At 61.7% G+C, this 48770-nt stretch carries 44 protein-coding genes, 1 tRNA gene, 1 other RNA gene and 5 pseudogenes (1 of these 51 cut by a window edge); 21 read left to right on the forward strand and 30 right to left on the reverse strand.

All coding sequences use genetic code 11. The annotated features are described in order from the left end of the window. From AC0L2K_RS28085 to ffs, 7 genes are all read right to left on the reverse strand, one after another. Positions 1-1223: the 5' portion of an ABC transporter substrate-binding protein gene (locus AC0L2K_RS28085; RefSeq protein WP_473532921.1), read on the reverse strand. It extends 421 nt beyond the left edge of the window; 1223 of the gene's 1644 nt are visible here — the first part of the coding sequence; its start codon is at positions 1221-1223; the stop codon falls past the left edge of the window. A gap of 320 nt (positions 1224-1543) precedes the next feature. Beyond that, complete coding sequence (locus AC0L2K_RS28090) at positions 1544-2770, reverse strand: lytic murein transglycosylase (protein ID WP_473532922.1); 1227 nt, start codon at positions 2768-2770, stop codon at positions 1544-1546. 217 nt (positions 2771-2987) lie between these two features. Beyond that, the gene (gene recR, locus AC0L2K_RS28095) at positions 2988-3593 is read right to left on the reverse strand and encodes a recombination mediator RecR (RefSeq protein ID WP_023802085.1); all 606 of its coding nucleotides are present in this window, start codon (positions 3591-3593) and stop codon (positions 2988-2990) included. Positions 3594-3869: 276 nt separating this feature from the next. Beyond that, complete coding sequence (locus tag AC0L2K_RS28100; protein WP_473532923.1) at positions 3870-4757, reverse strand: cell wall hydrolase; 888 nt, start codon at positions 4755-4757, stop codon at positions 3870-3872. A gap of 245 nt (positions 4758-5002) precedes the next feature. Further along, on the reverse strand, positions 5003-5326 hold the full coding sequence (locus AC0L2K_RS28105) for a YbaB/EbfC family nucleoid-associated protein (protein ID WP_023802083.1): 324 nt from the start codon (positions 5324-5326) through the stop codon (positions 5003-5005). A 94-nt stretch (positions 5327-5420) separates the two neighbouring features. Continuing rightward, on the reverse strand, positions 5421-7262 hold the full coding sequence (locus tag AC0L2K_RS28110) for a DNA polymerase III subunit gamma/tau (RefSeq protein WP_473532924.1): 1842 nt from the start codon (positions 7260-7262) through the stop codon (positions 5421-5423). A gap of 105 nt (positions 7263-7367) precedes the next feature. Beyond that, positions 7368-7464, reverse strand: an RNA gene (ffs, locus tag AC0L2K_RS28115) — signal recognition particle sRNA small type. 365 nt (positions 7465-7829) lie between these two features. Between ffs and AC0L2K_RS28120 the strand changes: the two genes are divergently transcribed. From AC0L2K_RS28120 to AC0L2K_RS28130, 3 genes are read left to right on the forward strand one after another with little or no spacing between them, the layout of a single operon-like run. After that, positions 7830-8249 (forward strand): HIT domain-containing protein, encoded by a 420-nt coding sequence (locus AC0L2K_RS28120; protein WP_023802081.1) that lies wholly within the window; start codon positions 7830-7832, stop codon positions 8247-8249. Between the two features lie 34 nt (positions 8250-8283). Continuing rightward, positions 8284-9225, forward strand: a complete 942-nt coding sequence (gene nudC, locus AC0L2K_RS28125; protein ID WP_473532925.1) for an NAD(+) diphosphatase — start codon at positions 8284-8286, stop codon at positions 9223-9225. Positions 9226-9243: 18 nt separating this feature from the next. Next, a complete protein-coding gene (locus AC0L2K_RS28130) occupies positions 9244-9570 on the forward strand; it encodes a Dabb family protein (protein ID WP_287345325.1) in 327 nt (108 codons plus the stop codon). Here AC0L2K_RS28130 and AC0L2K_RS28135 read toward each other — a convergent pair. From AC0L2K_RS28135 to AC0L2K_RS28150, 4 genes are all read right to left on the reverse strand, one after another. Further along, positions 9534-10184: a glutathione S-transferase family protein gene (locus AC0L2K_RS28135; RefSeq protein WP_287345369.1), complete on the reverse strand. Its 651-nt coding sequence runs from the start codon at positions 10182-10184 to the stop codon at positions 9534-9536. The genes AC0L2K_RS28130 and AC0L2K_RS28135 overlap by 37 nt on opposite strands. A 92-nt stretch (positions 10185-10276) precedes the next feature. Then, positions 10277-11080, reverse strand: a complete 804-nt coding sequence (locus AC0L2K_RS28140; RefSeq protein ID WP_473480064.1) for an alpha/beta hydrolase — start codon at positions 11078-11080, stop codon at positions 10277-10279. Positions 11081-11124: 44 nt separating this feature from the next. Beyond that, the gene (locus tag AC0L2K_RS28145) at positions 11125-11988 is read right to left on the reverse strand and encodes a prephenate dehydratase (protein WP_023802077.1); all 864 of its coding nucleotides are present in this window, start codon (positions 11986-11988) and stop codon (positions 11125-11127) included. Between the two features lie 27 nt (positions 11989-12015). Continuing rightward, positions 12016-12744, reverse strand: coding sequence for a 3-deoxy-manno-octulosonate cytidylyltransferase (locus tag AC0L2K_RS28150; protein ID WP_023802076.1), 729 nt, complete (start codon positions 12742-12744; stop codon positions 12016-12018). Between the two features lie 193 nt (positions 12745-12937). On the opposite strand from AC0L2K_RS28150, the gene AC0L2K_RS28155 reads away from it, so the two are divergent. The 7 genes from AC0L2K_RS28155 to AC0L2K_RS28185 all read left to right on the forward strand — a co-directional run bounded on the left by AC0L2K_RS28155 (position 12938) and on the right by AC0L2K_RS28185 (position 22610). Continuing rightward, complete coding sequence (locus AC0L2K_RS28155) at positions 12938-13600, forward strand: c-type cytochrome (RefSeq protein ID WP_287060216.1); 663 nt, start codon at positions 12938-12940, stop codon at positions 13598-13600. Between the two features lie 159 nt (positions 13601-13759). After that, positions 13760-15637 carry an extracellular solute-binding protein gene (locus tag AC0L2K_RS28160; RefSeq protein ID WP_287345321.1) on the forward strand — a complete coding sequence of 626 codons (1878 nt, stop codon included), beginning with the start codon at positions 13760-13762 and terminating at the stop codon, positions 15635-15637. Further along, positions 15637-17523, forward strand: coding sequence for an extracellular solute-binding protein (locus tag AC0L2K_RS28165; RefSeq protein WP_473532926.1), 1887 nt, complete (start codon positions 15637-15639; stop codon positions 17521-17523). Before AC0L2K_RS28160 ends, AC0L2K_RS28165 begins: the two co-directional genes overlap by 1 nt. A 252-nt stretch (positions 17524-17775) precedes the next feature. Next, positions 17776-18870 carry a microcin C ABC transporter permease YejB gene (locus AC0L2K_RS28170; protein ID WP_128174061.1) on the forward strand — a complete coding sequence of 365 codons (1095 nt, stop codon included), beginning with the start codon at positions 17776-17778 and terminating at the stop codon, positions 18868-18870. Continuing rightward, entirely contained in the window at positions 18870-20009 is a 1140-nt protein-coding gene (locus tag AC0L2K_RS28175) for an ABC transporter permease (protein ID WP_473480056.1), read from the forward strand. Before AC0L2K_RS28170 ends, AC0L2K_RS28175 begins: the two co-directional genes overlap by 1 nt. Next, a complete protein-coding gene (locus tag AC0L2K_RS28180) occupies positions 20006-21637 on the forward strand; it encodes an ABC transporter ATP-binding protein (protein ID WP_473532927.1) in 1632 nt (543 codons plus the stop codon). Before AC0L2K_RS28175 ends, AC0L2K_RS28180 begins: the two co-directional genes overlap by 4 nt. 31 nt (positions 21638-21668) lie before the next feature. Further along, the gene (locus AC0L2K_RS28185; protein WP_023802069.1) at positions 21669-22610 is read left to right on the forward strand and encodes a 2-hydroxyacid dehydrogenase; all 942 of its coding nucleotides are present in this window, start codon (positions 21669-21671) and stop codon (positions 22608-22610) included. On the opposite strand, the gene AC0L2K_RS28190 is transcribed toward AC0L2K_RS28185, so the two are convergent. Further along, on the reverse strand, positions 22607-22939 hold the full coding sequence (locus tag AC0L2K_RS28190) for a hypothetical protein (protein ID WP_473532928.1): 333 nt from the start codon (positions 22937-22939) through the stop codon (positions 22607-22609). The two genes, AC0L2K_RS28185 and AC0L2K_RS28190, sit on opposite strands and share 4 nt — an antisense overlap. Positions 22940-23155: 216 nt before the next feature. Between AC0L2K_RS28190 and AC0L2K_RS28195 the strand changes: the two genes are divergently transcribed. Together AC0L2K_RS28195 and AC0L2K_RS28200 are read left to right on the forward strand one after the other, a co-directional pair. Next, a complete protein-coding gene (locus tag AC0L2K_RS28195; RefSeq protein ID WP_128174065.1) occupies positions 23156-24166 on the forward strand; it encodes a ligase-associated DNA damage response exonuclease in 1011 nt (336 codons plus the stop codon). Between the two features lie 76 nt (positions 24167-24242). Beyond that, positions 24243-25844 carry a cisplatin damage response ATP-dependent DNA ligase gene (locus AC0L2K_RS28200; RefSeq protein WP_128174066.1) on the forward strand — a complete coding sequence of 534 codons (1602 nt, stop codon included), beginning with the start codon at positions 24243-24245 and terminating at the stop codon, positions 25842-25844. Positions 25845-25950: 106 nt separating this feature from the next. Here AC0L2K_RS28200 and AC0L2K_RS28205 read toward each other — a convergent pair whose 3' ends face one another. Next, a complete protein-coding gene (locus AC0L2K_RS28205) occupies positions 25951-27189 on the reverse strand; it encodes a hypothetical protein (protein ID WP_473524831.1) in 1239 nt (412 codons plus the stop codon). Between the two features lie 340 nt (positions 27190-27529). Between AC0L2K_RS28205 and AC0L2K_RS28210 the strand changes: the two genes are divergently transcribed. Beyond that, positions 27530-27605 (forward strand) — tRNA-Thr (locus AC0L2K_RS28210). A gap of 1128 nt (positions 27606-28733) precedes the next feature. Here the strand turns inward: AC0L2K_RS28210 and AC0L2K_RS28215 are convergent. The 7 genes and pseudogenes from AC0L2K_RS28215 to AC0L2K_RS28245 all read right to left on the reverse strand — a co-directional run bounded on the left by AC0L2K_RS28215 (position 28734) and on the right by AC0L2K_RS28245 (position 34038). Next, entirely contained in the window at positions 28734-29210 is a 477-nt protein-coding gene (locus AC0L2K_RS28215) for a hypothetical protein (RefSeq protein WP_473532929.1), read from the reverse strand. Continuing rightward, a complete protein-coding gene (locus tag AC0L2K_RS28220; RefSeq protein ID WP_287068215.1) occupies positions 29207-29971 on the reverse strand; it encodes a hypothetical protein in 765 nt (254 codons plus the stop codon). The genes AC0L2K_RS28215 and AC0L2K_RS28220 overlap by 4 nt, the downstream gene beginning before the upstream one ends. 33 nt (positions 29972-30004) lie before the next feature. Further along, positions 30005-30283: a hypothetical protein gene (locus AC0L2K_RS28225; RefSeq protein ID WP_473532930.1), complete on the reverse strand. Its 279-nt coding sequence runs from the start codon at positions 30281-30283 to the stop codon at positions 30005-30007. Positions 30284-30606: 323 nt separating this feature from the next. After that, positions 30607-31500 carry a hypothetical protein gene (locus tag AC0L2K_RS28230; protein WP_473532931.1) on the reverse strand — a complete coding sequence of 298 codons (894 nt, stop codon included), beginning with the start codon at positions 31498-31500 and terminating at the stop codon, positions 30607-30609. A 501-nt stretch (positions 31501-32001) separates the two neighbouring features. Next, a complete protein-coding gene (locus AC0L2K_RS28235) occupies positions 32002-32295 on the reverse strand; it encodes a hypothetical protein (protein WP_473532932.1) in 294 nt (97 codons plus the stop codon). Between the two features lie 521 nt (positions 32296-32816). Continuing rightward, positions 32817-33041, reverse strand: coding sequence for a hypothetical protein (locus AC0L2K_RS28240; RefSeq protein WP_473532933.1), 225 nt, complete (start codon positions 33039-33041; stop codon positions 32817-32819). A gap of 156 nt (positions 33042-33197) precedes the next feature. Beyond that, positions 33198-34038, reverse strand: a pseudogene (locus AC0L2K_RS28245) (ATP-dependent DNA ligase). A 174-nt stretch (positions 34039-34212) separates the two neighbouring features. On the opposite strand from AC0L2K_RS28245, the gene AC0L2K_RS28250 reads away from it, so the two are divergent. The 3 genes from AC0L2K_RS28250 to AC0L2K_RS28260 are packed head-to-tail and all read left to right on the forward strand — an operon-like array spanning position 34213 to position 34840. After that, positions 34213-34404, forward strand: coding sequence for a DUF3606 domain-containing protein (locus AC0L2K_RS28250; protein WP_473532934.1), 192 nt, complete (start codon positions 34213-34215; stop codon positions 34402-34404). Further along, a complete protein-coding gene (locus AC0L2K_RS28255; RefSeq protein WP_128244403.1) occupies positions 34401-34586 on the forward strand; it encodes a hypothetical protein in 186 nt (61 codons plus the stop codon). Before AC0L2K_RS28250 ends, AC0L2K_RS28255 begins: the two co-directional genes overlap by 4 nt. A gap of 29 nt (positions 34587-34615) precedes the next feature. Further along, positions 34616-34840, forward strand: a complete 225-nt coding sequence (locus AC0L2K_RS28260; protein ID WP_128188045.1) for a hypothetical protein — start codon at positions 34616-34618, stop codon at positions 34838-34840. 106 nt (positions 34841-34946) lie between these two features. Here AC0L2K_RS28260 and AC0L2K_RS28265 read toward each other — a convergent pair whose 3' ends face one another. Continuing rightward, a complete protein-coding gene (locus AC0L2K_RS28265; RefSeq protein ID WP_473532935.1) occupies positions 34947-35252 on the reverse strand; it encodes a hypothetical protein in 306 nt (101 codons plus the stop codon). A 1516-nt stretch (positions 35253-36768) separates the two neighbouring features. Between AC0L2K_RS28265 and AC0L2K_RS28270 the strand changes: the two genes are divergently transcribed. Beyond that, positions 36769-37062 carry a hypothetical protein gene (locus AC0L2K_RS28270; RefSeq protein WP_128244406.1) on the forward strand — a complete coding sequence of 98 codons (294 nt, stop codon included), beginning with the start codon at positions 36769-36771 and terminating at the stop codon, positions 37060-37062. A 384-nt stretch (positions 37063-37446) separates the two neighbouring features. Beyond that, on the forward strand, positions 37447-38793 hold the full coding sequence (locus tag AC0L2K_RS28275) for a hypothetical protein (protein WP_473532936.1): 1347 nt from the start codon (positions 37447-37449) through the stop codon (positions 38791-38793). A 471-nt stretch (positions 38794-39264) separates the two neighbouring features. On the opposite strand, the gene AC0L2K_RS28280 is transcribed toward AC0L2K_RS28275, so the two are convergent. The 6 genes and pseudogenes from AC0L2K_RS28280 to AC0L2K_RS28305 form a co-directional block, all read right to left on the reverse strand. Next, on the reverse strand, positions 39265-39912 hold the full coding sequence (locus AC0L2K_RS28280) for an NnrU family protein (RefSeq protein ID WP_473532937.1): 648 nt from the start codon (positions 39910-39912) through the stop codon (positions 39265-39267). Between the two features lie 504 nt (positions 39913-40416). Then, positions 40417-40631 (reverse strand): annotated as a pseudogene (locus AC0L2K_RS28285) (YciI family protein); the annotation flags it as partial. A gap of 11 nt (positions 40632-40642) precedes the next feature. Then, positions 40643-41017, reverse strand: coding sequence for a PRC-barrel domain-containing protein (locus tag AC0L2K_RS28290; protein WP_023799003.1), 375 nt, complete (start codon positions 41015-41017; stop codon positions 40643-40645). A gap of 474 nt (positions 41018-41491) precedes the next feature. After that, a complete protein-coding gene (locus AC0L2K_RS28295; protein ID WP_023799002.1) occupies positions 41492-41668 on the reverse strand; it encodes a hypothetical protein in 177 nt (58 codons plus the stop codon). Positions 41669-42226: 558 nt separating this feature from the next. Further along, positions 42227-42818: pseudogene (locus AC0L2K_RS28300) on the reverse strand (divalent metal cation transporter); the annotation flags it as partial. 927 nt (positions 42819-43745) lie between these two features. Further along, the gene (locus AC0L2K_RS28305; protein ID WP_473532938.1) at positions 43746-44804 is read right to left on the reverse strand and encodes an adenylate/guanylate cyclase domain-containing protein; all 1059 of its coding nucleotides are present in this window, start codon (positions 44802-44804) and stop codon (positions 43746-43748) included. A gap of 416 nt (positions 44805-45220) precedes the next feature. Between AC0L2K_RS28305 and AC0L2K_RS28310 the strand changes: the two genes are divergently transcribed. After that, entirely contained in the window at positions 45221-45364 is a 144-nt protein-coding gene (locus AC0L2K_RS28310) for an NADPH-dependent FMN reductase family protein (RefSeq protein ID WP_353682394.1), read from the forward strand. A 235-nt stretch (positions 45365-45599) separates the two neighbouring features. Here the strand turns inward: AC0L2K_RS28310 and AC0L2K_RS28315 are convergent. Continuing rightward, positions 45600-45974, reverse strand: a pseudogene (locus AC0L2K_RS28315) (DUF3604 domain-containing protein); the annotation flags it as partial. 118 nt (positions 45975-46092) lie between these two features. After that, positions 46093-46695 carry an HdeD family acid-resistance protein gene (locus tag AC0L2K_RS28320; protein WP_128244411.1) on the reverse strand — a complete coding sequence of 201 codons (603 nt, stop codon included), beginning with the start codon at positions 46693-46695 and terminating at the stop codon, positions 46093-46095. Between the two features lie 554 nt (positions 46696-47249). On the opposite strand from AC0L2K_RS28320, the pseudogene AC0L2K_RS28325 reads away from it, so the two are divergent. Together AC0L2K_RS28325 and AC0L2K_RS28330 are read left to right on the forward strand one after the other, a co-directional pair. Continuing rightward, positions 47250-48062, forward strand: a pseudogene (locus AC0L2K_RS28325) (AI-2E family transporter); the annotation flags it as partial. Positions 48063-48120: 58 nt separating this feature from the next. Then, a complete protein-coding gene (locus tag AC0L2K_RS28330; protein WP_353819785.1) occupies positions 48121-48261 on the forward strand; it encodes a hypothetical protein in 141 nt (46 codons plus the stop codon). A gap of 124 nt (positions 48262-48385) precedes the next feature. Here AC0L2K_RS28330 and AC0L2K_RS28335 read toward each other — a convergent pair whose 3' ends face one another. After that, positions 48386-48607: a hypothetical protein gene (locus tag AC0L2K_RS28335; protein WP_128244413.1), complete on the reverse strand. Its 222-nt coding sequence runs from the start codon at positions 48605-48607 to the stop codon at positions 48386-48388. Positions 48608-48770: the final 163 nt, after the last annotated feature.

A 48770-nucleotide genomic window follows, 5' to 3' on the forward strand; every position in this document is an offset into this window, starting at 1 on the left:
GCCTGGCCGAGCGTCTGCTGGAACGATTCCGCCATGCCGGTCACCGGCTGGGTGTTGCGTACGTCCATGGTGACGCTGAAGCCGTCGGCCAAGCCGGCCTTGGCGAGCAGTTCCTTGGCCTTGGCGAGGTCGAATTTGAACGGATTTTCGTCCAGCTCGCCAAGCACGCCTTTTGGCAGGAAGGTCTGGTGGATCTCGCCGATGCCCTTGAGGATGGTCGAGCTCAAGGCATCATAGTCGACGAGATATTTGAAGGCCTGGCGAACCTCCGGCTTGGCGAGGTTCGGGTTCTTCTGATTGAGGCTGATGTAGAAGACCGTGCCCTTCGGCGCGCTGGTGGTGGTGAGATCGGCGTTCTTGGCGATGGCGTCGAGATCGTTCGGCTCGAGATTGCGGGCAACGTCGATGTCGCCGGCCTCCAGCGCCAGGCGCTGGCCCGAGCTTTCCTTCATGTTGCGATAGATGACGCGGGCGAGCTTGGCCTTTTCGCCGTGGTAATTGTCGTTGCGCTCCATGACGACGACCTCGTTGGCTCGCCATTCGCGCAGCTTGAAGGCGCCGGAGCCGGCATAGCCGGTCTTCAGCCAGGCGTTGCCGAAGTCGTTGTCGTATTTGTAGTCGGCACTGGGCGTCACCGCGGCAGCATGTTCCTTGACCAGCTTGGCGTCGACGACCGACGCGACCGTTGCCGACAGGCAGTTCAGGACGAAGCTCGGCGCATAGGCCTTGTCGACCGTGAACTGGAACGTCGTGTCATCGATGGCCTTGGCCTTCTCGGTGACGTTGTCGCCATTGATGCCGAACTGGCCGATGATGAAGGCCGGGCTCTTGTCGAGCTTGATGGCGCGCTCGAACGAATAGGCGACATCCGCCGCGGTGATCGGATTGCCCGATGCAAATTTCAGGCCGGGCTTGAGCTTGAAAGTGTAGGTCAGGCCGTCGTCGGAGACAGTCCAGCTTTCGGCGAGATCGCCCTTGACCTTGGAGGTGTCGCTCAAGTCGAGGCGGACAAGAAGATCGTAGGTGTTGCCGGTGACCTCTGCGGTCGACAGCTCGAACGCCTCGCCCGGATCCATCGAGATGATGTCGTCGATGGCGAAACCCTCGACCAGCGTGTCGGCCGGCGTGACAGCAAGGGCAGGAGCACCGGCCAGAAGCAGCGCGGACATGGCTGCGCCGGCGAGCAGGACGCGGGAGCGTAGAGCAAACTTTTCCATCATCATTTTTGACTGTTCCCTGTTTTTGTTGACCTGAGTTCCCGGCTCAGGGTTTGGCATTCACTTGACACATCGGCCCGAAAATCGGAATCGATTTTCGGAAAGCACGATGTGTAGTTCAAAGTCTTAGAGCGTCCTTTGCGCGTCCAACGGACGCGCGGCGCTCTAATCGAACGGTGACCCTGAACCGGTCGTCCTGGTGATTTTTATCCAGTTCCGCCTCACCATATCCGGCGGTTTCAGGCGCGGCAACGAGCATTTGCAAAGCTGTTTGTTGGGCCAGGATCAGCCAGCCGCCGCCGCCGGAATCGGCACCCGCAGTCGCCCTATTTCAACGCGGTGACCAGGTCGGCGTCGGGAAAACAGGTGGCGGCGCGACCGTTCCTTGCCTGCCATTTGCCGATCGACCGGCGCGTCTTGAAACCGGGCAGGCCGTCGGCGCTGCCGACGTCGTAGCCCTCGGCCTCCAGCGCCCGCTGCAAGGTGGCGATGTCGGACCTGTGGAGCCCGCCGACAGCACCCCAGCGCCCAGAAAAATTGCTGTCGCCATTGGCGATGCGGTCAGCACCGTGGCCGATGAACAGCGCGTAGAGATCGCTGGTGTTGTATTGCTTCAGGACGTAGAAATTGGGCGTGACGATGAAGGCCGGACCGCTGCGCCCGGCCGGCATCAGAAGGAATCCTTCGGCCTTCAATTCGCGCGCCGGGAACGGTCTTGCCGCGACACGCTTGATGCCCATATCAGCCCACTGGGAAATCCTCTTGCCCTGGTCCGGACCTTCGAGCGAACAGGAGACCGCTTCCGGCACCGTCACCTCAAAACCCCAGCCGCGGCCCTTCACCCAGCCATAATGGACGAGGTAGTTGGCGATCGAGGCCAGCGTGTCCGGCACCGAGTTCCAAATGTCGACCCGACCGTCGCCATCGAAGTCGACGGCATGTTTGAGGAACGAACTCGGCATGAACTGCGGCTGGCCGAGTGCGCCGGCCCATGACGATTTCATCGCGCCGACCGGGGCCAGCCCGCGCTCCACGATCTCGAGCGCTGCCATAAGCTCGGTGCGGAAGAAATCCTTCCTGGTCGCCATGAAGGCCTTGGTCCCCAGCACTTCGAAGGCGTCGTAAGGCATTTTCGCCGCGCCAAAGCCGCTCTCGCGGCCCCAGATCGCCAGCAGCACCTCGCCCGGCACGCCGTAGCGCTTCTCGATCGCAGCAATGGTCCTGGCATTGGCCGCCTTGCGGGTGTGCCCACCAGCGGTCACGGCGCGAACCGTCTTTTCGGCGAAATAGGCGCCGGGCGAACCGAACTCCGCCTGATGCTGCTTTTTCGGCGTCGTCGCCTTTTTGCCCGGCATTACCAGGTCGGGCAGTTTGAGGTTCGGTTTGATGCCGTCGAAGGCGGCGTCGAAGGTTTTTCTCAAGATGCCTTTGGCGTTGGCCTCGGGCCAGAGGTCGTTGTTGAGCCAGGCACGGAACTGGGTGTCGAGTTTTGTGGCGGAGGCGGGAGTGGCGAGCAGGAATGCAGTCAGTGCGGCGAGAAAAAAAGCAGCCAATCTGCAAAGTCCGCGTTCTGTCGCGCCCCCCTCTGTCCTGCCGGATATCTCCCCCACTTGGGGGAGATTCGCAGCTTTGATTTTGTCGCCAATCTTGCAACATTGAAGACTGGCGAAAACAGGCGCGACAGCCAATCTCCCCCCTCGTGGGGGAGATGTCCGGCAGGACAGAGGGGGGCGCGACGGAATGCAATCATCTCAATAGGCCCCCCCTTCCTCAAAACGCCGTCCGCGAGCGCAGTGCCGCGGCCAGCGTGCCTTCGTCGAGATAGTCGAGTTCGCCGCCGACCGGGACGCCATGCGCCAGCCGCGTCACCTTGATATCGAAGCCGGACAACTGATCGGTGAGATAATGCGCGGTGGTCTGACCCTCGACGGTGGCGTTGACGGCAAGGATCACCTCCTTGACCTCGCCGCCGGCGACGCGGTCGACCAGCGAGCGGATGTTGAGCTGCTCGGGGCCGATGCCGTCGAGCGGCGACAGCGAGCCGCCGAGCACGTGATAGCGGACATTCATGGCGGCCGCCCGCTCCAGCGCCCACAGGTCGGCCACGTCCTCGACGACGATGAGCGTGCCGGCGTCGCGGCGCGGATCGGTGCAGATCATGCAGGGGTCGGACGTATCGACATTGCCGCAGGTCGAGCAGATGCGCACCTTGTCGACCGCCTCGCTCATGGCGGCGGCGAGCGGCGACAGCAACTGCTCCTTCTTCTTGATGAGGTGAAGCGCTGCCCGCCTGGCCGAACGGGGCCCAAGCCCCGGCACCTTGGCCAGGAGTTGGATCAGGCGTTCGATCTCGGGACCGGCGATTCGCTTCGACATCGCATCGGTTTAGGATTTTTCAATTGGTTTTGGAACTCTCCTGCGGCGCGGCTGCTGCGAACAATCGCCCAGGTTTGCGCTGCCCCTCATTGCCCTGCCGGGCATTTCTCCCCGTATAGTGACGGGGCGAAAGACGCCATCTCAAATGATTTGCCAATTTCCGGCGTTGCAGGAAGGGTGCCAAGGTTGCGGCCAGATCCCTTCTCCCCGTCACTATCCGGGGAGAAGGTGCCGGCAGGCAGATGAGGGGCGGCGCCGACGTCGACCGTCGATCGCCTAGTAGGCTTCCAGCGGCCTGCCCTGGCCGGCGATCATCGCACCGATGGCATCGGTGTTCTCGGGTGTCGATTCAAACGACATCGTCGGCTCGGCCGGCGCCGCCGAAAATGACGTAGCTGGTTGCGCACCGGCGGTGCTGCCGAAACGGGCGGCGTCCGGCTCCTGCATCGCCACAAAGGTCACCTTCTCCGGCGTTGCCTTCCCTGGAGTAGCCTTTGCCGGTTGCGATGCGACCGCCGTCACATAGGTCACCTTGCTGGGCGCCGCCTTGGCGGCCGGCGCAGCAGAGGCCATGAGCGTCACCCCTGCGGCGCGCGACCGCCGCGGCGTCGCCTGTGCCACCGCGACCGTGGGCTCGTCCGGCAATGGTTTCCAGTTCCGGCCGCGCTTTTCGTAGAAGGCGTTGCCGCCGGCGACCATGGTGTAGTGCATGTTCTTGTAGGGGAAACGCAGACCGGCGGTGTGAAAGAACATCGAGTTCTTCAGCTTGGCCTTGCGCTCGCCCCTGAGCACCGCCTCGGCGGCTTCCTCGACATCGGGCATCGCCTTCGAATTCATCGGCCGTGTCATCACGCCCGGCGCGAACTGGCCGCGTTCGCCGACCACCTGGCAGATGGTGTTGCCGTGCTTGCCGGAGCGCAGCCGGTTCATCACCACCGTGCCGACGGCAATCATGCCGTCGCGGCTCGACCGGGTGGATTCGAAGAACATCGCGCGCTGGAGGCACTCCTTGTCCTTCGCTGTGTGATTGTAGGGCCGGGACCTAGCGGTATCGGTCAGGCTGGCCACGGACAGGCCGTGCGTGGTCTGACTGCAGGCGGCCAAAAACAGCGGAGAGGTGATGACGCCGAGCAGCAACGGCGTCTTCCATCGGGTCACGATCAAAGATATCCCCTCATTCTGTCGCCAGCCCGCCCCTGGTTGCGGCAAGAATGAGACACTTTCGGGCAAAAAGATGGCTAAAGCGTTATTAAGTGAGCAGAGTTGCCGAATGGACACAGCTGGCGGGCAGGTGGGCGTTGATCGCTGCGCTCTTCGGCCACCTGTGACGGCATGGCCTTCGAGTGTCGCGGCTTCGCAGCGGCCGGCCGGGCCAAAGCCATGGTCTCGCTCGACCGGCATACAGCCTCTTAGAACGGCAGCTTCATTCCCGGCGGTATCGGCAGTCCTGCGGTCAGTGCCTGGGTCTTTTCCTGCATCATCTGTTCGACCTTGGCCCTGGCGTCATTGTGGGCGGCGAGAAGCAGATCCTCCAGAATCTCGACCTCGTCCTCCTTGAACAGCGACGGGTCGATTTTCAGGGACTTCATCTCGAATTTGCCGGTCAGCGTCACGCTGACCAGGCCACCGCCGGCCTGTCCGGTGGCTTCCAACGTGGCGATCTCGTCCTGCATGGCCTGGAACTTGGCCTGCATTTCTTTCGCCTTGCCCATCAGGCCGAGAAGATCTTTCATCGCGTGGTCCTCTACGATTGATTTGTTTCTTTTTTAAGCATGATCGTCTCCGAAAACCGGCTCCCATTTTTTTGCTTCGGCGACCTTCGGTTGCTCAGGTTTCGTCTTCGTCGGTGGCCGGCTCGATCGGAACCTCGGCCTCCACCGCATCGGCTTCCGGTGCGTCGGGAATGCGCACGTCGATGATCTTGGCGCCGGGAAAACGCGCCAGGATGGCGGCGACGGTCGGGTCGCTCTTGGCATCAAGGAGGGCGTTTTCGCGCTTGGTCGATTCCATCTCGGCCAGCGTCTGGCCGCCCGCTTCCTTCGACAGCGACACCAGCCAGCTGCGTCCGGTCCAGGCGCGCAATTTGGCGGTCAGATCGTTGAGCAGCATCTTCGGCGCGTCATCGGTCAGGCTGACGTCGATGCGGCCCGGCTCGATGCGCACCAGGCGCACGCAGCGCTTGACCAGCACCTTGAAGGCGATGTCGCGCTGGGCGTCGGCAAGGGCGATGATGTCGGCCAGCGATTTCACCGGCACCGGCGGCGCATCGGCGACCGGCTCCGGCGCCGGAACGAAAGGCGCAGGCATCGGCTCGGGTTCGACCAGCCGCATGGTCTGGGCGCCGCCATTGGCCGCCGGCACCCGCGTCTGCGCCACGCTGGCGCCGCCATTACCGGGATTTGCTGGGCCGGGATTTGCCGGGCCGGGATTTGCGGCGGCAGAGGTTGCGCGTGCATCATTCGAGCGTGGCGCGCCATTCGGCACCGACGCTGCGCCCTCCAGCGATTTCAGCGCCTCGTCCAGTGTCGGCAAGTCGGCGGCATGCGCCAGCCGGATCAGCACCATTTCGGCGGCGCTGACCGGCCGGTTGGAGGACTGCACCTCGGGAATGCCTTTCAACAGCATCTGCCAGGTCCGCGACAGCACCCTGACCGACAGCGCCTTGGCGAAATCGGCGCCGCGCCGTCGCTCGTCCTCTGACAGCGAGGCGTCCTCGAGGGCTGTCGGCACAAAGCGCAGTCGGGTGACGAGATGGTTGAACTCGGCCAGGTCGGTCAGCACAGCGGCCGGATCGGCGCCGGTGTCGTACTGGTTGCGGAATTCGGCCAGTGCGGCCGCCACATCGCCCTTCATCACATGTTCGAACAGGTCGACGATGCGGGCGCGGTCGGCCAGCCCGAGCATGGCGCGCACCGCTTCGGCGCTGACCGCGCCGCTGCCATGGGCGATCGCCTGGTCGAGAATGGACAGCGAATCGCGCGCCGAGCCCTCGGCCGCACGGGCGATCATCGCCAGCGCGTCGTCATCGACCGCGATGCCTTCTTTTCCGGCGATCGAGGAGAGGTGCGCGACCAACGTGCCGGCATCGATACGCCTGAGATCGAAGCGCTGGCAGCGCGACAGAACGGTGATCGGAACTTTTCTGATTTCGGTGGTGGCGAAGATGAATTTGACGTGCGGCGGCGGCTCTTCCAGCGTCTTCAGCAGGCCGTTGAAGGCCTGCGTCGAGAGCATGTGCACTTCGTCGATGATGTAGACCTTGTAGCGCGCCGACACCGGCGCGTAACGCACGCGCTCGATGATGTCCCTGATGTCGTCGATGCCGGTGTGCGAGGCGGCGTCCATCTCGATGACGTCGACATGGCGGCCTTCCATGATCGCCTGGCAATGCTCGCCCGGCACGGCAAGATCGACCGAAGGCTGGTCGACGGTCGATGTTTTGTAGTTCAGGGCCCGCGCGAGTATGCGCGCCGTCGTCGTCTTGCCGACACCGCGCACGCCGGTCAGCATCCAGGCCTGGGCGATGCGGCCGGTGGCGAAAGCGTTGGTGAGGGTGCGGACCATCGGCTCCTGGCCGATCAGTTCGGAGAAATTGGCAGGACGGTATTTGCGCGCCAGAACGCGATAGGCGGCGGCCTTTTCCGTTCCCGAATTTCCGGCTTCGCTCATTCGCCCGTAAAGCTCCAAGGGCCGCGGCTCAAGGCGGCCGATTCCTGCGCATAGTTTCGCCCGCAGGGCTTGGCGCCGTCAATGTCGCGGGAGAAAGGCGAAGAGGTGGGAGGCTGGAACAATGACCCGTTCCGGGCTCGTTAGGGCTGCTTCCTTCCGGACCTGACCCGGTTGGCGAGTGGACCGTCCACCACCAACCTCCCGCTTTCCATATCGGCAATCCGGCGATGAAATGCAAGGGCGCAGTGACAGGCGGCGAAACCAGAAAATAAAAAAACCGCCTCGGAGGCGGATCGCTGGCGCGAATAAGCACCATGTTGAAACTACTGGCATAGCGGCCGGCACAAAGCAAGAACAGATGAACGAAAGCCATGGCCGGCAGACCAGAGGGGGCGAGATGGTGACTTCATTCCAGCCCAAAGTCTTGGCAGGCCATACCCTGAGTCCTTCGCCGGACCATCATCGCCACGATAGGCCTTGATTCGCTTGCCGCCCTCTTGCGGGCTAACGGCCGCCGCTCTAGCGTCCATGGAGTAAAAAAATACTACAAAAGTGAAGGAAACGCCGATGTCGCCGGGCCTCGAGGCCGGATTCACGCTGGATGCTCGTCTGGAGGCCGACAGCGAGCAGTTGATGTGGCTCGGCCTGTGCGAGTTGCGCGTGATGAACGACCGCCGCTGGCCGTGGCTGCTTCTGGTGCCGCAGCGGCCGGGCGCGGAGGAAATCCATGATTTGACGCCGCTCGACCAGGCGATGCTGACCTTCGAGACCAATATGGTGGCGCAGGCGCTGAAAAGCGTGACCGGCTGCACCAAGATAAACAGCGGTGCACTTGGCAACATCGTCCGCCAGTTACATGTTCATGTCATCGCGCGCTCGGAAGGCGATCCTGGCTGGCCGGGGCCGGTGTGGGGGCACGGTATGCGCGAGCCCTACGAGCGCTCGGACCTCCGCCGGTTTGCGCAGAAGATAAAGGCGGCGCTATAAGCCTATCCCGTGTCCATCCTGAAGTTGAGTCTCGATGAGCTTCCGCCTGTTTGACGCGCCCTTGCGCGAGCCGAGCCAGTTCGTCGGCTTTGCCGGCAACATGATCGACCGGCAATCGGAAAACCGCGCCGACGATTCCGTCGAAAAGGCGCTCGCCGATCCTTCAGCCAGGCTTTTGCTGATGCATGGCGGGCGGCTCTACCTGAAGCTCATTGGTGGCGGCTTCGACCCCTGGTTCGGCGCCGAGGAAAGCCGGCCGCTCGAGGCGTCGCTCGACCGTGGCGTCCTGCTCGGTTTTTCCGACAGCGGCCCGGTGCTCGCCGTACCGGCCCGCATCGACCCCGAACAGCTGCCCGATACGACCAAGGCTATCGACTATCGCTCGGTCTACATGCAGGGGCTGATCGACGAGGCGGCGGCCGGCGCGATGGCGCAAGGAGCAGCGCTGCTCGCCTGGCATGCCAGCCACCGCTTCTGCAGCAAATGCGGCGCTGAAGCCGCGATGCGGGCCGGCGGCTACAAGCGGCTTTGCCCGGCCTGCGCCACCGAGCATTTTCCGCGAACCGACCCGGTGGCGATCATGCTGACGGCGACGCGTGAAAAATGCCTGCTCGGCCGCGGCCGGCATTTCGCGCCCGGCATGTATTCGGCGCTTGCCGGCTTCATCGAGCCGGGCGAGACGATCGAGGCGGCGGTGCGCCGTGAAACGCTGGAGGAAGCCGGTATCCGGCTTGGCCGCGTCGTCTATCACGCCAGCCAGCCCTGGCCGTTTCCCTATTCGCTGATGATCGGCTGCTTCGGCGAGCCGCTCAACGACGACATCCAGGCCGACCTCAACGAGTTGGAAGACTGCCGCTGGTTCTTTCGCGACGAGGTGCTGTCGATGCTGGCCCGCGAGCATCCGGGCGGCCTGGTCACGCCGCCGAAGGGGGCGATCGCCTACAACCTCATCCGCGCCTGGGCCGACAGCGCATAGCCTGCAGGGGAAGCAAAAATGATCCGTCATACAGTGGTGTTCAGGCTGAAGCACAAGGAGAACTCGGCCGAGGAGGCAAAATTTCTGGCAGACGCCAAAATACTGGCGGCGATACCGGGCGTCGAGAAATTCGAGCAGTTGCGGCAGGTCAGCCCGAAGAACGATTATCGCTTCGGCTTCTCGATGGAGTTCGCCGATCAGGCTGCCTATTCCGGCTACAACGACCATCCCGACCACGTCGCCTTCGTCCGCGACCGCTGGATCCCGGAAGTCGCGGCGTTTTTGGAGATCGACTACGCGCCGCTGAGTCAAGTTGGTGACTTGCCGGTGAAAACCGCCAGTTGAGCGGCGAAAGCACGCTTGTAGGCGGGCCGGGCTTCGCCGCGGGCGACATAGGCGGAGAGGTTCGGATATTCGTCCAGTATACCCGACCCGCTCAACCTTAGCAGCACGTGCACCATCATCAGGTCCCCGGCGCTGAACGCGCCATCGAGCCAGTCGGCATCGCCAAGACGACCGGAAAGCTCGCCCAGCCGGTCACGGATGCGATCTTCGACCATAGGCAGGCGCTGTTCGTGCCAGGTCTCGTCGCGCTCCAGGAGCACGGCGGTTTGGCGTTCAAGGATCGGCGGCTCCACGGTGTTTAGCGCGGCAAACATCCATGAGATTGCGCGCGCCCTGGCATTCGCCTCGTCTGGCAGCAGGCCCGCATGGCGCTCGGCGATATGGAACACGATCGCCCCCGACTCGAACAGCGCGAGATCGCCTTCTTCAAAGGTCGGAATCTGCCCGAAAGGATGAAGCGCGAGATGCGCGGGTTCCTTCATCGCTTTGAACGAAACGAGACGAACCTTGTAAGGCTGGCCGACTTCTTCGAGCGCCCAGCGAACACGCATGTCGCGCGCCAGTCCCCTGCCGCGATCGGGCGACCGTTCAAAGGCGGTGATGGTGGGGCTCATTGGCAGGCCTTCATCTCGTCGTCTCCCTTCTTCGATTGCGGCAAGCAAAGGACGAATGTCGCGCCGGAATTCCGACATCTGCGAATTGTTTTTCAATCGCTCATGACCGCCGCAACGGAGGCGCGTAGCGCTCCGGCGAAGTCGGGATGGTCATAGAGGTCGTTGTGGCCAGCCGCTATGGCGATGTGGCTGCGCAGGTCGCGGGCAGCCTCGCGCAGGGGCGCCGAACGCGCCGCAGGTACGATGGTGTCGTTCTCGGCGGTGATGACGGCCGTGGGCACATCGAGGTCGCGCAGAGATTCCGCTGCCTCCATGCGGTGCCGCAGCAAGAGGCGCACCGGCAGCCAGGGATAGTGGTGAGCGGCGAGTTCTCTCAGCGAATCGAAGGGGGTCACCATGACGATGCCGCGCAACGGCCGGGACGTCGCCAGATCGGCCGCAACCGCAGCGCCGATGCTAAGGCCGATCGCGAGGATGCCGGCTTTGGCATCGCTGGCCAGCTGGTCAAGGGCGCGTCGGGCGTCCTCGAACAGGGCGGCGGCCGACGGGCTGCCGCTGCTCGGCGCATAGCCGCGGTAGTGCAGCGCAGCGACCTCATGTTCGGGAAATAACTGGTGCAGCATGAGGGCAAGTGCGTCGGCGTTCCAGGCGTTGCCGGCAAACCCCAGCAGCAGCGGGCGTGGCTCGGCCGGCGCCTGCCTTGCCGGCAGGCGGACCAGAACGACGCGCTCGCCATCCTCTGTCGCCAGTTCGACATGGCGGGCCCCAGCCGGCAGATCGGGTCCGAAAGCCGCAAGGCCGGCCGGAAAGATCAGCCAGGACTGGAGCACATACACGACCGCAACAATCACCGCATACAATCCAGCGACCGCGAGCGTCAGTTTCAGAAGCCACATCGCAGCAATGTCGCCCGATGCTCGTCACCTGGCAAGGCGCTGAGCTAGTCCGCCACCTTCCACTGCTCACGCGACTGGCTGGCCGGGTAGACGCCCAGAATCCGCATTTCGCGCGAGAAGAAGGCAAGCTCGTCGAGCGCCAGTTTTACCAGCGGATCGTCGGGATGGCCCTCGATATCGGCGTAGAACAGGGTCGCGGTGAATGCGCCGAGCTGGTAGCTCTCCAGCTTGGTCATGTTGATGCCGTTGGTGGCGAAGCCGCCCATCGCCTTGTAGAGCGCGGCCGGCACGTTGCGGACGCGGAAGATGAACGTCGTCATCATCCTGGCATCGGCCGAGGGACGTTCGGCCCACTGCCTGTTCCTGGTCAGCACGACGAAGCGGGTGACGTTGCTGTCGGTGTCCTCGACATTCTGCTCGATGATGTCGAGCCCATAGAGCGTCGAGGCCAGAGCCGGCGCCAGCGCCGCCATGGTGCGGTCCTTCAGCTCGGCGACCAGCTTGGCGGCGCCCGCCGTGTCGCCGGCGACCACCGGCTTCCAGCCGTTCTTGCGGATATATTTGCGGCACTGGCCGAGCGCATGGATGTGGCTGTGCACGGTCTTGATCTGGTCGCGCCTGACGCCCGGCAGAACCATCAGCTGGAAATGGATCGGCAGGAAATATTCGCCGACGATGTGCAGCTTCGATTCCGGCAGGAGATGATGGATGTCGGCGACGCGCCCGGCAATCGTGTTCTCGATCGGGATCATGGCGAGGTCGGCCTTGCCGGTCTCGACCGCGTTGAAAGCATCCTCGAAGGTCGGACACGGCAACGGCTCCATATCAGGGAACATGTTGCGGCAGGCGGTGTCGGAATTGGCGCCCGGCTCGCCCTGGAAGGCTATTCTGTTGGTTTTCTCAGGCATGCCAAATGTCTCAGGTGTCCAAATGTCTCAGGTTGAAAGGATGGTTCTGGCGCGTTCGAGATCGTCCGGCGTGTCGACGCCGAACGGCGCCGACTGCACGATCTCGGCGTCGATGCGCATGCCGGCCTCCAGCGCCCGCAACTGCTCGAGCTTCTCGCGCCGTTCCAGCGGCGACGGCTGCAGCGCGACAAAGCGCTCGAGCGCTGAGCGGCGATAGGCATAGAGGCCGATGTGATGATAGAGCGGCCCATCGCCCCAAGGTGCGGTGGCGCGGGTGAAATAGAGCGCCCGCAGCCGTGTCTCCGACTGCGGCGAGCCGACGATCTTGACGACATTCGGATTGGTCTTTTCCTCGTCGCGGACGATCTCGATGCCAAGCGTGGCGATGTCGATCGTCGCATCCTCGAAAGGCCTTAGCGCGGCCTTGATGATGTCGGGATCGATGGTCGGCAGGTCGCCCTGCACATTGACGATCGTTTCGACCTTGCGCCCGGGATCCAGCGTGGCTAGCGCCTCGAAGATGCGGTCGGAGCCCGATTCATGGCCGACGCGCGTCATCACCGCCTCGAAACCGTGCGTGCGCACCGCCGCCGCCACGCTCTGGGTATCGGTGGCGACCACCACCCGGCCGAGCCCGGCCTCGGCGGCGCGGCGGGCGACATGGACGATCATCGGAACGCCGGCGATGTCGGCCAGCGGCTTGCCCGGCAGGCGGGTCGAGGCCATGCGGGCCGGGATGAGGATGAGCGTGGACATCGGGTGATGAAGCATCCGAAAAAGAGGAAGGGAAAAGTGGCAAAAGGTCTCACTGGAAGCGCCCTTATAGGTGTTGCAACGCCAGAGCAAAAGACCTAGTTTCCGCCCGATTTGACCGCCTCGCGGGGTGGTTCACGATTACCGACGGACGGAGTGGACGGATCGGTCCGCCGGAAAAGGGAGCCTGGGGCGTATGGACTCTTTCGAAATCAACAAGCTGATCGGCGGCCTGCTCGGAACCGTGTTCGTCGTCTTCTCGGTCGGCATCATATCCGACGCGCTGTTCGCCTCCCCAGCACCGGAAAAACCCGGCTACGCTATCGAGGCGACCGAGGAGCCTGCCGAGGGCGGCCCGGCAGCCCCCGCCGAAGCCAAGCCGATCGCCGACCTCCTGGCCAACGCCAATGTCGAGGCGGGTGCGTCCGTGTTCAAGAAGTGCCAGGCCTGCCACACCGGCGAAAAAGGCGGACCGAACAAGGTCGGCCCTGATCTCTGGGATATCGTCGACCGTCCCATCGCCGAGCATGCGGGCTTCGCCTATTCGGCCGGCATGAAGGAGTTTTCCAAGGGCGGCGCGGAAAAATGGACGTACGACCACCTCAATAACTTTCTGCTTTCGCCGAAGAAGCTGGTGAAGGGCACGGCGATGGGCTTCGCCGGCCTGCCGAAAGACGAGGACCGCGCCAACGTCATCGCCTATCTGCGCACGCTGTCGGACAGTCCGAAGCCGCTGCCGACACCCGGCGCTTCGGCCGAGAATGCAGCCGCGCCCGCCGAAGGCGCGGCGCCGGCCAAGCCGGCAGAGGGCGAAGCACCGGCCGCCCCTGCTGCTCCCGCACCAGCTCCGGCGCAATAACGCAATTGTAATCGAAACATTCCTTGAAAAAGCCGGGTTCAGCCCGGCTTTTTCAATGGGAAAAGCGCATGTACGGCGACAAAGCCGGCCTGTCGCGGTTTTCATGAGCGTCAAATGAACTAGATTGTCCGCTAGCAGCTATCGCACAGAGGAGAAGGCATGACGGTTGGCCGAACGTTTCTCAGATCGATGCTGGTTGTGGCGGCTTTCGCCGGCGGCCTGCAGGCAGCCTTGGCGGACGAATGGCGCACCACCTCGTCGCTGATCGGCGACTCCAAATATGGCGACAACTTCCAGCACTATGATTACGTCAATCCGAACGCGCCGAAGGGCGGCTCGCTGAATTCGGTGGTGCTTGGCACGTTCGACAGCTTCAATCCCTATATCGTCCAGGGTTCCGCCGCGGCTGGATTCGCCCCGTTCGGCGGCGGATTGCTCTACGACACGCTGATGGAGCAGGCAACCGACGAAGGCAGCGTCAGCCATCCGCTGATCGCCGACGCCTACAAACATCCGGACGACTATTCGTCGGCAACATACCGCCTCGACCCGCGGGCCAAGTGGCATGACGGCAAGCCGATCACCACCGACGATGTAATCTGGTCGTTTCAGGTGCTGAAGGCCAACAGCCCGATGTACAGCCGCTATTTCGAGAATGTCACCGATGCGGTCGCGGTTTCCGACCGCGAGGTAGAATTCCATTTCGACCAGAAGGGCAACCGGGAGTTGCCCAAGATTCTCGGCGATCTCGTCGTGCTGCCGAAGCATTGGTGGGAAGGTACCGACGCCACCGGCAAGAAACGCGACATCACCAGGCCGACGCAGGATCCGCCGCTCGGCTCGGCCGCCTACAAGATCGCCAGCTTCAAGCCGGGCTCTGAAATCATCTGGCAGAGGGTTCCGGACTACTGGGCTGCCAAACTGCCGGTGAAGATCGGCCGCGAGAATTTCGACAGGCAACGTTTCAGCTACTTTCTCGACGACAATGCCGCCTGGCAAGCCTTCACCAAGGGCGGACTGCATGACATCAGGCCAGAAAACAGTTCGAGGCGCTGGAACACCGCCTATAATTTCCCGGCGGTCCAGGCCGGCGACGTTATCAAGCAGGAATTCAAGACCGCCTCACCCGAACCGATGCAGGCCTTCATGCTCAACACGAGGCGTCCGCTGTTTGGGGATCGTCTGGTGCGCGCCGCGCTGACTTACCCGCTCGACTTCGAGGCCATGAATCGTACCTTGTTCTTCGGTTCCAACACCCGTACCAGCAGTTACTTCCAAGGCACCGAACTGGCATCGAGCGGCCTGCCGCAAGGTAAGGAGTTGGAAATCCTCGAGCCATATCGCGACAAGCTGCCGCCCGAAGTCTTCACCAAGGAATTCAAGCTGCCGGTCTACGATTCGCCACAGGCCGAGCGTAAGTATCTCAAGACTGCGGTCGATCTCTTCGCCAAGGCGGGCTGGGTGATCAAGGGCGGCAAGATGGTCAATGCCACGACAGGCGAGCCTTTCAAGTTCGAAATCCTCGGCTGGAACGATACCGACCAGGTCCTTTCCAGTCCCTATATCGCCAATCTGCGCAAGATCGGCGTCGACGCCACGCTGCGGCTGATCGACCAGACCCAATATATCAACCGCCTCAACAATTTCGATTTCGACGTCACCATATCGCAGTTGGGGCAGTCGGATTCGCCTGGCAACGAGCAGCGTGACTTCTGGAGTTCCAAGTCCGCAGACACGCCTGGATCCCGCAACTACGCCGGGATCAAGAATCCGGTCGTCGATGCGCTGGTCGACCGCGTCATCTTTGCGACCGACCGTGACGATCTGGTTGCCGCCACCCATGCGCTCGACCGGGTGCTGCTGTGGAATTACTATGTCGTGCCGCAACACCATCGGTCGGTGGTCTGGATGGCCTACTGGAACAAGTTCGGCATCCCGGAAAAGCAACCGGCCTATAGCGGCGTCGACCAGAATTCCTGGTGGATCGATGCGGACAAGGAAAAGGCGCTGGCGGCAAAATACAAGAGTGGCAATTGATGGCGGCGCTCCCCCGCCGCGTCTCGCTGGCCCGCCGCGACTTTCTGGCCTTGGGCGTCGCGGCCACGACGGCAGCGCTGTTGCCCGGCCGCGCCTTCGCCGCCATCCCGACGGGGGTCAAGCTGCATGGTCTGTCGGCCTTCGGCGACCTCAAATATTCCCCAGGTTTCACGCATTTCGACTATGTCAACCCGGACGCGCCCAAGGGCGGCCAGATGAATTTCGCACCGCCGAACTCCACCTTCAATCAGAGCTTCCTGACCTTCAACACGCTGAATTCGCTGGTGTTGAGAGGGGAATCGCCGCCGCGCACCGAACTCTGTTTCGATTCGCTGATGGCTAGCGCACTCGATGAGCCGGATGCGGTCTATGGCCGGCTTGCCGAGTCGGTTACCTTGTCGCAGGACCGCAATGGCTTCCGCTTCAGCCTGCGACCGCAAGCACGCTTCCACGACGGCTCGCCAATGACCGCGGAGGACGTCGCCTTCGCATTGAAGCTTTACAAGGACAAGGGCCATCCAAACCTCTCCCAGGCGTTGCGGCATATGACGGAAGCGGTTGCGGCCGATCCGGTTACCGTGGACCTCACCTTCAACGGCAAACAATCCGCGCAGAATATCCTTGCGATCATCGCCATGCCGGTCGTGTCCAAAGCCTTTTATACGGTCAATGATTTCGATGCCTCGACGATGACACCGCCGCTCGGCTCCGGACCTTACAAGATAGGGCGCGTGGCGGCCGGACAGACCGTCGAATATGAGCGCGTCGCCGACTATTGGGGCAGGGATCTGGCCGTGAACCGCGGCGTCTATAATTTCGACCGCATCCGCATCGATTTTTACATCAATCGCCAGGCAGCGTTTGAAGCCCTGAAGAAGGGGGACACGCATTTTCGCGAGGAATTTACCTCGCGGGTATGGGCGACCGGTTACGACTTTCCGGCACTGAAGGACGGCCGGGTCGTCAAACGCGAATTTCCCGGCGAGACAACACCATCCATGCAGGCTGTCGCGCTGAACCAGCGTCGTGCTCAATTCCGCGATGTGCGCGTCAGACGCGCGATCGCCAATTGCTTCGATTTCGAATGGACCAAACGGGTTCTGTTTTACGGCGCCTACGAGCGCTCGCAATCGAATTTCGAGCGGTCGGATTACAAGGCCGAGGGCCTGCCCTCGCCCGAGGAATTGGCCCTGCTTGAGCCGTTTCGAGCCGAGTTGCCGCCGGAAACTTTCGGCGAAGCGGTGATGCAGCCTGTCTCCGACGGTTCGGGCCACGACCGCAAGCTGCTGCGCGCAGCTTCGAGACTGCTTGCCGAAGCCGGCTGGAAGCCGGCGGGCAATTTCGTCGTCAATGAACAGGGCGAGCGACTGCGGGTGGAAATGCTGGCCGAGGACGACGGCATCGTTCGGCTTTTGTCGCCGTGGGCCGAGAACATGAAAACGATCGGCATCGACGCTTCGATCCGGCAGGTCGATTCGACGCAATATGAACAGCGGCAGAGCAATTTCGATTTCGATTTCACCCTGCTCGCCTGGTCGATCGGGGCGACGCCGACTGCCGACGGCCTGGAGATACTCTATGATTCGCGGATGGCGAAGACGCCGGGAATGCGCAACTATCCCGGCACGGAAAGCCGGGCCATCGATGCGCTGATCGAGGCAGCCGGCAGGGCGCAAAGCCGGATCGAACTGATCACGGCCCTCAAAGCACTCGACCGGGTCTTGCGCGCGCGGCTAGACTGGATTCCAACATATTATCTCGCGAATCACCGAGTCGCCTATTGGGACATGTTCGGCTTTCCCGAGCAGAAGCCTGATTTCGGCTTTCCGGTCGAGGCGCTGTGGTGGTTCGACAAGGACAAGGCGGCAAAGATTGGCAAAGGGTGAATTTCTTGCAGGCGTCGGCGCCGCCCCTCACCTGCCTGCCGGCATCCTCTCCCCGTTTAGTGACGGGGAGAGGGGTGCCTTCATCGATGATTTCGCCAATATCCAATGTTGCAGAACATGCGCCAAGGCTGCGGCCAGCTTCTTTCTCCCCGTCACTAAACGGAGAGAAATGTCCGGCAGGACAATGAGGGGCGGCGCTGGCGTCGATAATTGGTCTGAGGCGGTGCTCCTCCTCAAGGAGGACAACGCCTGATGGGCGCCTATATCCTGCGCCGCATCCTGCTGATGATCCCGACCCTGTTCGGCATCATGGCGGTGTCGTTCGCCGTCATCCAGTTCGCGCCGGGCGGGCCGGTGGAGCAGGTCATCGCCCGGCTGACCAACCAGGGCGGCAGCGATCGCCTTGGTGGCGGCGGTGGTGACGCCGGCGCCAGCAATTTCGACGTGGCTGGCGAAGCCGGTTCGAGATATCGCGGCGCGCAAGGGCTCGACCCCGAGTTCATCGCCAAGCTGGAAAAGCAGTTCGGCTTCGACAAGCCACCGCTCGAGCGCTTCGGCATGATGCTGTGGAACTACATCCGGTTCGATTTCGGCGACAGCTATTTCCGCGACATCTCGGTGATCGATCTGATCCTGGAGAAGATGCCGGTGTCGATCTCGATCGGGCTGTGGATCACGCTGCTGTCATACCTGATCTCGATCCCGCTCGGCATCCGCAAGGCAGTCAAGGATGGCTCGGCATTCGACGTATGGACCAGCGGCGTCGTCATTGTCGGCTACGCCATCCCGGGCTTCCTGTTCGGCATCCTGCTGATGGTGCTGTTTGCCGGCGGATCGTTCTACGACTGGTTTCCGCTGCGCGGCATCACCTCCGACAATTGGGACCAGCTGTCCTGGCCGGCGAAGATCGTCGACTATCTCTGGCACATGACCTTGCCGCTGACGGCGCTGGTGCTGTCGGCCTTCGCCACCACGACGCTGCTGACCAAGAATTCGTTCCTCGAGGAAATCCGCAAGCAGTATGTGGTGACCGCGCGCGCCAAGGGCCTGTCGGAACGGAAGGTTCTCTACGGCCACGTCTTCCGCAACGCCATGCTGATCGTCGTCGCCGGCTTTCCCGGCGCCTTCATCTCGGCCTTCTTCACCGGCTCGCTGCTGATCGAGAACATCTTTTCGCTCGATGGCCTCGGCCTGCTCGGTTTCAGGTCGGTGGTCGAGCGCGACTATCCGGTGGTGTTCGCCAATCTCTACATCTTCTCGCTGCTTGGCCTGATCGTCGGGCTGCTGTCCGACCTGATCTATACCTGGGTCGACCCGCGCATCGACTTCGAGCGGAGGGACGTCTGATGGCCGGGGCCGCAGCCGAAACGGCGCCGGAGCGGATCGCACGACCCTGGCTGTCGCCGCTCAACCAGCGGCGGCTGCAGAATTTCAAGGCCAACCGGCGCGGCTACTGGTCGTTGTGGATATTCCTCGTGCTTTTCGTGCTGTCGCTGTTTTCCGAATGGATCGCCAACGACAAGCCGGTCCTCGTCTCCTACAAGGGCGAAATCCTGTTTCCGGTCGTGGTCGCTTATCCCGAGGAGAAGTTCGGCGGCTTTTATGCGGTCACCGACTACCGCGACCCGGTCATCCAGGACGAGATCAATGCCCATGGCTGGATGATCTGGCCACCGGTCCGCTACTCGTACCGGACCGTCAACAACGCCATCCCGGAGGCGGCGCCGACCAAGCCGTCCTGGCTCTATGACGTCCAGACACGTTGCAACCAGTATCCGCAAGGTGCCGCCGACCCCAATTGCGTCATCGGCAACTGGAACTGGCTGGGCACCGACGACCAGGCCCGCGACGTGCTGGCGCGCGTCGTCTACGGATTCAGGGTCTCGGTGCTGTTCGGCCTTATCCTCACCGCCGGCTCGGCGGTGATCGGCGTGACGGCCGGCGCATTGCAGGGTTATTTCGGCGGCTGGACCGACCTTCTGTTCCAGCGCTTCATAGAAATCTGGTCGGCGATCCCGGTGCTTTATCTGCTCCTCATCGTCGCCGCCATCCTGCCGCCCGGCTTCTTCATCCTGCTCGGGCTGATGCTGCTGTTCTCCTGGGTGGCGCTGGTCGGCGTGGTGCGGGCCGAGTTCCTGCGCGCCCGCAACTTCGAATATGTCAACGCCGCGCGCGCGCTGGGCGTACCCAACGGTACTATCATGTTCCGGCATCTGTTGCCCAACGCCATGGTGGCGACGCTGACCTTCCTGCCCTTCCTGCTCAGCGGCTCGATCTCGACGCTGACCTCGCTCGACTACCTTGGCTTCGGCCTGCCGCCCGGCTCGGCCTCGCTGGGCGAGCTCCTCAAGCAGGCGCAGCGCAACCTCAACGCGCCATGGCTGGGCATTTCCGGCTTCGTCGTCATCTCGCTGATGCTGTCGCTGCTGGTCTTCGTCGGCGAAGCGACCCGCGACGCCTTCGATCCGCGCAAGACGTTCAGATGAGCGAAGCCCCTCTCCTTTCGGTGCGCGACCTCAGTGTCGCCTTCGCGCAGGAAGGCCGCCAGTCGATGGCCGTCGACCACATCTCCTTCGACATCGCCAAGGGTGAGACGGTGGCGCTGGTCGGCGAATCCGGCTCCGGCAAGTCGGTCTCGGCGCTGTCGGTGCTGAAACTGCTGCCCTATCCCGCCGCCAGCCATCCGTCGGGAAAGATCCTGTTCCAGGGCGCCGACCTGCTCGCTGCCGACGAGAAGGCATTGCGCCGCGTGCGCGGCAACAAGATCACCATGATCTTCCAGGAGCCGATGACCTCGCTCAACCCGCTGCACACGATCGAGCAGCAGATCGTCGAGGTGCTGACGCTGCACCAGGGGCTAGGCGACCGCCAGGCCAAGGCGCGCACGCTGGAGCTGCTCAACGAGGTCGGCATCCGCGAGCCGGAGAAGCGGCTCGACGCTTATCCGCACCAGCTTTCCGGCGGCCAGCGCCAGCGCGTCATGATCGCCATGGCGCTGGCCAACGAGCCGGAACTGCTGATCGCCGACGAGCCGACGACAGCGCTCGACGTCACCGTGCAGGCGCAGATCCTCGAGCTGCTGGCGGAGTTGAAGAGCCGCAAAGGCATGTCGATGCTGTTCATCACCCATGATCTCGGCATCGTCAGAAAGATCGCCGACCGGGTCTGCGTGATGACCAAGGGCAAGATCGTCGAGACCGGGCCGACGAAGGAAATTTTCGCCAAGCCGCAGCACAGCTATACGCGGCATCTGCTTGCCGCCGAACCGAAGGGCAAGCCGCCCGCCCCCAACGCTGCCGCCAAACCTGTGATGACGGGCCGGGACGTCAAGGTCTGGTTTCCTATCAAGAAAGGCTTCTTCCGGCGCATCGTCGACAATGTGAAGGCGGTCGACGGCATCGACGTCACCGTGCGCGCCGGCCAGACGCTCGGCGTCGTCGGCGAATCCGGCTCTGGCAAGACGACGCTCGGCCTGGCGCTGGCCAGGATGATCTCGTCGACCGGGACCATTCAGTTCAACGGGCGCGATATCAACGAACTGTCATTCAACGCCATGCGGCCGCTGCGGCGCGAGTTGCAGATCGTCTTCCAGGATCCGTTCGGGTCGTTGAGCCCGCGCATGTCGGTCTCCGAGATCATCGAGGAAGGGCTGAAGATCCACGAGCCGAAACTGTCGCCCGATGAGCGCGACAAGCGTATTGTCGATGTGCTCGGGGAAGTCGGGCTCGATCCCGCGACGCGCAATCGCTATCCGCACGAGTTTTCCGGCGGCCAGCGCCAACGCATCGCCATCGCCCGCGCCATGGTGCTCAACCCGCGCTTCGTCATGCTGGACGAGCCGACCTCGGCGCTCGACATGAGCGTGCAGGCGCAGGTGGTCGACCTTCTGCGCAGCCTGCAGGCGAAGCACGACCTCGCCTATCTGTTCATCAGCCACGATCTGAAGGTCATCCGTGCGCTTGCCAACGACGTCATCGTCATGCGCAATGGCAGGATCGTCGAGGCCGGCCCGTCCGAACAGATTTTCGAACGGCCGCAGACCGACTATACCAGGGCGCTGATCTCGGCCGCATTCAGGATCGAAACGGCGCCGGTCGGCATCGTCAGCGAGTAGGCTGTACCGCATAAAGGAAAAAGAACCCGCCATGGAAAAAGGCCGCGTCCTGCTTGCCCTCACCGGTATCCATCCAGGCCGTTGGCGCGAACTCTTATCGACCGAACGCGAGGTGGCGCTCGAGCCGGAAGGCGCCAGCGATCCTTCAATCACCTATGCGGTGGTTTGGAAGCAGCGGCCGAACCTTCTGTCGTCCCTGCCCAATCTGCGCGTTGTCTTTTCGATCGGCGCCGGCGTCGACCACATTTTCGCCGATCCCACCTTGCCCGACGTGCCGATCGTCAAGGTCGTGGCCGACAATTTGACCCACTACATGACTGAATATGTCGTCTGGCGGGTGCTCGATCACCATCGCCAGGGCATGCTCTACCGGTCGCAGCAGCAAAAGAAGATCTGGCACGAGCCGCCGCAGCGGCCCGCCGGCGACATCTCCGTCGGCATCATGGGGCTCGGCACGCTTGGCCGCGCGGCAGCGTCGGTGCTTTTGTCGCTCGGCTTTGCGGTCAATGGCTGGTCGCGCAGCGAGCGGCCGATGGACGGCGTTGCAACCTATGCGGGTGAGGCCGGATTGATCCCCTTCCTCAACGCCACCGACATTCTGGTGGTGCTTTTGCCACTCACTGCGCAGACGCATGGCATCATCAACTATGGCGTGCTGAAGGAGTTGAGGAAACGCAACGGCCTAGGCGGCTCGGTGCTGATCAATGCCGGGCGCGGCAAGTTGCAGAAGGACGCCGACATTCTGCGTGCGCTGGAGGACGGCACACTCAAGGAAGCAAGCCTCGACGTGTTCGAGGTCGAGCCGCTGCCGAAGACCAGCCGGCTATGGAGCCACCCAAAGGTCTTCGTGACGCCGCATGCGGCGGCGACCTCTGATCCCGTGCATCTGGTGCCGATCATGCTGCGCCAGATGGCCGCCTTCGAGCGCGGCGAGAAGCTCGAGAACGTCGTCGATCGCAACGCCGGGTATTAACCCGGCTTGCCGCATTCGCGGCGGGCGATCGACCGGTTCATGGCGTCGATCCGGCCGCTTGCCTGTTCGACGTCGCGCTGGGCCTTGGAACGGGCGTCCGGCGTGAACGGGCCGAGGCCCACCCCGGGATCGGAGAAGGACGGCTTGGCATCCGGCGGAAGGCGGTATTGCTGCGCCAGCCGGTTTCGTTGCGCCAGCAATTGATCGCAAGGCACGCTGTCATATTGCAGCGAGGACTCGACATTCGCGTCCTGTCGCTCGGCAATCGAGGTGCCGACGCAACCGGCTATTGCCAGGCAAGATGCAAAGACCACCAAGTTCCAGCGCATGCAACGTCCTCCGTGTCAGTGCCCTGCCCTTTCGGGCACGCGAATCGGACTTTTTCGCAGCCGCCGCCACGTGTGGCGCAGGTGAACGAAAAGGGTCGCCGGACAAGGCCTGATGCGATTTCGTGATGGAGATCCCGCCGGCAGTTGCCTGTATGCCGAGTCAGCAGTCACTTGCAACAGGCTTCCCGCGCCGGAATTAGCAACTATCTTGGAGCCATGCGCGCCAGCGACCTGCTTCACCCTCGGCCCGAGGGCCTTTATTGCCCGCCCGGCGATTTCTTCATCGATCCGGTGCGGCCGGTCAGCCGGGCGCTGATCACACACGGCCATTCCGACCATGCCCGTTCCGGCCACCGCTCGGTGCTGGCTACACAACAGACGCTGGACATCATGCGGCTGCGCTACGGCGAGGGTTTTGCCGGGACGACGCAAGCGGCAGCACTTGGCGAGGCGATTGCGCTGAACGGCGTCACCGTAACCTTCCATCCGGCCGGCCATGTGCTGGGCTCGGCGCAGATCGAGGTCGTGCATCAGGGCTCATGCATCGTCGCTTCGGGCGACTACAAGCGCCAGAGGGACGCGACTTGCGAGCCGTTCGAACCGGTCAAGTGCGACGTGTTCATCACCGAGGCGACTTTCGGCCTGCCGGTGTTCCGTCATCCGCCCGATACCGAAGAGATCGCCCGCCTGCTGAAATCGACGGCGCAGTTTCCCGAACGCGCGCATCTGGTCGGCGCCTATGCGCTCGGCAAGGCGCAGCGCGTCATGCGCTTGCTGCGCGACGCCGGCTACGACAGGCCGATCTATATCCACGGCGCGCTGGCCAAGCTCAGCGACTACTATCAGAGCCAGGGCATCGAGCTCGGGACGCTGGAGCCGGCGACCGTCGAAGGCAGTGGCAAGGAGGATTTCACCGGCGCCATCGTCGTCGGCCCGCCATCGGCGTTCGCCGACCGCTGGGCGCGGCGCTTTCCCGATCCGATCTCGTGCTTTGCCTCCGGCTGGATGCGCATCCGCCAGCGCGCCAAGCAGGGCGGCGTCGAGCTGCCGCTGATCGTTTCCGACCATGCCGACTGGGACGAACTGACCGCCACGATAAGGGAAACCGGCGCGGAGGAAATCTGGGTGACGCATGGCCGCGAGGAGGCCCTGGTGCGCTGGTGCGAACTCGAAGGCATCGCTGCCAGGCCGCTGCATCTCGTCGGCTATGAGGATGAGGGCGATTGATGGTGGTCACGGCCGATATAGCGCTTCACGGCGGCGCGACAGAACGCAAGGCTGGCCCATTGGCGCGGCCCGCATTATGAACCGCTTCGCCGAACTCCTCGACCGCCTCGTGCTGACGCCGTCGCGCAACGGCAAGCTGAAGCTGTTGAGCGATTATTTCCGCAGGGTCGAGGATCCGGATCGCGGTCTGGCGCTGGCTGCCATCACCGGCGACCTGACCATCGCGGCGGTCAAGCCGGCGATGCTGCGCGCGCTGGTCATGGAGCGCATGGACCCGGTGCTGTTCGGCTATTCCTACGACTATGTCGGCGACCTGGCGGAGACGGTGTCGCTGGTCTGGCCGCAATCGCCGGCGGATATCGCCAACCATGAGCCGACGCTCGCCGAGGTCGTCGCGAAATTGCAGGCGGCGAGCCGTTCCGATGGGCCGAAGGTGCTGGCCCGGCTGCTCGACAGCGCCAGCATCTCGGCGCGCTTCGCCATCATCAAGCTGGTCACCGGCGGCCTGCGCATCGGCGTTTCGGCGCGGCTGGCCAAGCAGGCGCTGGCCGATCTCGGCAAGGTCGACGTCGCCGAGATCGAAGAACTCTGGCATGGGCTGACACCGCCCTATGCCGAGCTGTTCGCGTGGTTGGAAGGCAACGCGGAAAAACCCAAAAAGACAGCGCTGGCGCTGTTCCGGCCGGTGATGCTGTCCAACCCGATCGGTGACGGCGACCTCGAAAAGCTCGACCCGGCCGACTATGCCGCCGAGTGGAAGTGGGACGGTATCCGCGTCCAGGCGGTATCGGAAGGCGGCATTCGCCGGCTCTATTCGCGCACTGGCGACGATGTTTCCGGGGCTTTTCCTGACCTCGCAGAGGCGATGGATTTCTCCGCCACCCTCGACGGCGAGCTTCTGGTCGGCGATCCCCGGCAGGCGACCGGCACGTTCTCGGACCTGCAGCAACGGCTGAACCGCAAGAGCGTGACACCGAAGATCCAGCGGCAATACCCGGCCTTCATGCGCTGCTACGACGTGCTTCAGATCGGTGACGAGGACTTGCGCACCCGCGCTTTCCGCGAGCGGCGCGGCCACCTCGAAGGCTTCGTGCAGACGCTCGATCCGAGCCGCTTCGATCTCTCGCCGCTGGTCGAATTCAACGACTGGCAGGCGCTGGAGGAATTGCGCCGCAAGCCGCTGCATCCGGTGATCGAAGGCGTGATGCTGAAGCGCTGGGATTCGCCCTATCTCACTGGCCGGCCGAAAGGCCCATGGTTCAAATGGAAGCGCGATCCGCACACAATCGACGCCGTGCTGATGTATGCCCAGCGCGGCCATGGCAAGCGTTCGAGTTTCTATTCCGATTACACGTTCGGCGTCTGGTCCGGCCCGGAAGGATCGGAGGAACTGGTGCCGGTGGGGAAAGCCTATTTCGGCTTCACCGACGAGGAACTGAGGCAGATCGACAAATATGTCCGCGACAACACGATCGAGCGCTTCGGCCCGGTCCGCTCGGTGCGGGCCGACCGAAGACAAGGCCTAGTGCTGGAGGTGGCGTTCGAAGGGCTTAACCGCTCGACACGGCACAAATCCGGTGTCGCCATGCGCTTTCCGCGCATTTCACGGCTGCGCTGGGACAAGCCGGCGGCCGAAGCCGACCGCATCGAGACGCTGCAGGCGCTGCTCGATAGTTAGAGCGACGTGCGTCCAATTGGACGCACAAAGTACGCTCTAACAGTTATAATGTCCGCATCGTGCTTTCCGAAAATCGATTCCGATTTTCGGGCCGATGCGTTGAGGCTCAAGGAACAATCGCGACGCGGATCTCGTAGATGTCGACCGACTTGCCCTGCTTGTCGAAGTCGGAATTGATGGCGATGGTGCCGGCAGCGCCCGGACGCTTGTCGGGAAACCGCACATCGAAGAGGTATTCGTTGCGCTCGTGGCCGACCGCGTAGCGCTTGCGGCCGCAGTCGCCGAGTTCGCCGAAATTGCAGTCGACGGAGATCTGCGTCTCCTGGCCCTCCTCGGAGCGGGCGACGATGTCGAACGTGGCGTGCTTGCCGGCGAGTTTGTCCAAGACCCCTTGCTCGACGTCGAAGCTGATCGCCGAACCGGAGGCGCCCGACCGGATGCGCAGGAAAGAACCGCTGTCGTCCTGCATGACTTCGGCCTTGGCGTCCGAAGGCGCGCTGACAAGCGTCGGGTCGCTCGGTGAAAACACATTGATCCAGTCGCGCGCCTCATTCGCCTCGCCGGAGTTCAGCGGCGGGGCGGTGTCGCCTGGCGGCGTGAAATCATCGTCTTCCACCGTCGGTGGCGTTTGCGGCGGGGCGGTGTCGAGTTCGGCCGCCGACTTGAAGACGCCGGTCTGGGCAGCGAAATAGAGGCCGATGCCGGCGGCTGCGAGCAGCGTCACGCCGAGGAAAATCGCGGTGAGAGGCAGGTGGGGACCTCTCACCCGCCTGTCGTCGCGGTCGGGCATCACCTCTGCGTCGCCGTCTCCTGCCGATTGGGGGGACGACAAGTCGATCTCCGGCGCATCGGGAAAAGCCGCTTCGGGCATGATGTCGGGAACGATCGGCAAAACGCGCGAGCGTGGCGCATCGGAAGCAGGGGGCGCGTCCGAAACAGGAGGCGCGACCGATGCAGGAGACTCCGCCGGACCGTCAACAATGACCTCAGGCGGCGGCGCCGGTTCAGCGTCGGCGCCGGCATCCGGTTCGGCATCGGCCTCGGGTTCGGCATCGGCATCGGCTTCGCTGCCAGCCGGCTGCTCCACAGCCGGTGCTGCAGCGTCGTCATCGGTCGGCCGGCCGACAGCGGGAACCGCCGGCAGGAATTCGGATTCGATTTCGGTTATCTTGGCCTGCACCGCCTTGCGGCGCTTGATGGCGACTTCCACCGTCACGTTCGGGTTGGCCTGCAGGGCGCGATCAAGCGCGGCGAAGGCCGATCGGTAGACCCGCTCGCGAAACGCGCGGTCTTCGGCATTGCCTTTCTCGAAGGCATTCCGGATCGCTTTTTCGATCGCGTCCAACGGGGACCCCTCTGCACGTACGGTCATGTTGTCATGATCGTTAGCCGCAGGCGACCGATCAATCAACGGGCCAGCGGCCGCATTCTGCCTTGGCGATGCATCCAAAGCCGATTTCGGCGGTTTTCGGTAAAGGAATCAACATTTTTCGCCGGTTTCCCGATGCAGCGCCAACGCGACGTCGCACAACCTGGCGTTGAGGCTTCGCGCAACCGCATGGCCAACCGGTGCGGCGGTCGCTTATAGGCCCGGGATGAGCCGACACGAATTGCCAAGTCCCATCTTGAATTTGTGGCGGGTTGCGTCTATCACCCAGCGCATCTTGGAGGCCTTGGCTTCCCGGGCCGCTTTAGCTCAGTTGGTAGAGCACATCATTCGTAATGATGGGGTCAGGTGTTCGAGTCACCTAAGCGGCACCAGTTTTCTCTTCGCAAAATCCATTGCTTAGTTGATGGCCGGTTTTGCCCGCATCCGCGAAAATCATCCGGGGCACCGCAGGGGCACCCCCAGACGCATTTTCAGCCCCGAAATAATATTTTTGCTCCAGGCCCTGACTTTCGGGCAGACTTGCGGAAAGTCCAGATCCTTTCGCGCGCGATGTGACATCACCAAAACCTTGGCCAAAGCGACGGACAGCGAGCCCCTGGTCGACCAGACCTTGCGGGGCGGCTCGCGACTGCGGATTTCTGTCCAGCAGCCACCTACTCACCATCTATTTTAGACACCCTGACAGTTTCCATGAGGCGGTCAGACGACGCTGGCCAGCTTCGACATTTGGGGCGAGGCAAAGTCTGGCCGACTGCTCGAATGAAATTCAGGCTGCGGCGTGCACGGCAGGGAAACGGGAGTGATGGGTTGCCCATGGAAAGCAAAACTGGGAGCGGATTTTTCCAATGTTTTCCCCGGTGTGGGAATTCCCACAGCCGAGCCTGGTCCGACTGGCATATCCTTGTTGCAACATCCAGGCCTGCGCAGAAGCCATAAGGTGTCCCGCGATGGGTCAATAAGTCTGGCACGGCAGTTGCATGGTCAGGTATGGGGGAATGGGGCGGAGGCCCGTCGCTTCGCAAATGTAGCGGCGGGTCTTCTGCATAGAGGTCGCGTCCCAGTCTACGCGCTGCCGTCCGTTTCGCTTTCCTCGTCTATCGCCCGGACCGGCAGTAAGCAGCTGTAGGTATCGGCGAAGTCGAGATCGAGGAAGACAGGGAGTGTCTACGAAGTGGTCCTCGATGCGCTGCGGCCAAGCGACCTATTAACCGGAAACCTGTTAACTAAATTGGCCTAAGCCATTGGCTCTTATAAAGCTTTTTGAACTAACTCCCCCTCGGGAGCATGCGCGAAATTACATCCCGAATAGGGGGTAATGGCCGCGATTACCACGCTATAGCAACGGGCCGTTCTGATAGCGGTGCAGGTGGCGAATTTTTGCAACGGCCCTACGGGAAACACTCTAAAGGTTCAAAAGCCTAAGATTTGGCCGCTATCCCGCTAAATGAAAAGCCCGCCACCGTGAGGCAGCGGCGGGCTTAGGCAGTTTTTGCCGGGGTTCAGTGATGGTCGCCCAACCCGCGTTTTCTACGGGGTTGCTTCGTAATCGGATGCGCTGCAAGAAACGCCTCGTCCGCCGCGATGAGCTTGGCGACTTCATCCGCACTGATCGGCAGGTATCGGTCCTTTGCGGCTTCTCGTTTCCATTGGACGGCCAGGAGATCGGGCGCTGGAACTCGGATTTGATCGGCCACAGCCTGCCGGCTCCTGTCGACGCTGATCATCCGTTTGTCACAATACGCGCTAGATCGATCCTCGTCCTCTAGGACGTACATCGCGTGAATGCTTTTCTCTTGCCAGTAAGCCGTTTCCGCTCTTGCCAGGCTGGTGACAGCATCAGCCTTGCGCCAAGGTAGGCAGCGCGCCTGACGCATGAGCTGATTGTGGTGCATGTCGATGAGGACGGCATCGGGCAGCGGATCAAGGCACTGCTGCACGAATGCAGCCAGCGCCTTTGTCTTGACGCCGGCGCTCATGCTGATGCGTCCCCTGCGGAAGCCAACTGGAGAACCGACGCCGCCAGCTGCGCTGCCCAAAGTTCGGCTTCGAAGGGATATTTGCGCGCAATCGCCTTGTTGAAGGTGGCGACCGCCTGCGCCTTGATCAGCATCCCCTCCATGGTCGTTCCCGGCTGCTCCATGATAGCGGTCACCAGATCTGAAAGTGACTTCTTCGCAGCCGCCGCCCTCGCCTTCGCCAGTTCAATTCCGGAAGCCTTTCGGAGGCGGGCGGTTTCGGCGTGATACGCCTTGCCGAGTTTCAGTTCGTGCTTGCGGCGAACGAGCCAGTCCGCCCGCCTGGCTCGCATACCCTCACTCGCGTTCTTTCGCAGCGGGCGGTCCCAACCCAGTATGGCCGTGAGGTTTTCGACATCGCGGACACAGCGGGCTTGCTCTTCCCCCGGACGCTTCAGAAGCCGTCCCACGATGTCGCGCTCCGCGTCCGTATAGCTCCCACGAGCTAACGTGATTTCGTCGGGGGCAAGCGGCCAGCGGTGTTTCCATTCCGCGGCGATCCATTCGATTTCTTCGAGCGCCGCGCGATATTCGGCCGCGGCTTCCGGCAGTCGATTGCCGAGTCGGACCAGTTCCGGGTTTTCGACAGATGCGCAGCCAGCGGCAGACGCCGCAGTGATGGCGGCGGCAGCGGTTGAAGCAGCCGCGAGCCCGAGTAGCATGCGGCGGCGATTGATCGCGGGCAAACCTTCGGCGGCTGCCCGAACATTGGTGTTCGGCATTGTCATTCTCCCTATGTTGAACATTGTGCCGGGCTATCCGGCGAGGGCTGCTAGTTCCGTTTCGAGTTGACGGCGGCGGGGTTCAATGTTGACGTGGAACGACTGATACTTGAGGCGGTCAATCTCAACCGCAATACGATCAGCGCGGCGCTCTGGCGCGGTCATCTGCGCCGCCTTCGCCTCCCGCCAAGCTGCCGCGAGATAGAAACCGAAGTCGGCCCGGTTGAGCTTGCGCGCCAGAGGCGGACGGGCCGCAAAGTGGGCATTCCACTTCGCCCAGGCTGCTTTCAGGATTTCCGAGCGGTTGAACATGGCGCCTATCCCTTGCGCAAAACTCACTACATGTGTATTTAGAATGGACCGACTGCGAAGTCAATACGGTTGTAGTGAGAATTTGGAATGGCACAGCTAACGCCGGAAGCATGCCGGGCGGCACGCGGAATCCTGAAATGGTCAGTTCGCGATCTGGCAGAACACGCAGGAATCGCGTTCTCGACCGTTCACCTATTCGAGAAGGGTGAGACGGTGAGAGAGGGTTCGAAAGCTAAAATGGTCGCGGCCTTTGCCGCGAAGCACGTCGAGATTACAAATGGAGACGGGACAGGGGCGCGGCTAAAAAAGCTTGGTGTCACCCCCTAATCGAGGTCGAAATCACGGCGCCGATCTTGCCACTCCAAATCGGTCAGCACCTCCGCTTCGACCGTGATGTCTTCCGCGAATTTATCCGCGTGCGCAGCCAGAAGTCGTCGCGCAGCAGCTATAGCAGCAGCCTTTCCTTCGCACCGCTCATGATGATTGGAGATGCTTGTGCCGACGCCATCATCCCATCTGGTCACGTCCACCAAGGCGTACCAGGCGCCCTTTCCGACACGTCGGCGCCGCAGGATTTCCAAGCGGCGTTCGGCCATTTCTGCGATGGCGCGGAATAGGGATCCCTCCTCGGGATTCGCTTCCGAGCGTTGCCTGGCCCCGAACGCATAGCCTTTTAAGCTCGGTTCCTTCAGGCGCTCTATGGCGTGTTCGATCTTCCAGAATCCCTCCGAGGCTTCATCTAATGCTCGGCTCGCATCGTAGGTCAGAGGTGGCTTTCGTTTCGCGACACCCTCTGCGGCTTTCAGTCGATCCGCCTTGCGTTTCGGCCAGATGTCGGAAATTACGCGATCGATCTCAGCCTTGCCCGGCTCCCAGCGAAACTCTTTCTCCAATTTCTGCTTTTTTGTGCGGGGCCGCAGTTCAACAACCGTACCGTCCCGCGCGGGAGTTGGTAAGATATCCATCGCGAGAGCTAACGCTTCATGCAAGCCTTGCCGGATGCCACCATCTTGGTCGAACACCCAAACTGAAGGTTCGGTTCTCAGAATGCGTGTTGGCTTTTTAGCCTCGTCGAATTCTAAAGTTGCAGATAGAACCCGCTGCCTGGTGCCGGCATATTGGGGCAGAGTATCCTTGCCGAATATTAGGCCTTCGACTAGCCGGAGCGACATGCGCAGAGGCTCCCCTTCATTGGGAAAAAGGTAGTGTCGGGACATTCAACTGCTCTCCATCGAAGCGCGGACTCACAGGCATGTAGTTCTTACCGCACCTAGCACTACATTCGACGTGCACGTGACCGGCTTGGGACGCGGCGGCGGCTCGTTTACCGGCCGATTGGCGGATATGCTCGTGCGACATTGCACATAGGCATCCGTTCCGACTCGCGCGCCAAGCGATCGGCAATAGGCGTCGTCCTGAGGAGCCATTGATCTATTCATGAGGTATTGGCGAAGCGCCGGCTTGTTACTCGCGAGTAATGTAGCGGAGCCTTCGTCCATGCCCTGCTGCTGTAGCCACGCAACTGTTTTGGACTTGCCGTCGGATTGGCATCCGCCGATGGCGCATAGAAATATCACCATCCAAATCTTAGCCACCCACGTTCCCCCAAGTCGCCTAAATCACTAAGTCACCTAAATCGTGCAGGTCAGACCTCGCATAGGCAAGGCTTCCTACGCTTCCTACCGAAGAGCGCGGCAGAATAGCTATGCTCGTCACCGTCAGCCGGGAGGAGTGTAGAGCGGCTCTCTGCATCGATGAACCAAGCACTGGCCATCGCGCGTCGGCACAAACCCTACCGCTGGGATTTCCGAATAGTCGCACGCATTGCTGTACCGGCGGACGTAGAGGGCATAGGTGTTCGGGCCGGTGGTCAGCACCGCCGAGCCATGGCTCTGGATTAGCGCCTGCGTCTGTTGGCAGGTCATGGCGCGGGTGTCCGGCCTGGCCTGGGCGAGGATTGTGAAGGCAAGCGTGACCGCTGCCGAGGTCAACGCAATCCGGCGAATGGACATGACGAGACTCCATGATGAGCCATTTGGTTGACAAACTCGCATGTCGCAGGGCAGCTGTGCAATGGCGGCCTCCAAATCGGAATTCCGGACACTGGAGCAAACTGCCCGCCCCGTGCGCACTGACGGCGTGCCGCGGACCATCTGGCAGCATAACCATGACCTTCGCCGGCTACCGACTAAAAGTGACTATCTGGGATAGTTCGGCGATGTCGCCGTAGATCATCGAACCTTTGACGAGAAAACACTTATCACCGAGGACGTCGAAGAGTGAGCTTGACGCGGTGCAAACCGGCAGATTCTTCGAATTGGCGCACGTACCGAGCGTCACGGTTTCGACCTTACGGTCCGCGGCTTCGGCATAGCTGACGCTGATCGCGAGGATAGCGAAAGCAAGGTGGCTCGGGGATAAGTAAGCTCGCGACATGCATCAAAATAGCACCGGCCCTTGATGGGCTTCGTCCATCGATTGGATGAAGCGGTCCATTATATTAGCCATCACTTGACTAAGGTGCCGGCCACCCTCAGCCCCTTCGTTCGAAAGTTGGCTTCCAATCGCAATTGCGTGCCCGCTGCTGGCCTTCGTAGTCAGGAATGCATGTGAAGAACACCTGCCGGCGGTCACGGCCGGCAGCCTTGCAATTTGAGCAGACAAAGAGCCCGGCCAGGTCGTCATGCATCGAGCCGTGGGCGCGGCCAAGCCTGTCAATCAGCGCCTGGATGTCGAGCTTCGTTGATCTGCAGCACATCGGGTGTCCGCAATTGACATAGATGCTTTCGCGGGCGGCCAGAGTGTCGGCGAGGTCTTTTGAGGCATGGCGATTCTCCGTTGAAGGGCTCGCCGCAACGGGAGGAATATAATCCTGAGGTTAGCGCCGGCAAGCTCGCCCGACGGCTTTCAACCGCTAGCTTTCATCCCAAAAATCCTGCAGCGAGGCGTGGCGCAAGTCTTCCTCGCCGCGTAGGTGCTTGACGCGGGCCTTGATGCCCGGCTTGACCCATTGCGTTGCCGGTCGCTTTGGCATGTCCTTGGGCGGTGGCCCGGCATGTTCCTGCACTCGGTTCCAAAGCCGCTCCCGCATCTCGCGGTTGACGCTCACGAACGCACTGCCAACATATTTCCGGGTGCCTGGCTCAGCCATTAGAGCAAACGCCGGCTTGCCCCTCTCGCGTTCGACGCCAAGAAGCTCGAACTCACTTTCGGTGAGGGACTTTGTTTTCAGCCAATTGGTGGTCGGGCCGCTGCGATATTTGCTGTCCCGACGCTTCGATACCATGCCTTCCAGGCCGGCCGCGTCGATCAGATGATAGATCGCATTGGCCTCGCCCGGCATCGTCTCACTGAACTGGATGCGGCTATCAGACCCTATAAGGCCGGCCAGGATTTCCCGCCGATCCTCCAGTGCCATGTCGCGCAAGTCGTGGCCGTTGAGATGCAGCAGATCGAACGCGACGAAATAGAGGTCGTGCTGGCGCCTGGTGATTGCCTTGCGCAGCGCGGCAAAATCCGAAAGGCCAGCCTCATTCAAGACGACGACTTCGCCGTCGATGATGGCGTTCTGTACGTTGAGACCTTTGGCTGCCTCGACCAGATCGCGGTATTTGGAGGTCCAGTCGAGACCGCGGCGGGTGAAGATACGCGCACCGCCGGGCGTCGATGATGATCTGGGAGCGGTAGCCGTCGAATTTGGCTTCATGCATCCAGTCATCGCCTTGGGGCGGCTTGGCGACCAAGGTAGGCATCATCGGCGGAATGAATTCAAGCCGGCCGACGCCGGTACTTACAATTTTACGCACCCGTTCGATTCTAGGCGGCAGGCTTACATTAGCCAGAGTGAACGGAACGTGATTCCCAGGGCTGCAGCAACAAAATCCCGTTTTCGACGTTGCCACCGATCCGAAGCTCATCAGGAGAATGACATGGCCGACGATAAGAGCAAGCGAGACTTTCGCGATCGCAATCGCGTGTCCGCCCACCAAGATTACGAATTGGAATATTTCGCTCGCGAGAATGACGTGACGATCGAGCAGGTCCGCGAACTCATCGAAGCCAACGGCAACGATCGTGAAGCCCTGATAGAAGCCGCGAGGGTATTGCGGGAGCGGAAATGAGATATCGGACCAACAACGAAGGCACAGGATATCGAGGCAAGGACCACGACCAGCCAATCAAGCCCGAGGCGGAGCATTTCGAGCATTGCCCCGTTTGTGGACAGGACTTCGACAAGCGCGATCTTGGCCAGGTGCTTCATCATGCCGAGCCGGAGCACCAGCCGCTTCCGGTAGAACAGTAGACCCTCCTATTTGGTCAGGGAGAGGGCATATGGGTCTGGTTTTTACTGGCGAAGAGGGAATCACTGAGCGGTTCGAGTTGTTGCTTGAAGCCTTTGATGGAACAGAGCGTGTCCTCGTCGTGACATCGACCGAAGCGATCGAAGACTTCGGCTTGGATGCCGTCCGTGAAATGGCATCTAAAAAATACGATGCAGGGCAGTTGGACGAGATGGGCCGCGTTAGAGTTCTGACTAGCGACCTGCAAGGTAGGTAGCCCGCCACCGTGAGGCAGCGTGGCTTGTTCCATGGCGAGGTTGACCGTGAAGGAAATCAGCTCCCCCAGGGCGCTGCCGCCTGTGAGTTAAATGAGAGAAGGAAACTCAAGCACGCCATAGAAAGTACCAACGAGCGATGGCGTACCCTACCAAGCCCAACATTGAGAGCACATACAGAACCAGGAAAAACGGAACCACGGACGGTTGGCTGTCGAGGGCGGCGTCAGCTTCTTCCCATTCCTCAACCAGATTGCGATCCCGCCCGGCCTCCGTGACCGCCAAACCGTCCGGCCCAATTTTACCCTCGATCTCTCTTGAAATTCTTTTCTTGATATCGGCTAGGATCACTGGATCCTCGGGCAGGTTGCCCCGAAACCCCTCAGGAAGATTGTCGCCATCGTTCTTGTCCATGGCGCCAACAATGTTCTCTGCCTCACTTATGTTCCAAGTTTCTAATGTAAAATTTGACCAAGAGCCGGTCCAACGGCGCCGGGAAGGAACAACACAACCAACCCTCAACCAGCCACCCAGACAAGCAGTGCGACGCCGATGGCGTAGGGAATCAGAACAACCGCCAACGCCACCCAAAAGCTGGATCTGCCAAAGCGGCCATTTCGCTGAGAAGTTGCTTCATGCCGGCGAAACGCGCACCCGCGCCCGGTGTTCCGCCAAGAAAGCCCGCGTCCTGAGGGAGAGGACGCGGGCCGATCGGAGGACCCCCGATCGCAGCATTGGTCTCGTAGCAATGCTGCGGATATCTAACCCGCGGGCCCAAGGTTGCGTTCCATAAGGAAATCCGCGGGGTGCAGCTAGGCCTTCTTGTCCTTTCGGTTCCTCTTCGGTTTCGCTGCCGATTCAGCAGGAAGTGTGGTTTCGGCCTTTAGTCGTTGCTCCCGCAGCCGAGCCGTCTTTGCATCTCGTGCCAGGCGCTCAACCTTTATCAACGCCCGAGCAGCGTCTGACGTGCGCTCCTGTCTGTCGTGTTTTATGGGCGAAGGTTTGCCTTTCCCTGATTGTTGGCACCGATCTGACGCGGTGCAGCGTTGCCCCACCGAACCGCTGTAGCGAGATCGTGTTCCTTTAAGAGAACAAAAAAGCCCGCCGCACCATTCGGCACGGCGGGCGAGAGTCCTAGTCGTTCACCAGGCACGAGGGGTGGGCGGGGGTGGTGTGCCCAGTGCGCGGAAATCCTACGCGCGCCGGCTGCGTCGCGTCTAGCAACCGGCGGTTGGCACCTCGCGGCACCGCGGGCTTACGGTGGCGCTTTGCCCTTCGGGAGAGTAAGGTTTCCCGGTCGCCCAAACCTTCCGGCAATTGAGCGCTTGAGAGCGAGCAACGTGCTTTCGCCTGACCAGGGAGAAGCACGATGCACCAGCTCTATTCCAACCTCGTCACTCACTATGAGAGGGCGGTGTCATTCCAAGACAGAGCTGTAGAGCATGAGCGCCGGTGCGGACATATCCTCCCGGAAAGCGAAACCCTGCTAGAAGTTCTGATCGAGAATTTGGCCGAAGCCCGTCGCGCCCTCGATCGGGAGACCCACAGTCATCACTAGCTCACCGCCAAGCAGCTGTCTGGAAGCCGTCGGCTCGCTTCATTGGGATTAGTTCCGATATTAACGGATCGTTGACCGCGGCGCCGCCGAGGTTTCGGGACTCTACGATAACCTCAAGCTGCTGCGGTTCGCGGTTCATGCTACTGCCTCCCGATGCTTTTCGTTGCAAGCCGCAGATCACGATTACCCTGCTCGAAGTGCATCCCAAGTACCTTCCCAAGCGATTGATGATCCACAAGCCGATTAAGGTCGACGGCAAGATCCTTTGGCACACGGAAAGATTCCGGGGATGAGCACCATCACTGGAACATTCCTTTTGTCCGCAGGTTGGTTTGTGAGCGCGTTCGTGCGCTTAACAGAGGAGAAAGAAATATGAAACGGATACTTCTGGCAGCGGCCGCGTTGGCGCTTTCCGCCGGGCTTTCCTTTGCCCAGACGACGAGCGGAACTTCGGGCGGAACTTCTACGACAACGACAACGACAACGACCACGCCCAGCACTGATCAGGGAACTGACACAACCACCACCAGCGGCACGAACCCGGCCAAGGATTGCGCACCTGGCCAGCAGACCGGCAGCGCGCAGGAGGCCGCCCCTGGTCAGCAGGACACGGACGCCAAGACCGCCGCCCCCGGCCAAATGAAGAAAACCACCGACGATTGCTGATTGGGCAACACCAAGGGGAAGGCCGGCGCCGCTTAGGGGAGTTGGGATAGATAGCCTGTATTGGCGCCGGCCGGGCGGATGGGGTTCGCCGCGGTGAATAGTATCGAGCTTGGCGAACCCGCTAATTACCGAGAGCGGTAGACTGAAGCCCTACGCGCTCCCGTCTGTTTCGCTCTCTTCATCGATTTCGCGCACGGGCAGATAGGCGGTCCGATAGTCCCCGCACCATGTCGTCGGCATCGCTCACGAGGCGGCAGGGGGTGACGGAATTTTTTGGTCCCGTGCAGCGTTTATTATCGTTCGGCTGCATTCCGTTTCGCGGAACCAGAACCCGCGAACCCGAGATGTCCGCCGAGTGGCAATCTTCTTCGGGAGGAACGTGACATGCAAAAGCGTCTCCACGGTGTATTTTTCGCTGTTTTCCTCTCATCAACGCTGATCCCCGCCGTCGCTCAAATGAGCGCAAAAGGACCGATAAGCGGGAAGGATTTTGACGACGCGGCCGCCGAGCAGGCCAAGCGATATCTGGAAGAAGGCCGCGAGACATTCCGCTTCGACACGTTCGGCAGCGAGGATTTTTGGGGCGGCAAGCTTAAGCTGCATGAAGCGATTGCCGGCGAGAAGCTGGGCGGCACAGGGCCCGGCCTGAGCCCGCAGAAAGCCCTCGAACTCGGGCTCAAGGTCGATGTGAATGCCATTCCCAAGGACGTGGCCGAGGCGCTCAACAAAGGCGAGGTCGATCTCGCGGACCCGGCCAGCACGCTCGTCCTACTCAGGGCCAACGCCGTTGTCGGTGTGACCGGCTTTTCTGCCGAGGATGGAAAGACGCTGACCTCGGTCGGCATCCAGTGCGCCGTGTGCCATTCGACGGTCGACGATACCTACGCCCCTGGCATCGGGCACAGGCTCGATGGCTGGCCCAACCGCGACCTCAACATAGGGGCGATCGTTGCCCTCGCACCTGATCTCACGGCGTTCACCGAGATGCTGCAGATATCCGAAGCGGAGGTGAAGAAGGCGGTTGAGGCGTGGGGTCCCGGGAAGTTCGATGCCGAACTGAACCTCGACGGCAAAGCATTCCGGCCGGACGGCAAGACGGCCGCCACGCTCAATCCGGCGGCGTTCGGATTGGCCGGTGTAAACAACCACACCTGGACCGGAGCTTGGGGCACGGTTAGCTACTGGAACGCTTATGTCGGCAATCTCGAGATGCACGGCAAGGGTGTGTTTTACGATCCACGCCTTGATGACGCCGAGAAGTATCCGGTCGCAGCACGAACGAAGCAGGGCCACAAGCAGGACAAGGAAGATCGGATCACCGCCAAGCTGCCGGCGCTTCACTTCTATCAGCTCTCGCTGCCAACCCCGAAACCGCCGGAGGGCGCCTTCAACAGCGCCGCCGCGGAGAAGGGAGAGGCTCTCTTCAACGACAAGGCCAAATGCGGCACTTGCCACGTCCCGCCGCTCTTCACCGAACCCGGCTGGAACCTGCATACCGCCGATGAGATCGGTATTGACGATTTCCAGGCGATGCGATCTCCGGACGAGCGCTACAGGACGGCGTCCTTGCGGGCCTTGTGGGACGTGGAAAAGATCCACAAGGGCGGATTTTACCACGACGGCCGGTTCGCCACGCTCAACGATGTTGTCGAACACTATGACGGCCATCTGGGCCTTGATCTGACCGATCAGGAAAAGCGTGATCTGATCGAGTACCTCAAATCGATCTGACCCGGCACTTGACGGCACCGGCGCTTCTTTGGGTTGCTAAGGGAGGAAAGATCATGAAAGACGATCGTGGTGAGGCAAACGGCGGGTCGGCACACGGTGCGCCAAGCCAAACGCTGTCTCGCCGGAAATTTCTGAAGGTGTCGATGACCGGCGCGGCGATTGCCGGTGCAGGTTGGGCTTGCTTCCTGCATGACGGGCCAGCCTACGGCGCGAGGCGCGGGAACAACGCCAAAGCCTGTGGCGCTTTATCAGGATTCTCCAAACTAGGGTCGCGTCCACTGGCCATAGCAAGGCGCGATCCGAGCCGAATTACTGCAACGTTGCCGGCTGGAGCCGTCTATGGATCAAAATTCTGATGTGCCGACCTTATGCCAAGCATTGGTTCACTGTGGCGTCTGCGAGGCGCTCGATCCGCGGCAACTGGTGGGATTCGCCAGGACATCCTCGAAGGCGCGCCGTCGCTGCGGACGTTCAAGCGAAGGGCGAGACTCCGAACAGCCAGCCGTGCAGCCAGAGCCCGAACAATGCGAAAGCCACCAAGCCGATGCCCACAGCAATCAGGTCGCTACGCGGTCGCACGACCGCGGGTGCCGGATCGCCGCGTGGGATGACAGCAATGAGATCGACAATCGCGTAAACCAGAAACGCTCCGAAGACTAGGAGCGAGGCAAGGTCGCCATTGGCCAGGAGGTGGCCGATGGCCCAAAGGATGATGCCCACCAGCATCGGGTGCTTCAGCCGATGCTTGATTGAACCCGTGGGCAAGTAAGCGGCTGCCAGAAAGACGAATGCGGCGAGCACCAACACCGACGCGACATGGCGGCCCCAAGAGGGCGGCTCGTAGATCTCAGGCGCATTGGGCCGATAAAGACTCCAGCCCCAGACGATCAGCACGAAGCCGATGATCGATACGAGCGAATAAAGTCCCTTCCAGCGCCGCTCGTTTGTGGCGATTTGCTCATCACGAAAGCTGCCGGCGGCGATCCGAACAGAATGGATTCCGAAGAAGATCACGAGGCCGAAAACCAGTACTAGCATAACACCTCCGAGGTTCGGCGCGTCGGCGGGAAGGAAGGCTTGCTTACGCTCTCGCTCGAGTTGCCGGCTGCATATGCGCAAAACGGATCCTTCGAACCAGATGGTCAGAGTAATATATCAGGGACCCGCAATCTTGGAATGGGCAAAGCTGCCGATTGGCACGGCACAGCGGCATCGCCTGCGCGCAGGTTCTTCGCGTTCAGCACGGAACCGCCCCGGTGAATGCCTGTGGCGACGTTCCGTTCACATAAATTGCATGAAGGCAACGGGCGGGCGGCGCTGTAGCGCTCGATATGCCCGTTCTCGTCGTCACGGCATCCAAGGCTGAGCGGTATGCTGCTTCGACCTAATTGCCGGCCCTCCACACATGGTACATGAAGGTCCGGAAGTGGTCGAACACGACCTTGAGTTTGACCAGCCTATAGATCCGTTTCTGGCGCTAGTTGCCCATTCCGGTGGCCAGCTCGAACGGTAAAACCTGACCCTGACCGGACCTTCCGGGACCGATTTTACTTTCAGAAACCGGACATTCGGGCCCAACCAGCGCGCATGACCCGAGTCGGCCGTTCCGGCCGCCTATTGGCGTCACGGAAGCGGACGTTTGCGGCTGCATTTCGAAGCTAAAAAACCGGCGGTCTCGCGCACCTCGATCGCCCCCATCCGAGCGAGCGAGTCCCGCTCCGCGATCTCCGTCGCCTCCGCAAGGTTCTTCGCTCGATGAGCAGGAAGCCACCCAGATACTCCTTGGTCTCTGCGAAGGGCCCGTCGGTCCAACTCGCCTTGCCGGCACGAACGCGCAATAGAGGCTTCGCTACACCCAATACGGTCGGACGCCGTAGTAGTCGTAAACGCGGCGGCCACTCTCGGCATTCCAGTCGAAATCCTGGTCGCGAGCATAGCGCGGAGCGCCTTCAACTTGCTCCTTCGTGATGTCAATGCGGAAGCCTGCAAGGCTCTCGTCATAGTCGAGCTTCTGCCACGGCAGCGGATAGTAGTCGTCGCCAATTCCAAGAAAACCACCAAAGCTGAGAACGGCATAGGATACCCTGCCGCCCCTCTTCTCGAGGATCAGCCTTTCGACTTGCCCGATGTGATTTCCCTGGATGTCATAGACGTTGGTGCCGACGACCATGTCGCTGGCGATAAGATCGTGGGTCTCACGAATGTCGGGGTCCTGGTTTGTCATGATTTGCTCCTTCCCGTCGGTATGGAGCAAAAACGGGCCCGTGCCCTCGAAGTTCCAAGGATTGTGCGGACCAGCCGTCAGCAATCTTCTGGCTTGAGCGAGCGAACCATCCGGGTGACGACCGGATCGTAGGCAACTTTTTGCTCCATGCTGTAGTCCATCAGAAACATGGCGGCGCGATCGCCGCAACCGTTATTGTGCAGAATCGGCCGTTGACGTCCCAACCGGCAGAGTTGTTTAGCGCTCTAAGTCCGACCTTAATGCATATCCAAGGCTTGGTGCGGGAAACCGGCATCGCCGCCGAACAAGGTCGCGAGTTCCGTGAACTTGGCAAGCTGCAAATGACCGACGAGCCTGAAGTCACTGATGCGGGTGAGAACAGGCTGTGTAGGTGCTGCGGTCGGCGACCGTCAACGATCCCATGTAAGGGTCTAGGCAGCAGGGCCGCGATACGGTTGCGGCCCTGACGTCTGATCAACCCTTGAGACGATCCTTGATCTTGTCCTCGGTCTTCCCAAGGCCCTTCTTGGTGCTTTCGTCAAGCTTGCCGGCAGTTCCGCCGGCACTCATTTTCTTGTCACCAGCCGGTTTGCCAGGCTTTGCCTTCACTTCGCCGCTTTTCGCAGAGCGCTTCACTTCATCCTTGTTCATGGTTTCTCTCCCATAGCTGGGAAACCAACATGCGCTCTCACTGAAAGTTCCAGTAGCCAAGGAAAATAAGCATGGCCGGCTCCGAAATGAAATCGATCGCACATCTCACGCGTGAACGAAGGAAAATGGGTGCGTCGATGAACGCGTTCGACGGAATGCCAAGATGGCCGGATAGTCGAAGATGCGATCAATTGGGAGCAACTCCGCCATGCCGCCAAGCTCAGGCCCCGGTCCAGGTGGGCAAGATGGACGCGGTGATGTCCAACCCGGTTTCCGCAGCGTGGGATCGACCCGCGTAATCGGCATTTGAATTCCACAGCCGGTAGACGCCTTCCCATCGGCTCGCTGCGCAATCGGCTGCATCTTTGCCCCGCAGGCCTCCCTCACGCCTGACGGCGTAGTCGAGCGGTTGGATCGGGCATCATGCCGGAAGGGCTAACGCTGACCAACGAAACGGCTCGCCCGATCGCCAAATACTGTGAAGGACATGCAGGCAGGCCGCGAAGATTGACCGAATTTGATTTGCCAGGGAATCGGGCCCCTCCTACGCCCGGCACGTCAGGCGAAGGCGGCCACCCCCATCGTTACAACAGCCACAGCCATCACGACGGTGGTCAGCCATCCAAGCGATTTGAGCACCCCGGTGACGACGAACTGCCCGAGCACATCCCGGCGTGTGGCGAAATACATCATGATCCCCATGACCGGAACGGCGATGATGCCGTTGATCACCGCCGTCCAGACAAGCGCCTTTATCGGATTTATCGGCGTGAAGTTGAGCACCGCCCCGATCACGGTCGCGAGCATGATTGTTCCGTTGAAGGCTTTTGCTTTCAGGGGCTTTCGCGTCAGCCCGGTGGGCCAGCGTAGCGCTTCGCCGATCGCGTAAGCTGTGCCGAGCCGGCCAGAACAGGCACTGCAAGGAGGCCCGTGCCGACGATGCCCAGGGCGAAGAGCGTCGAAGCAAGGGGCCGGCAAGAGGGCGCAGCGCTTCCGCCGCCTGTGCCGAGGTCTCTATCTCGGTGATGCCGCCCGGGTGCAGCGTGGACGCCGCGGTCAGAATAATCGCCAAGCCGACGATGTTCGAGGCTGCCATCCCGGCCATCGTGTCGAAGCTTATACGTTCAAGAGCAGCCGGGCCTTGGGCGGGCTAATAATCGGGATGCTAGCATCATGAACCTTTATCCTGTGTTCTCCTATCCGGATGACAACCAGTGTCCGCAAAAGGGGGTCGACTCCTGCCGGTGGCTGAAGGTCAGCTAACGAGGCGCGCTGCGAATGACCGGTAGTGGCGCAACGTGCTCGTTCTGGCTGTTGAGCCGAATGGCAACTTCCCATCCATTTCGGCGTTGGCGGCGGCCAGGTGGTGGAGTTTTGACGCTGCACGTCGGCTTGCGAGATAGCCGCTGCCGGGACGGCCGGTCGCCGGCACGCGCTCGGGCGGGGGTGGGGTCGAATGTGGGGCCTACCCGATATGCAGGCGGCTGGTTTCAGCGGCAGGCCCAGTCGACAGCTGGGGAGGTAATGATCACAAATACCCACCGCTCGCTTCAACAGAAGTGCATGGTCTGCGGTCTCCCACTGCACTGATCGGCGGTGTGCGACCTGACGTGGAGCGCATCGCGTCAAGTCCTTGAGACCGGTTCGGGGGCCGCCGCCCGCCACCTAGTTTACGCGGCGCGTCGTTGGGCGAGGTGGAACCCCGAACGGGGTCGACGAGGATCGACGGCAGTAGCGATGCTGTGGTGGTGATCGCAATAGACGCGGTCCGGCGAGGTTGGCCCAGCACAAAAGCGGTGGCCGCCGGGCACTAACGGGTCTTCGCGAACCGGAAAGCGGCATTGACAGGAGCCCAGCCTAATGAGGGGGACGCCGCTCGTACTGGAGGCCACAGCTGCTGATGGTAGGTGCGCTTGGACTTTCCAAGACAGGAAGACCGTCGGACCCGCTGCGGCTCCACCTTTGCCGATTGTGTTTGCAGCTTCGCGGCGTTTGGCGACCATGTTGCGCCTTGCGACCGCCGAACCCGGCTGACGCGAGGTTTTGGAGCTCCAATGCGTCGCTTCAACCAGCGGCGTCAGAGTCCGTGTTCCGGTACGGTGAACAGGCTCACAGGGTCAGGGATGCCGCGGATGGGGAAGTCGCCCAGTTCCTCGACGGGCTCTTCGATCAATTCAGCAACCCTGTCGGACAGGAGCAAGCGCCGCCCGGTCGTTTTCGATAGCGGTTCGATCCGCGCCGCCAGATTGACAGTGCGCCCAATGGCGGTGAAGTCGAGCCGATCCCTGGATCCGATATTGCCGAAGAATACGGGACCGCGATGCAGCGCAATTCCCATGCTGAGCGGCCGCCAGGAAAGGTCGCGCGACGGCTCGCCGGACTGAGCCTCGTTCAGGCTGTCCACCGCAACCAAACCGTTCCGAGCGGCGGCGAGTGCCGCAGCGGCGGCGGCCGGCGCCGACTGCATGCCGAAAATGGGAAAGGCCGCCAGCATGCCATCACCGACAAATTTCAGGACCTCACCGCCTTGTTCATGCACCGCATCCACGAGACCTTCGAAAAAGGCGTTCAGCAGCCGGATCATCTCGGCGCTATCGATGCGATCCGAGAGGCTGGTGAAGTTGCGCATGTCGGATACCCAGATGACCGCCTCGATGGTCTCGCCAAATCCGCGCCTTATGTCACCGGCGAGGACCCGCTTGCCAATGCGTCGGCCGAGATACGCATCGAGCACGTGCTCCGCGATCTTGCCACGCGAGACGATCTCGACATTGAGCGCCAGAGCCGGGCGCAACGCCTCGACGGCTTCGATGGTGGCGCGGGAAAAGCCCCCTGCTTGCCGTGTGGCAAGCGTCATCAGCGTAAACTGGCGGTCGTCCCGCTTCAGCGCGAAGCCCCAATAGTCCGTGTATCCGGCCGCCGCGAGGGTCTGCATGATCGGGTATGTCGACTGCGCCACTGAATCCTGGGGGTTCACCCGAATTGACCGGCCCTCCTCGATGATCGGCCTGAGGGGGCTGGTCAGGTAGTCGGTTGTTTCGCGGACATGCGCGTTGACTTCCACCTCATCACAGACACCGAGATCTCCGCGCCAGTGCGCCGTGATGCCCACAAGCTGCGGATGCAGCGTCGACATGTTGAGCGTTGCCCGCTCGATCGGCTGGCCTGCCGCGACCAGTCGGACGATGACGCCGTCCAGCAGCTCTGCCGGTCCGGCGGATGCTGCCGTCCCCGACATCAGCCAGTCGAGCGCCGTGCCATCATCTGTCGTGACTAGCGAAATGGGTCGGCGCCGGACCAACTGGAGATCAGGCGGATATTCCAACCCCACCGAACCAGTCGACAGCGATGCTTCAGCGAGTTCGGATCGTTGAGCCGGCATCATTCCTCGCGGCGTCATTCAAACGACAGATAGGCTTCCGAGGGGCAATCGCCAAGCTCCTATCATACGGCCTTTGAGCCCATCACTGTCTACAAAACGATCTTGCCGACTTCTGCTTCTCCCTACGTTCCTTTCGTAGACTTCCGTGATCGGGAGCATGAGGTAGCAACATGTCCAAGCTGAAAATCGCGGTCATCATTGGTTTCACGCGCGATTCCCGTTTCGGGCCGGCGCCCGCACAGCGGATCTTCGAACTGGCCCGGAAGCGCGAAGAACTCGATGTGGAAATTCTCGACCTGAAGGCGAGAGATTAGCGGAAAGGTGACTGCAAAGCCCTGTGCCAGCAGGTGGATCTGGTCACTCCGCCGAAGCAGGCGCCAGCAATGTCTGGCGCGACCTGCTCGCGCAGATGAGCCAAGGGCAACTTTTCGCTCTCTACGGTCATTCAGTTGCGAGCGTTGCATGACGCGATCTGACCCAAGGCAGGCCTTCCTGTTTTGTTGGAAGAAGGTCTGGAAAGGGGTGAATTGAGACACCGCGCAAGGTCAGCGGCGTGTACCAGATCGGCGATGTGTAGGCTCGCTCGGTGATCGTCATTGCTGTCCCCGGCAGAGAGTCGACCCCATATCGCTTGGCATCGTAGGCAGTCCGGCGCGGCGTCGGAATCTCGATGACTCGGTCGCAGTAGAGGGCGGGCAAGCTCGGGTCGAACTCCGGGTCTTTCCACACCTTGATGAGCTCGGGCGCGCTGATCGTATTCGTCCAGGTCGCATTCTCCACATCGACGGTGCTGCCTACCGAACGAAATTTGCCGTCGCCGCCTGGCTTGCGGTCGCCCGACCATGCGACATCGTAGATTTTCTCGTGCAGATTGCCATTCTTGTCGAGCCAACCTTTGACGATCTGCTAGCGGTCAAGGTTGGCGCGATGCGTTCGGCCGGCGGCACGCAGTCCGGGCCGCCGTCCTTCGTCACCCTCGCGACAAAGTCGCGGACGGCCGACTTCGCCACGCCTTCGTTCCGGGAGGGAAGCGGGTCCGGCATTATGCGGCCGCCCCATGGGCGTGGCCCTCATGGCTGTGCCTGCGCAGCCGGAACGCCAGCCCGACCAGCATCACGCCGAAGACGATGGCATAGGCGCCGATGACCCAGAGCAGACCGAGCGCCCCGGCGCCCGGAGCTATCGCGATGATTGCGCCGACCAGCACGGATAGCGCTCCCGCCGCGACCAGCCACCACTCGTTGTCGATCTCCTTCCTGAGCCGGATCGCGCCGATGATCTGCATGACGCCGGTGGCGATCATCCAGCCGGCTATAAACAAGACAAGCACGATCGCGGTCATGCCCGGCAAAGCCATCGCGACCAGACCCGCAAGGATGCCGAGCACGCCGACCAGCGCCAGCCACCATCGCGGCGCCGGCGCCCCGCCCTTGATGGCTGCAATGAGCGCCAGCACGCCGTCGACGAGCGCAAAGGCGCCGTAGAGCAGGACGAGCGTCACAAGCGAGATACCCGGCCAGATGAAGGTCAGCACGCCGAACACAATCCCACAGATGCCGCGCAGCAGGATCAGCCACCAGTTCCGCGCCAGCGCATGAAGCATCATTCTGCCGGCTATTGGCCCGGCTGGACGTGTCGTGCTCATTGTTCACCTCCGTTCAGTTGCGATCGGTCGATGCGCCGGCGTAGCGAGGTATGCTCGTCGCCCGCAGCGTGTCTAATGCTCGCTTGTGCTGGCCTCTGCCAGTGCCTTCAACGCGTCGTGACCTGACGTTGACTATCTGGGCGGCTTTCCCCCGCCGCGAATCAAGCCACGCGGAGACGACGAACAATCCTGCGCTTGGTCACGGACTTTTTCAACGGTATCGGCGCGACCTTGCCATTCGCGTACGCCTCAACGATCTTCAGCCACATTTCTCTGAACGGCTATTCCGCGATGGTGGAAAATTGGGCAATTGGCCCCGACAACGGTTCCTACCGCTCGCGCGAAGGATGGCGCTATATAACTATGATCGGACTTCATCCGTGCGAGGAACATCGCCCCCTGGCTGACCGGCCTCGCAATGGCCGTCCTCGGAAGCGCCATTGTTACGATCGCGCTCGGTGGTTGAAAGCCGCACTGCATGGGCTTGGCCCTTTGCACCATTTTAAGGAGGAGCCAAGGCGTTGTCCCTGAGTCCCAACGCCCTCCTGATCCTATTGGCCATAGGTGCAACCGTCGCGCTTGCGAACGTCCTGGGTGTCGTCTGGCAGCCGATATTCTGGGCCATCGTGATCGGCATTCTGTTCCACCCGCTGATGAAATGGATCGACTCGCGGCTATCCGGGCGGCCCAGCCTTGCGGCCGCGTTGACAGTGCTGGCGATCTTCGTCTTCGTCCAGATCCCGGCGCTTCTCCTGGGCTCCATGGTCATCCGCGAGGGCGTGTCGCTCTACACCCGCATCCAGAGTGGCGCCGTCGATCCTGGCGCGGAGCTTCTCAGACTGGAAAACCTGTTCCAGCCTGAGCTTGGGCAATTGATGAGCGGGATCGGGATCGATCTCGGCGCAATCACTGAAAAGCTCCAATCGGCGATACTACGCAGTAGCGAATTCGTGCTTTCGTTGTTCCTCAGCGCAGGCCAGAACGCAGCCGCCTTTCTGATCAACTTTTTCCTGATGCTCTATCTCCTGTTTTTCATTCTTCGGGACGGAGAGGACATGTACCGGCAAGTGTTCAGAGCGGAGCCACTCCCGACTAATCAGAAGCAGCTCCTCTTCAAAAAGTTCGCCGACGTGTCGATTGCCACGCTGAAGGGAACGTTCATCGTCGGGCTGGTTCAGGGTGCGCTCGGCGGTTTGATCTTCGCCGTTCTCGGCATAAACGGGGCAGTGTTCTGGGGCGCTGTGATGGCAATGGTCTCAGTCCTGCCTGCTGTAGGCACAGCCCTGATCTGGGTGCCGGCGGCAGTGATCCTCATCGTCGGCGGGGCCTGGATCAAGGGACTGATCCTCTCGGCATTCGGGACTTTCGTGATCAGCATGTCAGACAATGGTCTTGCGGCCAATGGTAGTGGGTCGCCAGACGAAGATGCCCGACTACTTGGTGCTCTTCTCCACCTTGGGCGGGCTCAGTGTCCTTGGCATCAGCGGCTTCGTCTTGGGACCTGTGGTCGCCGCGCTGTTTATGGCGGTTTGGCAACTCATTGAGGAAAACCATCCCCAAGAATGATCGCCGACGCACGCCCGTTCGTCTTGGGCTCAGGCCTGAGAGTTCGGTCGAAGGTGCGATCCCCGCCAATCCCCAATGACACCATCACGGCGCCGCCCTTCCGAGACCAATTCTCGTTGCTCGATCACGAGAGCAGCAGCGATCGCATTTGCGAACGTCCGCCGTGCGGTCCAAACACGACGTTCGAGATGCTATTCGCCAAGGTGAGAAGCTGGCGCAACCAAGCCGATCGGAGCACTCGGTTGGCCTCCATAGCCGTGACGCCTCCTACGTTCCATGCGGGTGGAATGTTGCCATTTGTCTCGTCGACAGGAACGAGCAGGTAGCGCCATTTGCTGCCATTCATGGCTCTTCTCAAAAGCTGCCCTTCGCGAAACGGCTCGACTCGACCCTAAGCGGAAGCTCGTTCGCCCCCGGCTGAATTCACGCCCATGACCCAAAGCTGTCATTTCGCCCGTACGTGTCGTAGCTTCTAATGGCTCTGCCGATGGGAGGGATCATATCCGAGC

The sequence above is a fragment of the Mesorhizobium sp. WSM4817 genome (assembly GCF_055811135.1).

Bases quoted from the DNA above. Each gene is read 5' to 3' on its own strand.
- AC0L2K_RS28255 (WP_128244403.1), top strand. From the start codon at position 34,401: ATGAGATATCGGACCAACAACGAAGGCACAGGATATCGAGGCAAGGAC.
- AC0L2K_RS28120 (WP_023802081.1), top strand. From the start codon at position 7,830: ATGTCGCCGGGCCTCGAGGCCGGATTCACGCTGGATGCTCGTCTGGAG.
- AC0L2K_RS28270 (WP_128244406.1), top strand. From the start codon at position 36,769: ATGAAACGGATACTTCTGGCAGCGGCCGCGTTGGCGCTTTCCGCCGGG.
- AC0L2K_RS28110 (WP_473532924.1), bottom strand. From the start codon at position 7,262: ATGAGCGAAGCCGGAAATTCGGGAACGGAAAAGGCCGCCGCCTATCGC.
- AC0L2K_RS28145 (WP_023802077.1), bottom strand. From the start codon at position 11,988: ATGCCTGAGAAAACCAACAGAATAGCCTTCCAGGGCGAGCCGGGCGCC.
- AC0L2K_RS28260 (WP_128188045.1), top strand. From the start codon at position 34,616: ATGGGTCTGGTTTTTACTGGCGAAGAGGGAATCACTGAGCGGTTCGAG.
- AC0L2K_RS28215 (WP_473532929.1), bottom strand. From the start codon at position 29,210: ATGAGCGCCGGCGTCAAGACAAAGGCGCTGGCTGCATTCGTGCAGCAG.
- AC0L2K_RS28185 (WP_023802069.1), top strand. From the start codon at position 21,669: ATGGAAAAAGGCCGCGTCCTGCTTGCCCTCACCGGTATCCATCCAGGC.
- recR (WP_023802085.1), bottom strand. From the start codon at position 3,593: ATGTCGAAGCGAATCGCCGGTCCCGAGATCGAACGCCTGATCCAACTC.
- AC0L2K_RS28310 (WP_353682394.1), top strand. From the start codon at position 45,221: ATGTCCAAGCTGAAAATCGCGGTCATCATTGGTTTCACGCGCGATTCC.
- AC0L2K_RS28290 (WP_023799003.1), bottom strand. From the start codon at position 41,017: ATGACAAACCAGGACCCCGACATTCGTGAGACCCACGATCTTATCGCC.
- AC0L2K_RS28160 (WP_287345321.1), top strand. From the start codon at position 13,760: ATGACGGTTGGCCGAACGTTTCTCAGATCGATGCTGGTTGTGGCGGCT.
- AC0L2K_RS28330 (WP_353819785.1), top strand. From the start codon at position 48,121: ATGCCCGACTACTTGGTGCTCTTCTCCACCTTGGGCGGGCTCAGTGTC.
- AC0L2K_RS28140 (WP_473480064.1), bottom strand. From the start codon at position 11,080: ATGTGGCTTCTGAAACTGACGCTCGCGGTCGCTGGATTGTATGCGGTG.
- AC0L2K_RS28150 (WP_023802076.1), bottom strand. From the start codon at position 12,744: ATGTCCACGCTCATCCTCATCCCGGCCCGCATGGCCTCGACCCGCCTG.
- AC0L2K_RS28230 (WP_473532931.1), bottom strand. From the start codon at position 31,500: ATGTCCCGACACTACCTTTTTCCCAATGAAGGGGAGCCTCTGCGCATG.
- AC0L2K_RS28170 (WP_128174061.1), top strand. From the start codon at position 17,776: ATGGGCGCCTATATCCTGCGCCGCATCCTGCTGATGATCCCGACCCTG.
- AC0L2K_RS28190 (WP_473532928.1), bottom strand. From the start codon at position 22,939: ATGCGCTGGAACTTGGTGGTCTTTGCATCTTGCCTGGCAATAGCCGGT.
- AC0L2K_RS28235 (WP_473532932.1), bottom strand. From the start codon at position 32,295: ATGTCCATTCGCCGGATTGCGTTGACCTCGGCAGCGGTCACGCTTGCC.
- AC0L2K_RS28305 (WP_473532938.1), bottom strand. From the start codon at position 44,804: ATGTCGACGCTGCATCCGCAGCTTGTGGGCATCACGGCGCACTGGCGC.
- AC0L2K_RS28155 (WP_287060216.1), top strand. From the start codon at position 12,938: ATGGACTCTTTCGAAATCAACAAGCTGATCGGCGGCCTGCTCGGAACC.
- AC0L2K_RS28220 (WP_287068215.1), bottom strand. From the start codon at position 29,971: ATGCCGAACACCAATGTTCGGGCAGCCGCCGAAGGTTTGCCCGCGATC.
- AC0L2K_RS28175 (WP_473480056.1), top strand. From the start codon at position 18,870: ATGGCCGGGGCCGCAGCCGAAACGGCGCCGGAGCGGATCGCACGACCC.
- nudC (WP_473532925.1), top strand. From the start codon at position 8,284: ATGAGCTTCCGCCTGTTTGACGCGCCCTTGCGCGAGCCGAGCCAGTTC.
- AC0L2K_RS28105 (WP_023802083.1), bottom strand. From the start codon at position 5,326: ATGAAAGATCTTCTCGGCCTGATGGGCAAGGCGAAAGAAATGCAGGCC.
- AC0L2K_RS28130 (WP_287345325.1), top strand. From the start codon at position 9,244: ATGATCCGTCATACAGTGGTGTTCAGGCTGAAGCACAAGGAGAACTCG.
- AC0L2K_RS28135 (WP_287345369.1), bottom strand. From the start codon at position 10,184: ATGAGCCCCACCATCACCGCCTTTGAACGGTCGCCCGATCGCGGCAGG.
- AC0L2K_RS28165 (WP_473532926.1), top strand. From the start codon at position 15,637: ATGGCGGCGCTCCCCCGCCGCGTCTCGCTGGCCCGCCGCGACTTTCTG.
- AC0L2K_RS28275 (WP_473532936.1), top strand. From the start codon at position 37,447: ATGCAAAAGCGTCTCCACGGTGTATTTTTCGCTGTTTTCCTCTCATCA.
- AC0L2K_RS28250 (WP_473532934.1), top strand. From the start codon at position 34,213: ATGGCCGACGATAAGAGCAAGCGAGACTTTCGCGATCGCAATCGCGTG.
- AC0L2K_RS28195 (WP_128174065.1), top strand. From the start codon at position 23,156: ATGCGCGCCAGCGACCTGCTTCACCCTCGGCCCGAGGGCCTTTATTGC.
- AC0L2K_RS28180 (WP_473532927.1), top strand. From the start codon at position 20,006: ATGAGCGAAGCCCCTCTCCTTTCGGTGCGCGACCTCAGTGTCGCCTTC.
- AC0L2K_RS28335 (WP_128244413.1), bottom strand. From the start codon at position 48,607: ATGAATGGCAGCAAATGGCGCTACCTGCTCGTTCCTGTCGACGAGACA.
- AC0L2K_RS28240 (WP_473532933.1), bottom strand. From the start codon at position 33,041: ATGTGCTGCAGATCAACGAAGCTCGACATCCAGGCGCTGATTGACAGG.
- AC0L2K_RS28295 (WP_023799002.1), bottom strand. From the start codon at position 41,668: ATGAACAAGGATGAAGTGAAGCGCTCTGCGAAAAGCGGCGAAGTGAAG.
- AC0L2K_RS28265 (WP_473532935.1), bottom strand. From the start codon at position 35,252: ATGGACAAGAACGATGGCGACAATCTTCCTGAGGGGTTTCGGGGCAAC.
- AC0L2K_RS28320 (WP_128244411.1), bottom strand. From the start codon at position 46,695: ATGAGCACGACACGTCCAGCCGGGCCAATAGCCGGCAGAATGATGCTT.
- AC0L2K_RS28200 (WP_128174066.1), top strand. From the start codon at position 24,243: ATGAACCGCTTCGCCGAACTCCTCGACCGCCTCGTGCTGACGCCGTCG.
- AC0L2K_RS28225 (WP_473532930.1), bottom strand. From the start codon at position 30,283: ATGTTCAACCGCTCGGAAATCCTGAAAGCAGCCTGGGCGAAGTGGAAT.